A 57,671-nucleotide genomic window follows, 5' to 3' on the forward strand; every position below is an offset into this window, starting at 1 on the left:
CACTTAGAGGGTTCACTCTAGTTATAGGAAATGAGCTTTTTTATTCAAGTTAAAATACATAGCGATTAATCCGATTATCGATTATCAATCTTCTCAGGATATAAATCATGGTTCATCATACGATGTTCAGCCATTTTTTCGTATTTTGTACCTGGGCGACCATAGTTGCAATATGGGTCAATTGAAATTCCACCACGTGGAGTGAATTTTCCCCAAACTTCAATATAACGAGGATCCATTAATTTAATTAGATCATCCATAATGATATTCATGCAATCTTCATGGAAATCACCATGATTACGGAAGCTAAAGAAGTATAGTTTTAATGATTTACTTTCAACCATTTTCTTCTCAGGAATATAGCTTATATAAATTGTCGCAAAATCAGGTTGACCAGTTTTTGGACAAAGTGAAGTAAATTCAGGGAAATTAAATTTTACGAAATAATCACGATCTGGGTGAGTATTATCAAATGTTTCTAATATTCCTGGATCGTACTCAAATAAATATTTAGTGTTGTTACTGCCAAGTAATGATACATCTTCTAGTGAACCTTTTGATCTTCCTACCATTCTGGTTAAACTCCTCTCTTATTTCCCCAAACAAATGCATGTAATTGAGGTAAAACTTTTACATTTTTAAAGACGTTTGATTTCATTGCTTCATCTATAAGCCATTCGTAACGATTTAACATGTATTGTAATAAAGTGCCATCATCCGCATTTAGCCAACTATTTCCGACTTGTAAAAAGAACGGAACATGTGGGAATTTTTGATGAACAGATTCTGCATAAGCTAAATCTTTTCCATCAAAAATAACAACTTTTAAGCAAAACTTTGGGTGGTTTTCTAAACTTTGAATAATGCTTCCTAGCATTTCAAAATCAGTATCCATGCCACTGCTAGGCGGTTTAGGCGATAAAGTAACTTCATCTATAGAAGGTAACCAAGATTGCCACTTACTACCTTGAGTTTCAAGAGCCAAAGTCATATTCTTTCCTTTTAAAAACTCAACAACAGGGCCTAAAGATGGAAGTAAGGCAGGGTTTCCACCAGAAATCGTAATATGAGAGAAAGTATCGCCACCTAAACTGACTAAATTCTCCCAAACTTCTTCTGCGGTCATCCATTTAATATTCTCTTTTTCACTACCATCCCAGGTGAATGAAGAATCGCACCAACTACATGAGTAATCACAGCCAGCTGTACGAATAAACATCGTTTTTTGACCGATTGCCATACCTTCACCTTGTACAGTAGGTCCGAATATTTCAAGTACAGGAATTTTATTCATTGATCATCCACTCCCTACGAGCTTCTGCATAGCTTGTAGGCGTTTCAAATAAACGAACAAACTCAACTCGAATATCTTGTACAGGATTTGTTTCATCTTTAAGCGCATTTTCCATTTGCTCAAAAATCCAAACAACCATGTTCTCCGCTGTTGTATTCATCGGAGGTAGCATCTCATTTAAATAACGGTGATCTAAATAGATTTCGATTTTTTCTTTCCAGATCTGCTTAATATCTCCAAAGTCTATTACTAAGCCGATCTCATCAACAAAGCCACTGATTCCAAAAATAACTTTATATGTGTGGCCGTGTAAATTCTTACATTTACCTTCATAGCAGTGTAAGTGATGTGCAGCATCAAACGTAAATTCTTTATTAACAAGAACTCGTTTATGGTGATATTTTAAGTCTTCTTTTTTTATATGCTCATCGATCTTATGAAGTCTTTCTACAATGCGAAAATCAAACATGCTTTGGGGCTCCCTTCGATTGTAGGTAACGATCTAAACCAGCCTGACGAAGCTCACATGCCGGACATTCTCCACAACCATCTGAAATGATGCCGTTATAGCAAGTTAATGTTTTATTTTTAACGTATTCAAATGCACCCAATTCATCAGCTAATTTCCATGTGTCAGCTTTATCAATCCACATAAGTGGAGTATGAATAACAAATGGATAATCCATTGATAGATTAAGAGTTACATTTAATGATTTAACAAAGATATCTCGGCAGTCAGGATATCCGCTAAAGTCAGTCTCACAAACACCAGTAATAATGTGCTTTGCTCCTTTTTGTTTAGCAAGTACTGCTGCAAAAGATAGGAATAATAAGTTACGTCCATCGACGAATGTAGAAGGAAGTTCGCCTTCTTCGTGAGTTATATCAATATCTGATCTTGTTAAAGCATTTGGTGCAAGCTGATTTAACAAGGACATATCAAGGATATGGTGAGGAATATTTAATTCCTTACAAATATCTGCAGCTACATCCAATTCAAGTTTATGGCGCTGATTGTAATTAAATGTAACAGCTTCAACCTCACCAAATTGTTGCATAGCCCAGAATAAACAAGTAGTACTGTCTTGGCCACCGCTAAATACAACGATTGCTTTTTCATTTTTCATATTTCTTCTCTCCTTTACACGATTAAAAAGAAGAGGGCATCCCGAATAACAAAAATAAAAACAATACGACAAATATTGTTTTTCGCCTTATTTTTTTGTAGAGGGGAGTTTGCGACCTCTACCATAAGTAATATAACTTATGGATTTTTTATTTAATTCTTTATCTATTAAATTGTACTAAAGGAGTACAATCATAATTCCCATTATAATCGTTTCATGTTAAAAGAACAAAAACTTTTGTAAGAAAGTAAAAAATTACATAAATAGAATGGGGGTTAAATTTTAGCTTTATTTCGATAACGGGAAAAAGGAAATAGAAATGTTTTGAAGAGATTGGTTAGCCAATAAAGGGCACTTTGATATCAAGGAGATTGAATAGAGTAAGTATTATTTCATTAAAGGAGATATGGGGAAACGTATAAGGCTCTAGTTTTTGGTTGTTATTTTAGAGACTTAATCTGCGCAGTAACGACAAAATCTGCGAATTCGAAATTGGATTTCTCCGTATTCAATTACATAGGGTAAATATTATTCTATTACTTGAAGTTAATAGAAAGAATATAACCGAGTGCTGGGTAAATTTATGACTGATCTGGTGTAGGAGTTACATTTATTGAAAAAAGCATTTGTCGTAGTAGGAGTAGGGGACATAAAAAGGGAATTTGTAACCAAGGGATATATTGAGAGAGGGACAAGTGGTAATCATGTGATCACGCAATTATTATTGGACTTTTATATATATGAACTTTGTTATATTCACATCAGTTGCATAGAGAAATTTGCCTATATATTTCGCTAGTAAGTTTCAATAATCGATAGAAAAAAATAGTATGGCCCCATTTTAATGACGAATTATGACAGAAATTTATTTAATTTTAATCCTTTACCGAGAAGGTTTTATTTAAAATTAACAACAAAATAGAGCTAGGATTACCAAATAAAATTCAGGATTTAAAAATTACTTCTTTCTAAATAATTAAGTTTTAGTCATAAAAAATAAGTAATCCACATGTGGACAATTTTAATGAAAGGATTTATCCACATACTGACAGGTAGAAACCATCTGCCTGGTTATTTATTTTTGGGGATAAACTGTTCTAAATGAATTGTACACATGTTTGCACACAAGAATACATTTTGTAAACAATTGTACACGATAAAGTATACATGTACACAAAAACGTAAACTTTTATTTTTAGGTAGGAAATAGTTGTTCTGAAAATAATTTTAGGATGAAAAAGTCAATGTATACACTTTTGTATACAAGCACACGTTTTTGTAAACATTTGTATACACTTTTGTACACATGTATACGTTATTGTATACGAGTTTATGTGTTTACAATATTGTATACAAGATGACATTTCAGTTACATTTTAATAATAGTTCAGTGGTGGACATTGACCAGATGGCTAAAGTTAGATAATCTAATATCAGAATTATCTATAAATATGTAAACCTATTAACGAAAGGGATGATTTAGGTGGTAAATGCTCGTATAGCTGCTATTGATGTAGGAAACGATTCACTCAAAGGAATTTTTGGGAAGATGGAATCTGAAATTAATATTCCTAATATTATTGCAAGGGATACAGAAGATCGTCCAATCATTGGGATAGAAGAATTAGACAACCAAGATCCAGTTGATGGAATACATATTCGCGTTCACTCTCCTACATTAAAAGAGAATAATACTGTTTATCGTGTAGGGAATTTGGCAACAAAAAGTGGTAATGCAACCGAATTAGATCCTGGGAGTAATAAGTCTGAAGAGGATCAAACACTTATTATGTTATTTGCAGCATTAGCGTTAGATGCTGCTAGAGAAGAGAATAAACAAATTGTAAAAAACTCTAATAATGTAATTGAGGCAACATATGTATTGGGAACGGGTCTTCCGCTTAGAGAAGTAAAGGAAGGAAAGGACGTAGGTTATCGTTCACGATTACTTGGCTCAGTTCACCAAGTAGAGTTTTTAGTAACACCAAGACATCAAGGTTTAAAAGTTAATATTAAGTTTGAAGATGTTAAAGTTTATCCTGAAGGATTTGCAGCTTTTATTAACTTAGTTATGGACAATCATTTAAACATAATTAATAAAGACCTTATAGATAAAAAAATCCTTATTCAAGACATCGGAGGGTTATCAACTGATATTGCGGTCATTAGGAATCGAAAGGTAGATGACGATAAAGCTCAAGGTTTTAATCTTGGTGTGGCAGAATCCCTTGAAGCTATTCGTGAAGAGATTCGTTCAAGACATGGAGTTGAACTTGATAGCCGAAGAGATGTTGTAGAGATCATTACGAAGAAAAATGATCGAAATCATATAATGGTTAAAGGTAGTCGGACAAGCGTTCATGATATTGTAGACCGTATTCTGTTAGAACTAGCAAAAAAACAATATCGCCATTTGAGAAATATTTGGCAGAAGAACTCTCAAACTGAAATATGCTATTTCATTGGTGGAGGGTCGTTGATCTTAAAAGAATATCTTAAAACACTTAATAATAACCTAGATGGTTATAATATCGATTTCTTTGAGGACGAGAAGGAAAGTATCTGGATGATGGCGAATGCTTATTATAAGCTAATCGCTGATTTTGAATTAAAAAGAGCTAGAGAAGTTAGAAGAGAAGCACAACATACTGGAAAAGAAGAACAAAAAATGTCTAAAGCAAAATAAGGTGATTCCATGAAGGAAAAAGAATTGACGAGGGGACAACCTATTACATTTCGTATCCCTTCTGATACGCCTGATCAGATTATTAAACATTTGCAGCAGCTTAAACAAAGCGAAAGGCGAAACTTTTCAAGTAAGATTGCTGAGTACGTAATAAGCGGAGTGAATGACTCATTATCAAAGCAAAGGCAAACAATAACGATTCCACTTCCGAAAAGCCTAGATAAAGCTCAAAGAGATTGGTTAAAACATGAACATTCTGAGGCTTTATTAGGTAGTATTGTGTATCAATTATTATCCAACCCGATTCGAACTGCTTCTCTTATTACATCGCTAAATAGTAATAGTTTAGCAATTGAAGAGGCGTTATATCTTCAAGAAGAAATGAATGAATTAGAGCCAGAATTGGAACCTGTTCAATCAAAACGTTCAAGCGAACCGAATTTAGATAAGACCGGAAGAAAGTCCGATCTTGATGATGATTTAGATAACTTTAATTGGGATGCTGCAAGCAAAAGAGAAATCTCTGCAGCTAAAGAAGAAATTGAAGAGGAAGATATGGATAGTCTACTCGGAGATTTTCTTGCACAAATGAATAAGTAAAAACTAAAAATGGGACCGAATACTAAATACATCGGTCCCGTTTTTCTAATTATTGGATATCATTCTGTGAGATTTGTGATAGTGCTTCGCCAGCACTTTCATCTGACTGCTCTTGTACTGCTAAGTCACCGAGTGAAAGGATACCAACAAGGTTACCATTTTCTACGACTGGTAATCTTCTGATTTGATGTTGTGCCATTAAATGTGATGCTTCTTGAAGACTTGCGTTACAATCGATCGTCACAATATTATTAGACATTACTTGGGAAGCATTCGCGTTTCCACCTTGATTAATACCACGTAAAGCTAAATCTCGGTCTGTAATCATACCAACTACTTGTCCATTTTCAACAACTGGAATTGCTCCGACATTTAAAGATTCCATTTTACTTGCTACTGATTGTAAAGAATCCTGATTTGAACAACATTCTACATTACTCGACATGACGTCTTTTACTCTCATAAAAACACCTCCAAAAAAATAACAAAGATATTAAATCAATACCTTTGTTTTTAGACAAAGTCTAAAAAACTTCATCTTCTGACTGGTTACTAACACATTGCTTGCAGTCTAAGATATTATTTGGAATATCTATTTTATTATTCGAAGCATTAATAGATTTATGTTGCATAATGTATCTTTTATGAGTTTTATTGTAATAGATAGTTTTATGCTGATTGAAGTGACTTCCTATTCAGAAATTCAGGTAAAACGATACCGATTAAAATTAAAATGATACCAAAATATTGTAGAACACCAACCGTTTCCTTCAATACGATTGCTGACATGAATGTAGCTGTCGGTAACTCTGCTGCACCTAAAATAGAAGCAAGACCAGAACCCGTTAAAGGAACGCCTTTTGAAAACATTAATGTAGAGAAAAATGGACCTAGAAAGCCTAAGATTAACCCGTACTTTAATGAAAGCTCTACAAATAAGTGCCAATTTGTGAAAAATGTAGGTGGTAGGAAGATCGCACAAATGATGAAACCACCTGTTATCATTAAGGCGGTTTTTGTGATAGGATTAGCTTTTAAGGCGATTCTACCGCTTAGTAAGATAAAAATACTATACGAAACCGCGGACAACGCCCCAAATAATACCCCAAACCAATTCAGTGAACCAATTCCATCGGTTAAAACACTTGTCGCAAAGATTGTACCGATTACAAGAGGAATCAGTGAGAACAATTTACTTTTTTCAGGAAGTTCTCGATTGACTATTGATTCTAATAAAACGCCAATCCAAGTGAACTGGAATAACAGTACGATTGCTAATGAGGCTGTAATGTATTGCAAAGCCAAATAATAAAACATCCCTGTTAAGCCAGTCGTAGACCCTAATACAACAAGCAATAAACCTTCTCTCTTTGTAGGCTTTGAATATTGTTGATTATTTGATTTAGCAGATCTACTTTTATTTAAAAGTACGATGGACCATAACAATAGAGCCCCTACAAACATTTGAATTCCGACTACATCATTTACAATAAAACCATCACCATAAGCCAATTTTACAAAAGTAGACAAAACGCCATAACAAACAGAACCAATAATAATAAATAGTATACCTTTCAAATTTACACCCCGTTTTCATAAAAAAAGTAAAGAGGAAAAACCTCTTTACTTTTATCTAATTTCTGCCTAGTTGAGCAGATATTTCTCCGGTAATACTGTCTTGAGAACTACTCAAACGCTTTTTTGTATTGTCTAGCTCCAGGCGTTAGCCCCTCGAGGTCATAAGCCGAAGCTTAATAAAGGTAAAAACCATCCTTTATCGTTCTTTGTCTTATGCTTGTCGGGGCTGATCAAACGCCTTCCGCATTTCGAATTACATTTCTTCTAAAATGCCCTTAACTAAGTTAACAAATTTCGTTCTAACCATGCTTGCTACTTCAATTACTTCTTCGTGGTTTAATGGTTGGTCTAAGATGCCACAAGCCATGTTAGTTAGGCAAGAGATACCTATTACTTTCATATTTCCGTGAACAGCCACGATTGCTTCAGGAACCGTTGACATTCCTACAGAATCAGCACCAAGGGTACGAATCATACGAATTTCAGCAGGTGTTTCGTATGAAGGGCCACTCCACCAAGCGTATACACCTTGTTGTAATTTAAGATCTTGTTTCGCAGCAACATCTAATGCAAGGCTACGTAACTCTTTGTTATATACTTCAGAAACATCTGGGAAGCGTGTTCCTAGTTCTGGGTTATTTGGTCCAATTAAAGGATTTGTTCCTACTAAATTGATATGGTCAGTAATTAACATTAAATCGCCTGGTTTAAAGCTCGTGTTAACAGCACCACAAGCATTGGTTACGATTAACTTTTCTACTCCAAGTGCTTTCATTACACGCACAGGGAATGTTACTTCATCTAAAGTAAAGCCTTCATAATAATGGAAACGACCTTTCATTGCTACCACAGCTTGACCTTTTAACTCACCAATTACTAATTCATTTGCATGTCCAACTGCTTCAGACTTTGCAAAGTGAGGAATTTCACTGTAAGGAATTACAACAGAGTTTTCGATTTCATCTGCAAGAGTACCTAGGCCAGAACCCAATATTAATCCGACAGTAGGACGGTAGCTTGTTTTATTTAGTATAAAATCTCTTGTTTCTAAAATATGTTTAGTTTTATGCATTTATTTAACCTCCAAAAATGATCGATAGGATTTGTAATAAGAATTCTAATAAATAATCATGCTTTTAACATAAGTCTAATGGATAATTCCTAACTTGTAAACAGACTAAAAACCATTTTGGTAAAAAGTTAACTTCTTTTTACCAAAAACGCTGTAAATATAGTGTATAAATAGCTATACTTAATTCATAAAATATAAAAAGTTAAGTGAAAGTAAAATAAGATTAGAGTGTTGGAGGAGTCAATGATCAGGCAATTTATAGGTTATCAGTCGCCCAAAATAAAAAGTTTAAAGCATTTATATAGCCTAATACGAAAATTAGGGCCAACTAAAGTTAGTACATTAACAGAGACGACAGGGTATAAGCATACTACTTGTGTTCGGTTATTAGATGAACTAGTACAGGAAGGACTTATATACGACACTGGTTTAGGGGTTTCTAGCGGCGGAAGGAGACCAGCCTTGTATGTGATTAACCAAACTGCGTTCTACTTAATCGGTGTCGAAATCACGAATTTATATACAACAGTACTACTGCTTGACCTAAATCTATCTATTATCGATTCTAAAAAGTTGAAAATGAGCAATGTGAGTACTGGGGAATATACTTTAGATTTTGTAACCAAAAGCGTAAGAGAATTATTAGATCAAAATAGTATTAATAGAGAACGATTATTAGGTATTGGAATTGGGGTGTTGGATCCAATCGATCAAGAAAAGGGTGTAATGATTAAATCAGGATCATCTTTAGAAGATGGATGGGACGATCTAAATATTGTTAGGCACCTAGAAGAAGCTAATCAATGCCCAGTATTACTTAATAACGGTACAAATTTAGCCGCCCTAGCGGAGTACAGGCTAAATTTCAGTAAAGAGAACAAAAATATAGTTTTTGTTTCTAGTGATATGGGAATACGATGTGGAATTATTCAACAAGGTAAATTAATAAATAATAAGAACGAAATGGACGATGCTTTTGGCCATATAATCGTTGATATTCATGGAAAACTTTGTTCATGTGGTTCATATGGTTGTCTACAAGCGTACAGTAGTTTACCTGCAATTCGAACAGAGGTGATCAAACGTGTTAAGCGCGGTGAAATGACTTCTTTGAAGGATGAATTAAACGATATCGAAAATATTAGCTATCATAGAATTCTTGATGCCTTAGAAAAAGAAGACGCACTTTGTTTAGAAGTCATAAAAGAGGCTGCTAATTACTTTGGTATTGGACTGACTAATCTTATTTATATTGTTCGACCTGATATTGTAATTTGTGGTGGTACTTTAGTTCCAAAGCCATTATTTTTTGATGTAGCATGCGAAACAGCACAAGCAAGATTAAGGAAATATCCATACAGTCCTGTTCAAATCATTAAATCATCAACAGCGTATAATATCGTTGCACAAGGAGCGGGCTGTATCGTATTTGATCACTTTACAGAGGAATCTATGTAATAAAAACGAAAAACCGTTAATGCTCTACCTGGAAACAGATAGAGGTTAACGGTTTTTTATTCTATTAAAATACGGATTCATGAAGATCACTAAATAAAGTATAGTCTGCTAGTACTTGGTAATCGTAATTTACAATTAGAAGTTGAGTGTAAGCATTAATGTCATGACGCCTTATTTAAAATTAAAGCGATTTCCATGGAAATGAATAAGGAGTGAGAACGTTTACAAAAAACGCTTGCAATCCTGTACGTACAAGAATATACTAATCTTGTACGTACAGGATAAATAAAAATGATTAAATAAATTATAGATTGCTCGAGGAGGGGATAACATGAGCCGATTTAGTGATGAAGCAAAACAATTACTTCAATCCATTGGTGGTAAAGAAAACATCGCTACAGTAACTCATTGTGCAACACGAATGCGTTTTGTTCTGAAAGATGTAAAAAAAGCTGATGAAAAAATGATTCGAGAAATTAAAATCGTTAAAGGTACTTTTACGCAAGCTGGGCAATTTCAAGTCATTATCGGTAATGAAGTATCTATTTTTTATAATGAATTTGTAAAGTTAGCTGGGGTAGAGGAAACTTCCAAAGAAGAAGCTAAAATAGCAGCAAGGCAAAATATGACATGGATTCAAAGATTACTTGCTCACTTAGCGGAAATCTTTTCACCATTAATTCCTGCCATTATTGTAGGGGGGTTGATCTTAGGATTCCGTAACATTATAGGAGATATTAAACTACTAGATCATGGTACAAAAACGCTTGTCGAAACCTCTCAATTTTGGGCAGGTACACATTCTTTTTTATGGCTGATCGGTGAAGCCATCTTTCATTTCTTGCCAGTCGGTATTACATGGTCAATTACAAAGAAAATGGGTACGACTCAAATTCTAGGGATTGTTTTAGGTATCACACTTGTTTCACCACAACTACTTAATGCATATGCAGTAGCAAGTGGGACTGTACCTCCAGTTTGGGACTTTGGTTTTGCTAAAATTAATATGATTGGTTATCAAGCGCAAGTTATTCCAGCTATATTAGCCGGTTTCACTTTATCAATTTTAGAGATAAATATTCGAAAAATCGTACCAAGTGCAATTTCAATGATTGTTGTCCCGTTCTTTGCATTAGTACCAACAGTTTTAATTGCACATGTAGTATTAGGCCCGATCGGTTGGAAAATCGGTTCAGTTATTTCACATTTAGTTTATTCAGGATTAACATCTTCATTTGGATGGCTATTTGCCTTAGTTTTTGGATTCTTTTATGCACCACTAGTTATAACTGGATTGCATCATATGACTAATGCAATTGATCTGCAACTAATGAGTCAGCTAAACGGAACGAATCTGTGGCCGATGATCGCTTTATCAAATATCGCTCAAGGCTCAGCTGTTTTAGCAATCATTTATCTAAATAGAAAGAATGAGGAAGAAAAACAAGTATCAATACCTGCTGCTATCTCATGTTTCTTAGGGGTAACAGAGCCGGCGATGTTTGGTATTAATTTAAAGTATGCTTATCCATTTGTAGCTGCAATGATTGGATCTGGTATAGCGGCTATTGTATCAGTTGGTACAGGTGTAATGGCGAATTCAATAGGTGTTGGAGGTCTTCCAGCCATTTTATCTATTCAACCTAAACATATTGGAATGTTTTCAATCGCTATGCTAGTTGCAGTCGTTGTCCCATTCATTTTAACGATTATCTTTAACAAGAAAAAATTACTAGTGAAAAACTCATAATTATTTAAGGGGAAGGAAAGCTATTTTCCTTCCTTTCGAATTTATTTATAAATCAAGGAGATTATCAACATGAAGGATTTTAAGAACAGTGTCATATACCAAATTTACCCTAAGTCTTTTTATGATTCGAATGGAGATGGTTTTGGAGACTTAAGAGGAGTTACAAAAAAGCTTGATTATTTAAAAGAATTAGGTGTTGACTACATTTGGCTTACTCCATTTTATGTATCTCCTCAAAATGATAATGGTTATGATGTAGCAGATTATCGAAATATTGACCCAGCATACGGAACAATGGAAGATTTTGATGAATTGATCAAAACTGCGAAACGTTATGATATAGAAATAATGCTAGATATGGTATTTAATCATACTTCATCAGAACATGAGTGGTTTAAGAAGGCTCTTAATGGAGATGAAAAATATAAAAACTACTATATTTTTAGGGAAGAAAAAAACGGCAAAGAACCAACGAATTGGATCTCCAAATTCGGTGGTTCAACTTGGGAAAAAGTTGAGAATTCAAATGAATATTATCTACATTTATTCGATAAAACCCAACCAGATTTAAACTGGGAAAATAGTGAGGTACAAAACGAAATATTCGATATCGTTAACTTTTGGATTGATAAAGGAGTAAAAGGGTTTCGCTTAGATGTAATTAATCTGATTTCAAAGCCAGAAGTTATGGTTGATGATGAAACGGGTGACGGCAGAAGATTCTATACAGACGGACCTCGAATTCATGAGTTTTTAAAGAAGCTAAATGATGAGACGTTTGGTAAGAGGGAAGAAATCATTACTGTTGGTGAAATGTCTTCAACTTCAATTGACCATTGTATTCGATACTCAAATCCGACTGAGAATGAGTTATCGATGGTTTTTAGCTTCCACCATTTAAAAATTGACTATAAAGATGGGCAAAAATGGTCATTAATGGATTTTGATTTTATCTCACTTAAGACAATTCTAGATCAGTGGCAAAAAGGTATGCAATCGGGAAATGGATGGAACGCCTTATTTTGGTGTAATCATGACCAACCGCGTATTGTTTCACGAATTGGAAACGATCAAAAATTTCATAAAGAATCAGCGAAAATGCTTGCTACTTCAATGCATTTATTAAGGGGAACTCCATATATTTACCAAGGAGAAGAAATAGGTATGCCTAATCCTAAATTTGATGCAATTGAAGATTATCGAGATGTAGAAAGCTTAAATTATTATAAAATATTAAAAGATAACGGGGTTCCAGAAAGTGAAATATTAGCCATTTTAAAGAGTAAATCAAGGGATAATGCTCGTACTCCTATGCAATGGAATGATTCAATACATGCAGGCTTCACTACTGGGACACCTTGGATTTCAACAGGAAAAGATTACGAACAAATAAATGTCGAAAAGTCTCTAGCTGATGAAGATTCGGTGTTTCATCATTATAAAAAACTAATTAATTTAAGAAAAGAATTCGAGATTATTTCGTCAGGTACGTATCATTCTTTATTACTAAATCATGAACAAATCTTTGCATACACTCGTAAACTGGGGAATCAAATGTTGTTAGTTATTAATAACTTTTATGGCAAGGATACTATTTTTAAACTACCAGAAGATCTTGCTATTGGGGATTATAACAAGCAGATACTCATTTCAAATTATACTGATTCTAGTCAGGATTTAACCGAATTCACGTTGCGTCCTTATGAGTCTATTTGTTACCTTCTTGAGAAAAATGTGAGAATATAATAAAATTTTTCTAGGTGATGAAAATGAACGCAAAGTATATTTCAATCTATCATAAGTTAATTGAACAGATTGAAAAAGGTGCTTTTTCTGTTGGTAGTAAAATACCTTCTGAGAAAACATTAATGGAGCAATTCGATGTCTCTAGAGATACAATTAGAAAATCATTACAAATGCTTGAGCAAAACGGTTATATAAATAAAGTCAAAGGTAAAGGTTCGTTTATTTTAGATACTGCAAAGTTAAATTTCCCAGTAACAGGTTTAATTAGCTTTAAAGAATTATCAAATCAAATCGGTAGAGAAGCAGAAACGATTGTAGAAATTCTTGAAAAGAAATGGCCAAGTAAATTTATAAGAGAGCAACTAGAAATAGATGACCAAATAGCGGTTTGGAAAGTAGTAAGAGCTAGGAAAATCGACGGGAAAAAAATAATTTTAGATAAAGAGTACTACAATAGTGTATTTGTCGAAAAACTTTCTAAGTCAATCTGCGAAGGATCAATTTTTGATTATATAGAAAATACGCTGCATTTAAATATTGGCTTTGCAAAAAAAGAAATTGTAGTACAAGCTTGTACAGAAGATGACCAAAAATATTTGGATTTAGATGGCTATGATATGGTAGTAGTTGTCAATACGTTCGTCTATTTAGACGATGGTTCTCTATTACAATACGGTCAATCTAGGCACCGTCCTGACAAGTTCAAATTTGTTGATTTTGCTAGAAGAATCCAACAGGTTAATGAATGATATAAAAACTCTAATTAGTTTGATTGCGCCCCTTAAAGTAAATGTTAAAAAGCCCTAGTCGGATAACATTGAAATTAAGGGGTGTTTTTATGATCAAAATAATGTTGTAAAAAGAAGTTATTTCCAAAGAAATTAATTCTTTTACATTTCTAATTTTGGAGATAAAGCAATATTAAATTACTTCTTTAACATTAAATATTATATAAATTTTCTTTTAATTCTATCTATAAAACTCTGCTTAACAATAGGATTTCCAATGAAAAATCGGTTTTTGTTTCGGTTCATTTGCAAATTTTCTTTAATAAAATCAAGTTTTTCTGAAACCAACTTTAATTCAGTTAATGATTTTTCAATTGAAGAAAATGGGAGCATCTCGGTCTGATTGTATGAATAAATATAGTTTTCACTCTCAAAAAGATCATGACTTTGAGTTTCTAATTCTGTATAGGCATGTACACTGTCATTAGTAAAAAAAATCGATTCACCAATTTTTCTTGCTGGATTGCCCGCATATGAAGAATTAGATTCAATTTTTTTCCCACTAACTAACGACATACCTCCGATAATACTACCTGATCCGATTTGTGTTCCTTTTAAAATAAAAGCATGTTGACCAATCCAAACATGATCGCCAATATAAATGCTTTTGCTTGGATTAACTCTTTTTTTCGTATAAGAATCGTAAATTAGATGAGGGTCCGCAGTTCTAAACCAACAGTCGAATGAAAATAAACAACCTTCCCCCACAATGATATTTTTTTGCTCTGAAATAATGATATTTAGTTTGCTGTTAAAATAATTATCACGTCCAAAAAATAACACAGAATTATTGTAAACAGTTGCATTGAGTAAATAATCAAAACTACTTTTACAAAGAAAAATAATCGAATCATATCCATTAAACTGAATAGCGCTATTTACTAAATGAACATCGTCATGATCACAATAAAGAACATTTCCTGTTCCCTTAAATACTATTTTTGAATTTGTTAGTTTAGGGTTGCCTATTATGTAATTCTCTTTTAAATCCTCTATTTGTTTTGTTTCATTTATGACTTCCATATTTTTTCCTTTCACTTAGATCATGAATGTGTTCTGACTTAATATTTTGGCTTTTACTTTAGTATTGCCACTTTTGCAATTACATTAAAGTTATTTTGAAGATTATGTGAATTGTATAGCATGTTATAATGAAAGACTTAACAGCTCGTTAAGCTTTAAAAGGCTTTTAGCGGTTATTAGTAAGAAATATTTTAAATTAAAAAATTTACACTTTTGTCTAGAAATATGGAAATAATGAGTAAAAAGTGAATGAATGGATGGGCTTATGAAAGAAATGAATCTAAAGATTAAACAAAAATTTGTACGAGATTATAAAAATGGGTATCCACTAATTTCAAAAGAATCGATCTTGAATAGTAAAGATTTAATTAGTGAAGGTACGAAACTGAATTTAGTTGATGAGCGTAATGGCTTTATTGGAAAGGGCTATTATGGAAAGCAAAATAAGGGTTTAGGTTGGATTCTTAGCTTGAAGGAGAATGAAGAGATTAGTCCTAAGTTCTTTGAAGACAAAATTAAACAAGCAATCGAAGACCGCCAACAGTTTTATAATAGCTCTGATACGACAGCATTTAGAGTCTTTAATGGGGAAGGCGATGGAATTGGTGGATTAACGATTGATTTTTTTGACGGATTTTATTTAATTAGTTGGTATAGCGAAGGAATCTATCAATTCAAAGATTGGGTTATTCAAGCGATAAAGAATATTGTCGAATTCAAAGGGATTTATCAGAAAAAGCGCTTCGATACAAAGGGTCAATATATTGAAGAAGATGATTTTGTGATGGGGGAAAGGGGTCAATTTCCTATTATCGTAAAGGAAAATGGAGTTAATTTTGCTATTTATTTAAATGATGGCGCAATGGTAGGCGTATTTTTGGATCAACGTGAAGTTAGAAAATTAATACGAGATAAATATGCTTACGGGAAAACAGTCTTAAATACTTTCTCATATACAGGTGCATTCTCTGTCTTTGCAGCAATTGGAGGGGCAAGTAGGACTACTAGCGTTGACTTAGCTAATCGGAGCTTAGATAAAACAAAAGAACAATTTAAAATTAATGGAATCGATCCTGCTTCTCAGAGCATAGTCGTAGAGGATGTATTTCATTACTTTAAATATGCAGTTAAAAAGAACCTTTCTTTCGATATGGTTATTTTGGATCCACCAAGCTTTGCAAGATCAAAGAAACATACCTTTCGTGCTGAAAAGGACTATAAGAATCTGTTGAAAGAAGCGATTACGATTACAGAAAAAGATGGCGTAATTGTTGCTTCAACAAATTGTAGTACTTTTGGAATGAATAAATTTAAAGGGTTTATTGACACAGCGTTTAAAGAATTAGGAGGACAATATAAATTAATGGAAGAATTCAGTCTACCTAATGATTTTAAAACAACTAAACAGTTTAAAGAAGGTAACTATTTAAAGGTCGTATTTATTCGTAAAATTAAGTAAAAAAATAGGACTGACATTACTGTCAGTCCTATTTTTTACTTAGAAGTTGCCTTTTGTTCATATAATTTGATCACTTCAATCATAACATTTGTTGCTTTAATCATATTGTCGATAGAGATGTATTCAAATTTACCATGGTAGTTTTCTCCACCTGTAAAAATATTTGGAGTAGGCAGTCCCATATATGAAAGCTGTGAACCATCTGTACCACCACGAATTGGTTCTACAATTGGTGTGATTTCTAGGTTTGTCATTGCCTCGTGAGCAATGTCAACAACCTCTTTAACAGGTAAGATTTTCTCACCCATATTATAATACTGATCTTTTAACTCTAACGTTATACTGTTTTCACCATGTGTTTCTTTTAATTGATTTACAATATTCGACAAGGTCTCTTTTCGATTTGCAAATTTAGTTTTATCATGATCTCTTATAATGTAGTGCATTTTTGTTAGCTCTACATCACCTTCAATTGATACTAAATGATAAAAGCCTTCGTAGCCTTCAGTTGATTCTGGAGCCTCTTCAACAGGTAATAAATTATTTATTTCCATGGCAATTTTCATAGAATTTATCATTTTACCTTTAGCTGTACCAGGGTGCACATTTTTACCTTTTACTGTAATCATTGCACCTGCAGCATTAAAGCTCTCGTATTGAAGCTCTCCTAGTGGACCACCGTCCATTGTGTAAGCATATTTAGCATCAAAGGCTTTTACATCAAATTTATGTGGGCCTCTACCAATCTCTTCATCTGGTGTGAATGCGATTCTTATTTTACCGTGTTTGATTTCTGGATGTTGAACTAAATACTCCATGGCAGTCATAATTTCAGCGATTCCAGCCTTATTATCTGCACCAAGTAATGTTGTCCCATCAGTAGTCATTAATGTGTGACCAATATATTTACTTAACTCTGGTGAATGACTTGGAGATAATACAACATTTAAACGCTCATTTAACACGATGTCACCTCCATCATAGTTTTCAACCAGTTGAGGGTTAACATTTTTTCCTGTAAAGTCTGTCGCCGTGTCTAAATGTGCTAAAAATCCAATTGTCGGAATTTCTTTGTCGGAATTTGCCGGAAGTGTAGCCATTACATAACCATTGTCATCCATTGTTACGTCAACTAATCCGATTTTGTTTAGTTCTTCCACTAACATGCGACCTAAAGTTAATTGGCCAGGTGTAGAAGGGCATGTTTCACTACTTGCGTTTGATTGTGTATCAACTTTTGCATAACTAATTAAACGATTAATTAACTCATTTTTCATATGAAAATCTCCTTTTTTTACATTTCATAATTTTTATGTAATGCGCTTTCATTCTTTGTTATAAGTGAAAAGAGGCTACATATATATTGTAGTTCTTTCTTTATTTGAAAGTAAAATATTACGCAACTCTCTTTCTATTTAAAATGCTTTTTGCGATGAAAAACTGAGCAGAGTAGTAAGTGATCATGATCAATTCATGACTATGTTTAACAGTTTCTACAAATAGATCCCATGATAAGATAGAATCTGAAATAATAAATAATAAGCTTCCTAAAATAGCCCATTTGTTTCCAGTCATTATGGCTGTAAATACCATCAAAGAAATGGCTACTGAATAGGCGATTACCGGTATAACTAGATTTTCCTGTCCACTTTCGTTTAAAGATTTTACTAAATTAGAGCATAGAAAAATCGCATAAACTGCAATTGGAATGATCGCTAGTAGGCGATAAATTGAAAAGTTCCATCTTGATATAAAACCGGCAGCATAAAACAAATGACCAATTAGAAAAGCACTTAAACCGACTACAAACCATATCAATGTTCCGTCACCAACCATACAAAACATAAGACCAAAAAGGATAAGAACACGATATTTAGTTGACTGATAAGGTGTTTGTAAAAAGGCAAAACTGATCAACAACACCATTGGAATAATCTTAAATAGTATTTTTATGCTTACAGGCTCTGAGGGAATAAAAAAGATATAGAGAATACCAAAAAACAAAATAAGGATAGGTAAATATCTCTTCAAAATAAAATTACCCCTTTCTAACGATTTCCTTTTTACTAAATATTATCAGTGAAATATGAAAAGAATGCTATTACAAATAAAGATAGTAGTCTATTAAACTAAAAAAAAGCAAACCATAAAAGGTTTGCTATTGGGCGATGGACATACCATATGAGTGGGCAATTTGCCCATTTGAATTAGAAGACTTTGCAATAATAACTGTCGCTCCAACATTTATTTGATCGAATAACCATTGGATTTCACTGTTATGCATTCGGATACAACCTGAACTAACCGATTTTCCGATTGAGCTTTCGTTCGCATTTCCGTGTATTCCATATGAGCTTCCAGGCGAGCTACCGGCACTTAAACCCATCCATCTTTTACCGAGTGGATTATTTGGAGCACCACCAGGAATATTTCCTTTATACCAAGGTCTATTTTTAATCTTATTTAAGACTTTATACTTACCAGTAGGTGTAGGAGTAGAAGCTTTTCCTGTTGCTACATTAAATGTTTTTACTAGTTTTCCTTTATTGTAATAAGAAAGTTTATTTGTTTTTGTATTAACAATAATTAATTGCCCATTTGAAAGGGGCTTGGAGCTCTTTGCCTCGGTAAATGAAAACTTACTTTGATTTCCGGCGGCGTCAATTGATTGTACTTTTATAGGCGTAAATGCTTTTAACTTTGTAACCTTAAAAGAATAGCTACCATTCTTTAATGCAGACGTTTTAGCAGTATATTTCCCGTTTAGATACAGTTTGACGGAAGCGTTTGGTTCTGTTTTTCCACTAATAATCGTAGCATTTTCTTTAACTGTTTGGATTGTAGGAGCAGAAGGTGCAGTACGATCTAATACACGAATGGAAACAGGTTTACTTTGATTCTTACTTTTATCAACTGCAACAACTTGAAGAACTGTGTTTGCCTTTTGCTTCGCCATTTTAATCGTAAACTTTCCTGCCGTGTTAACTTTCCCTTTTGCTAATACTTTCTTGTTTAAGTAAATAAGAACATCAGCGTTTGGCTCTGATTTACCTGATATACTTTGAGATTGATCTGAAATTGAAGGTATTGAAGTGATAGTAGGTGCGATTACATCTGAAACATATGATGTAGCGATTTTACTTTTTAATCCAATTGAAACACCAACTGCATTTATTTTAGTAAATTCTTTTAGAGGTTTAGTATTGAATTGAAAATTTCCTTTTGTATCCGTTTGTACAGTACTTACCAGCTTATTGTTGATAAGAATTTGGACACTGCTTTTTTCCAAAAATGATCCTGTCACGGAAGTCGATTTATTCGTAATTTGATTGATTTTCGGAGTAGGTAAATCTTTTATTATAAAATTAATATTTTGGTCTGAAACAGCTATCGTTTGATCATCCAGTGAAATTGAACTTAATTGATAAGTCCCTTTTGTAAAAGAAGCTGCAACCCCAATTTTTCCAGAATAGTAAAGTTCAGAAGACGAAGAATTTTTCAGTAAAACTTCCGTCAAATTAGTCCCGTTTTTAAATGTGAGAGTTACATTGTTGAAATGTTCTTTAGTCGTTAATCCAACTTCAATCGATTGTCCAAAAGTGGCTTCAGTAGTGTTTAAATTTAGATTATCTATATAGTTCGATAACTCTCCATCACTAAAACCTTGAGAAAAAGAAGTTGCGTTAGCAGTGGGTAAAAGGAACAAAAATACCCCCAAAAGCACAGATACAATCTTATTAATCATTGTCTCTCTCCTTATATATGGAATTAATTACTAAATTTGCCATATAGAGAGTAAATCCCTTTGTTTTCTTAGTAAAATAAAACGTCAATTTTCAGCAAAAAAAGAAAAATTAGAGAGAAATTTGTTATCCCAGATACTTTTTAGTAATGCTCTTTTCTAAGAGAAACGATCGAAACTACTATTATTGCAATTATTGAGGATAAAAATAGAGAAAAGCCAATTGTACTTAATCCAAGCCCATGCCATCTTCCTACGACTACCCCAAAAATTATTACAGCAATACCTAATATGGAAATAACTAGTGGAAAGACATACTGTAATGGTGACTTTTTTCTATTCAAAAATAAAGAAATAGAAATTAGAACACTAGTTGTTACAAAGAGAAAAGCCATTTATTGAGCGTCTTTCATTTCCTCTAACTTTAGTATATAGAATAATGATTACAGCGGAGGCGTTAAAAATGAACAATTTTAGTGAAAATGAACTTAAATATTGTCTTGATTTAAGAAGAAAGTTATTTGAAGTTAGTAAATCACTGGTAAACTGCGATTTAGAGGAAAGAAAGTTATATGAGAAACTTTATATTTTACTAAATTGAAAGCACTAGTGTGTTACCATACCTGGATAAAAGTAATACAATTAGATTTTGAATTTAGATTAGTAGAAGTGTTAAAGTTAGTTAATAAGAATATTGAATTTAAACTAAGGAGTAGTCTATGAGTAAAACAGTAGTATTAGCAGAAAAGCCTTCTGTTGCTAGAGATATAGCTAAAGTGCTAGGGTGCAGTCAAAAAGGTAACGGATTTTTAGAAGGTAAAAAGTATATTGTGACCTGGGCATTAGGGCATCTTGTGACTTTAGCTGATCCAGAGGGATATGATCATAAATATAAGTCATGGAATTTAGAAGATTTACCAATGATTCCAGATAAATTAAAGCTTGTTGTTATTAAAAAGACAGGCAAGCAGTTTCAAGCCGTGAAATCTCAATTATTAAGAAAAGATGTTTCCGATATTGTTATTGCAACGGATGCAGGGCGTGAAGGTGAGCTTGTTGCAAGATGGATTCTTCAAATGGCAAAGGTTAATAAACCGATTAAAAGGCTATGGATTTCTTCTGCAACAGATCAGGCAGTAAAAAAAGGCTTTGAAAATTTACGTAGTGGTAAGGAATATGAAAATTTATATCTTTCTGCTGTAGCAAGAGCTGAAGCAGATTGGATCGTAGGGATTAATGCAACAAGAGCACTTACTTGTAAGCATAATGCTCAACTATCTTGTGGTAGGGTTCAAACTCCGACACTTTCGATGATTTTAGAGCGTGAAAAAGAAATAAAAGAATTTAAGCAACAAACTTATTACGGGTTACAAGTATTAGCAAATAATGTAATCTTTACGTGGCAAAATCGTAAGTCAAATGACCAGAAAATTAAAACATCCGATGAATTACAAAAGATTATTGGAGCGATAAAGGGAAAACAGCTAAAGATAAAGGAAGTATCAACTGCTGAAAAAAAATCCTTTGCTCCGCAGCTTTATGATTTAACTGAGCTTCAAAGAGAGGCGAATAAAAGATTTAACTTTTCACCTAAAGAAACCTTATCGATTATGCAAAAGCTATATGAGCATCATAAAGTCGTTACGTATCCACGAACTGATTCTAGATACCTATCATCGGACTTAGTAGATACATTAAAAGAACGATTATCAGCATGTAACATAAAACCGTATGGAAAAATCATTATGAAGTTAACGAATCAACCGATTAAAGTAAATAAGTCATTCGTTGATGACAAAAAGGTTTCTGATCATCATGCGATTATACCGACAGAGCAGGCACCTATCATCAGTGAGCTTTCTTCAAAAGAATTTAAAATATATGATTTAATCGTAAGAAGATTTTTAGCAGTCTTACTACCTCCTTACGTATATGAACAAGAAAAAGTTATCGCAGAAATTGAGAATGAGTTATTTGTTGCGAAAGGTAAAAGGGTTATATCATTGGGGTGGAAAGAAGTCTTTAAAGATGAAGATGATCTTGAGAGTACAGAAGATCAACGTTTACCAATGATTAAAGAGAATGAGCGTATTGAAGTAGTTAAAGTTATTGAAACTAAAGGGTATACGAAACCACCAGCGTACTTTAATGAAGCCACACTTTTAAGTGCAATGGAAAACCCAGTTCATTTTATGTCTGGTAATAGTAATGATCTAAAGAAGACGATAGGCGAAACAGGTGGATTGGGAACAGTTGCAACAAGAGCGGATATTATTGAAAAACTTTTTAGTAGCTTTTTAATTGAAAAAAAGGGAAAAGATATTTTCATCACAAATAAAGGAAAGCAATTGTTAAATCTTGTTCCAGAAGCTTTGAAGTCGCCAGCCCTAACGGCCGAGTGGGAGCAGAAGCTTCAGGCAATCTCCAAAGGTAAATTAGCTAAATCTAAATTTATGAGTGAAATGATTAAATTTTCTTCAGATGCTGTGAAAGAAATAAAACAAACTGAGCAAAAATTTAAGCACGATAATATGACTAGCACTAAATGTCCCGACTGCGGAAAGCTTATGTTAGAAGTGAACGGTAAACGCGGAAAAATGTTAGTTTGCCAGGATAGGGAATGTGGTCATCGTAAAACAATTTCACAGTCTACGAACGCGAGATGCCCTAATTGTTTCAAACGTTTAGAGCTAAGAGGTGAAGGGGAAGGTCAAATTTTTGTATGTGCATGTGGACATAGAGAAAAACTTTCTACTTTTAAAGATCGACGTTCAAAAGAAAAAAATAGTAAAGTTTCAAAACGAGATGTTCAAAAATATTTAAAGCAACAGAACAAACAAGATGATGAACCATTTAATAATCCATTTGCAGAAGCTTTAGCAAAGCTGAAAAAACAATAATGTAAAGGTCCCTGCAATTAGAACCAGTCATATGAAATTACTCTATGACTGGTTTTTTTCGTTCAACAGCATATTCATCCACGACTTCACTATAATGATCGTCAAAATAATTATCTAGTTCCTTTTTTATTTTTTTTGATAAGACTGGACTTTTACCTGAAGTTGAGACTGATACAATCAGATCTCCTCTACGAACCACAGCAGGTGTATGGAAATCACTATTATTTTGATCACTTACATCATTAAACCATTGGAAGTCTGATGTACTGTCTTTAACGAATTTATTTATATTTTTATCGTCAGTAGCTGCTATCACAATATGAGCTCCAGTTAGATCAGTTTTTTCAAAATACTTATTAATCCATTTGATTGTAGGAAACTGTTTGAATTCATCACAAAGTTGAGGGCTAATAATTGTAATTGTAGCACCACTTTTTATAAATGCTTTTGCTTTTCGAAAAGCGATTTTTCCTCCACCGACGATTGTGATCTTTTTGTTTTGAAGTGAGAAAACTAATGGAACCATTTCAGTCAACTTAAATCGCTCCTATCTTTTAATGATGAACATCTTGTTATACATCATTATTTTAACATATGTATTTCCAACTTTTAGAACTACTACTAAATGATTCATGAGCGGTTTTTATGTCTTTTATTGTAAAAATAAGACAGTTTGGTTAATAATTCAATAAAAGTTCAACTTTTCTTTAGCATAAAAGTGATTTTTCTGTTAGGATAATTAGTATTATTTTTTCTGAAAAGATAATGATAAGACTGGAATCTAAATTAAAGAAAAGGTGAGTATTATGTTTAACAAATTAAAAAAAATGTTCGGTTTAGAGGAAGAACAACAACAAGGTTCTGCAGCTGTAACTAAAGCAGCAAAGGATGTTGTTATTAAAGCGCCATTAACTGGAGAAATACATCCACTATCTGAAGTACCAGATCCTGTATTTGCAGAAAAAATGATGGGTGATGGATTTGCAATTACACCATCAGAAGGTGTTGTTGTATCTCCTTTTGATGGAGAAATCGTACAAGTTTTCCATACAAAACACGCTATTGGAATTCGTTCAAATGAGGGTGTTGAAATCTTAATTCACGTTGGACTAGAAACAGTTAAACTAAATGGTGAAGGTTTCGATGCTCATATAACAGAAGGACAAAAAGTTAATGCAGGAGATCATTTATTAACATTCAATATCGACTATATTAAAGAAAATGCAAAAAGCACAATTACTCCAGTTATTTTTACAAATGGAGATGCGCTTGAAAATATTAAAGTTACAGCAACTGGCTCAATTCAAAAAGGTTCAGATGCAGCTGTTGCTACATTAAAATAAAAAAAATAGCCCTTGGGCTATTTTTTTTATGCAGTTCTTGCGTTTAAATGTTGTTTTCGTTTTACATTTAAACCAATGAACAATGGTTTTATAGTAGGTTGTGTTTCAATAATAAATTTCTTCGCAATCATAGGCACAGCTAAACCAATCATTGTGTACAATAACGGCCCATAATCGAAAAACTGTGAAAAGACAGCATTTGCAAAAATATGAATATACATTATTGTTAATGATTCTTTCCCAAATATAGTGTAAGGCTGGATAAATTGTAATCTTGCTAGCTTTTGACATAAATAAAGCACGGCAATCGTCATCGTTATTGGAATTAAAGCATCCAAAAATAAATGGTTATATCTTAAATATTTAAGACTTAAATGGTAGTCTAATTTATTCAATTCATATAAGGTCATATAAACAATACTAAGCGTAATACATGATATTCCAAGGAAATTATGAATTGACGCGATCAATTTTTTCGTAAAGAATCCTAACCCTAAAAAGAAAATTGCTAGTAAAGCAACATCCACATTCCAAGGAATGGAAATTTGATTAAAGGTATTTTTACCGATTTGTGGAATTAATTTAATTGTTTCAAAATGTGCACCTAAATAGCAAGTAATGACGATTAATAAGCGGGTACTAGTCTTTTTAAAGTATAAACAGATTAACGCAAATAATATTTGTGTAATAAATAAACATGTCACATACCAAAATACACCATGGACCCCTGTAATAAACCTTCCACCAATTAACAATGAGAGGACTTCTTTTGATAAATTTGACTGGTTAATCGTACCGTCTATTACCTCAATTGTTATGTTATATAAACTAAATAAAATCAGATACGTACAGTAGGGTACAAGCAATCTATATGTTAGTTTTTTTATATAAAATTTGAGTTCATTAATTGAATTCACGGGTTTAAATAAATAGCCACTAATAATAAAAAATAGAGGCATGTGAAACCAGTAAATAAATGTAATAGAATTCGGACCTTCTGTAGAATGACCATAAACAACCAAAAAGATGCCGATCATTTTGGCAACATCCAACCATTTTTCACGTTCTATTTTCATTTTATCACCTTGTTTTTATGGCTCGCTTAAAGTAAACAACTTCAAATCAGAGCCAATTTTTTTAAATAATGTCCAACATATTGTAACTTATGAGTATTACAAAGTGACAACATGGGCGTTACAATCAAGTTATAAAATGTGAATGATTATTTCATAAAAAATGCAAATAGTTTTGGCTATTTTGCATATCATGGGATGACACAAATTGGTAAAAAATGTAAATTTAATTAAAAATTATTAATAATCAGCCTTTTCGACAAATATATTGTGTTTTGCATTATATACTTAGCAGGCTGAATTATAAAAGATGTACGCTTTTTAACTAATCATTCAAGTAGTCGAGGTGAAGGAAAAACAATGAGTTCAATTATTAATGTTGAAAATCTTAAAAAGAGATATGGAGATTTTTACGCTGTAAATGGCATTAGTTTTGAAGTTGAAAAAGGTGAAGTATTTGGATTACTCGGTCCAAATGGAGCTGGTAAATCAACGACGATGGAAATGCTTGTAGGATTAAGAAAACCAGATGAAGGTACTGCTACTATTGCAGGGCATGTAATTGGTAAAGACTCAAATAAAATCAAACAAGAAATCGGCATCCAACTCCAATCAACATCATTATTTGAGCTGTTAAAAGTAAAGGAAATCATTGAGATGTATGCAAGCTTCTATCCAAGTCATATCCCAATACAACCATTAATCGATGAAATGCTTTTATCGGAAAAACAAAATAGTCTAGTAAAAAGTTTATCAGGAGGACAAAAGCAGCGATTAGCGATTGCATTGGCACTAATTCATGATCCTCAAATCATATTTTTAGATGAGCCAACTACAGGACTTGATCCACAAGCTCGTAGAACGTTGTGGGATATCATTTTAAAGCTAAAAGAACGAGGTAAAACAGTCGTATTATCCACTCACTACATGGATGAAGCTCATGTACTTGCTGATCGGATTGGTATTATGGATAAAGGTAAGTTAATTGCACTAGATACACCGAACAATTTAGTGAGTTCAATTTCTGCAGAGAGTGCGATTGAATTTAAAACAAAACTACCCGAGCAAGAAGAAAAGTTCGCACAATTAGACAGTGTAATGAATGTCGTGATTAATCATGATTTCGTAACATTGTATACTCATAACTTACAAGCTTCATTAATAGCCCTACTTGAGTATACAAAAGAACAGAATATGGAAATTTCAGATTTATCGACACGAACCGCGACTCTAGAGGACGTATTTTTACATATGACTGGAAGGGGGTTACGTGAGGAATGAAGGCTTATTATCAATTAACTTTAGCGCAACTCCGAATTTATGTACGTAATCGCCAGGCTTTAATTTGGACATTATTATTTCCATTTTTCTTTATGATTATTTTTGGATTAATGTTCAACGATGGGAATACAACTAGTTACTCAGTAAACCTAATTGATTATGATAACACTCAAGTAAGTAAACAAATTACAACTGTTTTAGAAAAACAAAAGTCACTTAAAATACATAAAAAGACAAATGAATTAAAGTCTAGGAAATTATTGTCTGATGGCAAAACAGATTTTGTAATCATCATAAAAAAAGGGTTTCAAAATCAAGTGACATCTAAACAACAATCAGCTCCAGCGCAAATAAAGGTACTATATAATGAAAGTAATACGGGCCAGCTTCAAGGTGGAATAGCAACGATTACAGCATATGTTGATGCCGCTAGTAAACAAATGGCAGGGTATACACCTAAAGTCGTCACTGACTTTAAAGGAGTAGCTGGTATTACTCTTTCATATTTAGATTTTTTGGTACCTGGGATTATTGCAATGCAAATCATGAGTAATAATATGAATGGTGTTGCTGGCCAAATTGCGTCTTGGAGGGAACGAGGAGTTTTAAGACGAATGCAAGGCACCACATTAAAAGCTTCGACATTTATTGCCGCGCAAATTACAGCAAGGCTTATATTGAATAGCTTACAAGCAATCTTAACAATTCTAATTGGTTATTTTGGATTCGACGTAAGTATTCGAGGATCATTCCTATTAGTGGTGTTGTTTGTAGTATTAGGTACATTAACATTTATGAGCATTGGATTTATTATAGCAAGTTTAGCAAAAAGTCCAGAAAGTGCTGGACCAATTGCAGGCTTTATTTCGTTCCCACTTATGTTTTTAGGTGGAGTATTTTTCCCTGTAAATAATATGCCTGACTATTTACAACCGATTATAAAGACTATCCCAATTACACACTTATCAACTGCAATGCGTGACATCATGAATGTCGGAGCATCATTTGGGGATTTGCTTCCAGATTTCGGTTGGTTATGTGTCTGGATGGTCGTAAGCTTCTTAATCGCTGCACGTACTTTTAGATGGGAATAAGGGCATAAACTAGATTATGTAAGTAGATAAAACATAAAGTATTTAGTCAGAAAAGACTTTCGCTAATTTTGGCGGGAGTCTTTTTTCATTTTACTTTTTCTTTACCTCAAATCATCTACTCTTGCCGTTAAGAATAGTTATGCATTATTTATTGCATACTATTTAAAAATTAAGATTAGGTGAGTTATAGGTGAGTTCAATAATTGAAATCTATTTTCGTGATATAAAGCGCGTTGTAACAAATTGGGCTGCATTGATGATTATCGTTGGTTTAATTATTATGCCCTCAATGTATGCATGGTTTAATATAAAATCTTCTTGGGATCCGTACGGTAATACAAAGGGTTTAAAGATTGCAATAGTAAACGAGGATCGCGGTGCCACTGTCTTAAGCAATAAAATTAATATCGGAAACGAAGTCATCAATTCTTTAAAAGAAAATCCTTCATTAGGCTGGAGATTTACAAGTAAAAAAGTCGCATATGAAGGGGTTAAACAAGGAAAATATTACGCTAGTATATTAATTCCGAATGATTTTTCAAATAAAATTAGCACAGTATTAACAGATCATCCTCAAAAACCCGAACTAGTTTATCAAGTTAATGAAAAGTTAAATATTGTTGCACCAAAATATACTGAAAAAGGTGCCACCGGTATTGCCAGTGAGATTACAAAGAAATTTGAAAAGACCGTTAGTAAGGAAGTATTGCAGGAGTTTAATAAAATAGGAATTGATTTACAAGCAAATTTACCTGAAATAAAAAAATTTGAGCAAATGGTTTTTAAGCTTGAAAAAGATTTACCGGAAATAAAGACAACTGTGAATACAGCCTTAAATGATTATAGAAAAGTACAAAACGTTATTCAAACTACAAAAAAAGACTTGGAACTGATTAATAAGATCATAGCGAATGGTGAAAAATTAACGGCTAGCTTAAGTGGTTTTTTTAATCAAATAAACAAAGTAATTCAAGATTCAACTCCATTTATTAAAGAGACACTTAACCTACTCCAGAACCAGTCTGTAGTTATACAAAGTACATTATCACAAATACAGAATCAAACGGTTAGTCAAGACGAATCAATGAGGCTATCAAATGAAATCGGAAAAATATTAGCAAATTCAAAAAATATGGTTACTTCTTTAAATCAAGTTCTTCAATCTTTTAATAGCTTAGGTACTACAGCAGATTTTAGTAGTAATATTAGTGTATTAAAAGATCTAGAAGCAGATTTCATGATGATTCAAAATGAGAATGCGCAATTAAAAGATGCAATACAAAGCGGAAACGGTTTACCGAATGATTTACTTCAAAAAATGAATGATAGCGTAGCAAGTATAAATAACAAAATAAATAGCTTAAACGGAAATTTTGATCAAGATCTAGCACCAAAAATAAGAGAAGCTTCAAGATTAGTGAATGAATCAGTAAAAAATACCGAGATTGTTTTAACTGATGCAAAAACGAGTATACCTACAATAAAAGGTGTACTTCAGGACACGTCAAATTTATTAGCAACGAAAAAGGGTGACATTCAGCAATTAGTAAATGAATTACCGATAATAGAAGCGAAAATAAAAAAAATAGCAAATGAGATTAGAAAGGCAAAAGAAAAAGGAAGTATCGAGGATTTAATTAACTTTCTACGAACTGATATAGAAAAGGTAAGTGATTTTTATTCTAACCCAATCGCTATCAAAAAGGAGCGAATGTTTCCAATACCGAATTATGGTACAGGATTGACCCCTTTTTATACAACATTGGCGTTATGGGTAGGAGCTTTATTAATGGTATCATTACTAACTACTGAAGTTCATGAAGAAAAACCATATAAAAGTAGAGAAGTTTATTTTGGAAGACTATTGACCTTTATTACAATTGGGTTACTACAGACTTTAGTAGTGACTACTGGTAACTTCCTGATACTAGGTACTTATGCAGCAAGTAAAGGTTATTTTATCTTATTTGCACTATTGATTAGCATTGTATTTACGTTTATTGTTTATACGCTTGTTTCCGTTTTCGGAAATATAGGCAAAGGGATCGGTATTATCTTTTTAGTACTCCAAATATCTGGAGCGGGAGGAGTTTATCCGATACAAGTAACTCCACCATTTTTCCAAAAAATTAACCCATTTCTACCTTTTACCTATGCATTGGGCATGTTGAGGGAGGCGACCGGAGGAATCGTTTGGGAAACCATTTATAAAGATGTTCCGATATTAGTTCTTTTTGTCATCTTTGCAATCATAGTGGGAGTTGTACTTAAAGCACCTATTAATAAAAGAGCAAGTAAAATCGTAGATCTTTCTAAGAAGAGTAGACTCATTCACTAATCGTCTGAAAAAAAATTCATATAAAAATCATTGAACTGTTTTGCCGAGTGCTATAACATAGATAAAAGTTATATCCTCATAGCTTTTAGGAGAAGTAGGTGTTTTGTATGAAATTATCTGTTGTTGTATATTGTTATAATAATGGAGAAAATTTTGAGAGATTTCACGTTAGTTTATCTAATACAATTAAGTTACTTAAAGAAGATTATGAAATTATCTATATAAACGACGGAAGTGATGATGATACACTACTTGCACTTCAAGTTGTTTCAAATCATAGCAGTCATTTGAAATATATCTCATTTACTCGCCGCTTTGGAAGAGAGGGAGCAATTTGTGCTGGACTTGAACATGCAAAGGGCGATGTAGTCATCTTAATGGATGGAAACTTTATACATCCACCGAATGTTATTTTAGAGATGATGGATGAATACAAAAAAGGGCATAACCATGTAGTTGCATCGAAAAAAGTGGAGAATTCAGTTCTAAAAAAAGCGAAAAAAGGCATTTTAGAGAAGATCATTAAAAAATTTGTGGACCCTGATCTTTTGCAAAACGAATCAGACTTTCGTTTGTTAAGCAGAAAAGTAGTAAATGCTATTTTAAGCATGCCAGAATCAAACCGCTATTCTAAAGGTATTTTTAACTGGATTGGTTACAAAATAAAAACGATTGAGTATGAAATAACATCAAGAATCATAAACAAAGAATCAGAAGTAAAAAGACTGGATTCGATAAAAAGATCCATTGAATATATACTGTGTTTTAATACAAGACCTTTGAGGTTGTTAACGAAAGTCGGATTATTATTAATTGGTATAAGTCTTATAATTTTTATTATGATGAGCTTTAAAGTTCTTTTAGTAGGGGTTAGAATTCCTGGTTTATATACGATATCTAATTTCATTATGTTATTTGGCGGAGTTCAAATCTTAATGATTGGTGTATTAGGTGAATATATAGGTAAAATTTATTACGAAACAAAAAGAAGACCTCAGTACATTGTTGAGGCTTCAAGCTTTGATGAAAATTAAATTTATGTATGATAAATTTGGAAATTCGACAAGAATCTTGTCGAATTTCTTTTTTCGTTACATAATGTTGAAGGATAGAATAATATTTTATGAAAGCTTGGAGAATATATGGGGAATATTTATAAAGTTATTCCAGGGTTGGTTCTTTGCCTTATGATTGCACTTATTAGTGAACTACTTTCTTATATATTACCGGTTGGAGCAGCTACATTTTCGATATTAATCGGATTGATCATCGGTAATACAGTGCACTTAAAGTCTTATTTTGAAAGTGGTAGAAAGTTTGCCGAAAGTAAACTTTTAGAGATTTCAATCTGTTTATTAGGGGCAACGATTAGTATTCAAATGATTAGCCATCTAGGGTTAAAAGGAATCCTATTAATCGTGACACAAATGTGTTTAGTCATCATTTTTACGATTTGGTTAGGCGAAAAATTAGGTTTTGGTTTGAATTTTAGTTATTTAATGGCAAGTGGAAATGCAGTCTGTGGTTCTTCAGCAATTGGCGCAACAGCCCCGGCTATACAAGCCACTCAAGAAGAAAAGGGACTGGCTGTGACACTTGTAAATATGATGGGAACAGTCTTAATGTTTGTTCTGCCTTTAATAGCATCTGTATTATATCGTTTTGAAACACTGCCGACCTCTGCATTAATCGGCAGTACATTACAATCGGTGGGACAAGTAGTTGCTAGTGGTAGTTTAGTGAATGATGAAGTAAAGAATTATGCAACTTTATTTAAATTGATTCGAGTAGTTTTTTTAGTTTTTGTAGTTTTTAGCTTATCTACTATAAAGAAAAGACACTTAGCAGAGGAATCGATTGAGAAATTAAGAACCAAATTTCCATGGTATGTAATTGGATTTGTCATCCTTTGTGTTTTTTATAGTTTAGGAGTGTTACCAAGTTGGACTGAAAATATTTCAAATAAAACTAGTCACTTATTAGAAATTATTGCACTAGCTGCAATTGGTTTGAATGTAAATGTGAAAATGATTATTAAACAAGGGAAGTCGCTTTCACTTTATGCATTAAGCATTGTAGGTTTTCAAATCATCATTGCGGTTTTACTAATCCAAGTAATCTATTAAGAATCACAAACGACGACAATAAACAACAAATCATGTCTATTTCTCGGGAAATTTCGTCAGGAAAGGTGGTATTTCATTGCTTCAACTATCATCAAATTGGAGAGAAATATTAAAACCAGAGTTTGAAAAACCGTATTTTAAAGATTTATTGCAATTTCTTGAAAAAGAATACAAGGAACAAACGATATACCCTGCCAAAGAGCATTTATTTCAGGCTTTAAACGAGTGTTCATATGAAGATTGCAAAGTAGTAATAATTGGACAAGATCCGTATCATCAGCCAGGCCAAGCGCATGGGTTAAGTTTTTCTGTATTACCGGGAGTAAAAATACCGCCTTCTTTAAGAAATATTTATAAGGAATTAAATAGCGATTTAGGGTTAGAAATACCAACGACCGGCTATTTAATTAACTGGGCTAAGCAGGGGATATTATTATTAAATACTGTGTTAACTGTTCGTGAAGGTGAACCAAATTCCCATAAAAATAAAGGATGGGAACTATTTACGAATACAATCTTATCTGAGTTAAATAAGCAGGAACGTCCGATTATTTTTGTTCTATGGGGTAAACATGCCCAAGCTAAAGAGGTATTGATTACGGGTAACCATCATGTAATATTAAAAGCACATCATCCAAGTCCATTATCAGCTAGTAGAGGATTCTTTGGAAGCAAACCATTTTCACAAATTAACCAAAAACTAGTGGAACTTCAATTAGATCCGATTGACTGGACAGTAGAGTAGTCATATATATAGTTAGAAAAGGGTTGTCTTTTTTGGACAACCCTTTAAACTGCTCTTCAAACGCTCGCTTTCTTCGTTGCTTCACCTTCCTATGCGGTGATCATTACCGTCTAGGTAACTCCGCTCCTCACCAAGTGCTCCAAAAGCAGCCTGCAATCAGGTATTTATTATTTAGAACTCAATATAAACTCTTCAACAACTTTAGCGACACCATCTTCATTATTTGTAGCAGTGACGTAATCAGCTTGTTGCTTAATTTCTTCAGGAGCATTTCCCATCGCAACGCCTAATCCCGCAAATTTGATCATCGGTAGGTCATTATATCCATCCCCTACAGCGATTACTTCGTCCTGTCGAATTCCTAAAATTTGAATTAAGTGATTTAGACTTTTACCTTTATCTACTTCGCTGTTCGTTAGCTCTAAAAAGAAAGGCTTCGAGCGCATGACACTAATTTTACCTTCAAGCTCCTTTTGGAGTATTTTTTCAACTTGTGCTAGTTTTTCTGGATCCTCTAACATTAACAACTTCACAACGTCATTTTGCACATGCTTGGTAAAGCTGCTTACTTCTTTAATTGGCATACCTGTAAGCTGGCCTTCGATATCTGTATATTGATTTCCTTTTTCTGTAATAATATCATTTTCAACATATGTATGAACGAAAACATTATGTTTCTTACTAATCTCATAAAGTTCATGTGCTTGTTCTTTTGTTAGTGTACATTCATAAACATTATTTTTTGTTCGATAGTCAGTAATGATTCCTCCGTTAAATGATAGGACATAGCTACCATAGTCATGCAGTAACAGTTCCTCAGCTAACTTATGCATTGCAAAAGTTGGTCTACCGGAAGCTAACACTACTTTTACACCCATATCTTGAGATTTAAGTAAAGCTTCCTTTGTTCTTTGCGATATAACATGTTGATCCGTTAATAATGTGTCATCGATATCCAAAACAATCATTTTATAGTTCAAATTACATTACCTCCTAAAAATTAACTTTTTTAGTATACCACCGTTCCATTAAAATAGTTGCTAATTTGGTTCGTATTCGCTTTCAGAAAAAAGCCATAGTATAATAGGATTTATTGGATTGTGTTAATAATGTTTGGTGGTGATTTATCTGAATATCAGTGTAGAAAAAGTAATCCAGCAAATTGAAAATGAGTTACATAAGGCAAAAGTAAGTACGCAAAAACCAGGACAATTTCGAGAAAGAATTGCCAGCATTCGTTCTTTATGTGAGTTACTTCTTGAAGACGAGAGCAGCGGTGTAGAGGTTCAAAAAAATATAGTAACTAGTAGTATCGTTCAATCAATACCAAGTCAACCTATTATGTCTGGACCTTCAGTTATGCCTAAATTAGATGACTCAGAACAAAGTGGATCATTATTAGATTTTTAAGATAAAGGGGGAGAGAAAATTGAAACTATTTTTCTTATTAGGTAGTATTTTTGCATTTTTAGCGGTCGCATTAGGTGCATTTGGAGCACATGGACTTGAGGGGAAAATTTCCGAAAGATCACTTCAAATTTGGCAAAAGGCCGTTCAATATCAAATGTTCCAAACTGGTGGACTATTTATTATTGCATTTTTAATTGATAAATATGGTTCAACTACTCAATTAACGTGGGCGGGATGGTTATCTGTAATAGGAATCATCTTATTCTCAGGAAGCCTGTACATATTAAGTGTATCAGGAATTAAAATACTAGGTGCAATTACTCCATTAGGTGGTTTAGCATTTTTAGTAGCTTGGATATTAGTAGGGATTTCAGTAATGAAATAAAAAAAGTGTTCAATAAAAGTGCAATTATTGCACTATATTGAACACTTTTTTTTAAACTTGATAAGGTAAGGCTATTTCTTCGTCAAATGTGATGTAATCTAAGTAAATTGTTAACAATACGAAAGTTTTAGTTGTATTCACATCTCTGAGAACAATATGATCCCGTCCAGCTCCCAAAATATACCCGACAAATACTTGTTGTTGGTGACCAGTGAACGTCATATAAACCGTAGCGATTTTCCCACGATTTGCTCTAAGTATATTTTCTACATAGGATTGTTCAAAAAGACTGGACGAGCCGGTAACTTGACCTTGTTGGGTGATCATACCGCCTGATGGGGCTGCAAATCCTTGCCCCTGTCCAGTTTGTTGTCCTTGCCCTTGGGCAGGTTGCGCCGGACGATATAGATTTTGATAATATTCGTAAGGATTACTCAAAGAAAAAACCTCCCTTAGTTAAATCATTTTAAACACTGTAAACTTTAGGACAATCTTGATCAGTTGGTTGATAAAAGCAATGCGACTTAAATCTTCCTGCTAGCTTTTGGTTAAACCAAGTTGCTGGGCATGAACCTGCAGGTTTGAAGAACCATAGACCATAAGTTGCTGGCCAAAAACGCTGCCCTGCGATTACTTTTCTAGATAACTCAATGTCTTGTTCTCTAGCACGCTGATAAAAGTAAGATTTTTGAACAGCTTCGAATCCACCTGGACTCTGATAAACCATATCTTTTATACTTCGAAGATCTCTAAAATCTAAGCAATCACACAAAACCCTATTAACACATACATTTCCAACCATTAACATTCCTTGTTTACCTTCGCCTTCAGCTTCAGCACGCATTAATCTAGCAAGCAAAGAAACCTCAGCGTCAGTGTACCGAATTACAGCCATAAAAAAGCCTCCTCATCCGAATTAAATATTCTGCAAAAATCCCATTGGTGATCGGAAAGCGAGGACTAATTAGTTCGTTCACTACTGTAACTATATTAAAATTAGAAGTAACATATGACTTCTTTTCCAACAGGAAAATAAAAAAACTTCTCAAAAAAGAGAAGTCTTTTAATTTATATACTATGATTGATTGAATTCATTGGGTACTCTTAAAATATTTAATTAAACGTATAGATATTTTGAGAATGCGTCCTCTTTTAGGATTGTTCCAACAAAGAATGAACCAAATACTCCATAACGAGCACTTACTTCATCAAAACGCATTTCATAGATTAATTTTTTGAATTGAAGTACGTCTTCAGAGAATAAAGTAACTCCCCATTCATAATCATCAAAACCTACAGAACCAGTAATAATTTGTTTAACTTTACCTGCGTATGTACGACCAATTTTTCCGTGGCTGTACATCATTTCTTTACGAGCTCCAGAAGGAAGCATGTACCAATTATCTTCGCCTTCACGCTTTTTATCCATAGGATAGAAGCATACATATTGAGATTTTGGTAAAGAAGGATAAAGTCTAGCGCGTACATGAGGATTTTGATATGGATCCCCATCTTCTTCGCTTAAGTAATTACTTAATTCAACTACAGAAACGTATGAATAACTTGGAATCATATACTGAGAAAGTGTAGTTTTATTAATTTCTGTTTCAATATGTAATAACTCATCCATTGTAGGTCGTAAAACCATAAACATAATGTCTGCTTTTTGACCTAAAATATTGTAAATAGCATGGCTACCTTCACCAGAATCAGCAACTTGATTCCATTTTGAGAAAACTTGTTGGAACTCTGTGATTGCTTGTTGACGCTCATCACTACCTAGTTGTTTAAATGCATGCCAATCCATACTTCTAAAATCATGTAAACAATACCAGCCATCTAAAGTTTTTGCAGCTTCACTCATTTTAAATCCCCCAAACGTTATTGAATTGATTTTCATTTATATAGCATACTACAAATAAAAGTATTTTGTAAAAACATACAAAATTATACAACATTCAGATTTAGTTAGAATATTAGGAATTAATTTACTTTAAATGATAGCGCTTTATTTAATGTATTATATTTTTCATTATTCTAAAAAGGTTTTATTCTAATTATATACAAATAAAATAATTTTAACGATTTTGGAGGCTATTATGAGCAATTTATTTGAAAGCATTAAACAAAAAGTATCAGGTAAAGGTATTTCGATTGTTTTACCAGAAGGTACAGATGAGAGAATTTTAGCAGCAGCTGATCGATTAGCGAAAGAAGATGTATTAAAACCGATTTTAATAGGTAATGTTGAAAGCGTAAAAGAAAAAGCAAATAGCTTAAGTTTAGAACTTCAAGGAGTAGAAATTTTAGACCCATCTACATATGAAGAAATGGAGCAATTAGTTGCATCATTTGTTGAACGACGTAAAGGAAAAGCAACAGAAGAACAAGCCCGCAAAGCATTATTGGATCCAAATTACTTTGGAACGATGTTAGTATATGCTAATAAAGCTCATGGTTTAGTTAGTGGTGCTACTCATTCAACAGCAGATACAGTGCGACCAGCTCTTCAAATCATTAAAACAAAACCAGGCGTTACAAAAACATCTGGTGTATTTATCATGGTTCGTGAGGATGAGAAATACGTATTCGCTGATTGTGCAATTAATATTGCACCAAATAGCCAAGACTTAGCTGAAATTGCAATTGAAAGTGCAAAAACAGCTAAACTATTCGACATTGATCCAAAAATTGCGATGTTAAGCTTTTCAACTAAAGGATCTGCAAAATCGCCTGAAACTGAAAAGGTTGCTGAAGCAGTTAAAATTGCAAAAGAACTTGCTCCAGAGTTAACTTTAGATGGTGAGTTCCAATTTGATGCAGCATTTGTACCATCTGTTGCAAAAAGCAAAGCCCCAGATTCAGTCATTCAAGGTGATGCTAATACATTCGTATTCCCAAGCCTAGAAGCAGGTAACATTGGTTACAAAATTGCTCAACGTTTAGGTAACTTTGAAGCAATCGGACCAATCCTACAAGGCTTAAATATGCCTGTTAATGACCTATCTCGTGGTTGTAACAGTGAAGACGTTTATAAATTATCAATTATTACAGCTGCTCAGTCACTATAATTAGGACAGAGTTACGGAAAAAGAGTGCTCTTTTAGTCAATGGACTTTCTGAGCACTCTTTTTTATTAGATAAACACAAATATCAGAAAAATTTATGATTCTTGCATCATACTTATTTCCGAATTACGATCAATCATTCGTTGCAAATGGTAATTATATAATTCTATTTCATCATTAAGTAATGAGTTAGGTGTTAATTTTGGAGTTAATTTAATTAATGATTGAAGTAGTCTCGTCATTACGTCCGTTACTGTAAGATTTAATGAAAGTAGTTCGGAAAGAGATGCCATTGTATCAGGAATAATTGTAGGATATTTAAATGAAGTATCTTTGTTATCAATCGCAATTTCATAAAAATCTTTAATAATTGAAGCGCGCTTTGAACCACTCTCGTTAATACATAAATAAATTTGAACAGCAACTCCTTTACGGATCCGGCGCTGAGAGATACCCGCAAACTTCTTGTCATCAATGCTTAAATCAAAATCTCCTGGACAATACGATCCAACTATTTCTTTAGCAACTATTTTATCTGTTAAATCCTTAAACATATCTTGAATTAGTGCATACATCGTTTCATAACCATCATTAATTTGCAGCTTATGTTCAGCCTCTGGAAAGAGGAGAGAGATATTCAATACGCCTTCATCTAAAACAACAGCTAACCCACCTGAATTTCGTACGATTGCTTTGTATCCATGGTCATTAAGAAATTTAACCCCGCTTGCTAGATTCGGAAGTCTAGTATCTTGTATTCCGAGAACGATTGTATTGTGGTGTACCCAAGTTCGAATTGTTGTTGGAGACTCCATTTTCCCAATTTTTGTACATAATGTGTCATCTAATGCAAAAGATTGGATCGCCTCAAATGATGGCCCTAAAGTTGAGCCGTCTATAAAACGTATTTCATCTGTTTGTAATCGATTTAAATGTTGATTCATTAAATAAGCCCCTTGCGTTTTGCGTTTGTTTTCCTATTTTAGCATGATTGTGAATTAAATAAAAAACTTCAAATTCAAATACGCAGATGGTGATCAATCATTACATACAAAAAAGCTTGGCAAAAGGCAGTTCAATCAGCGGGCCTAGTTAAATTTTGTAAAATAGCTAGTATTCTTTAATAAATATTTAGGAAATTAATAGATTTTAGAGGGAATTTTAAATTTAGAATGCATAAAAATAGAGGAACCATATCAAATTTATGATTTGGTTCCTCTATTTTATAGCTAACAATGTTATTCTGCAATTTTCTCCAAATTACCGTTTTTATCCATTCTAAAGGATGTTGCTGCTGGTTTCTCTTCCTCTTCAAATAATACTAATTTTCTAGCGCGGTTCATTATTTTCATCATTGTTTCATAGTCTTCTTGAACAGTAGTAGCGTCTTTTTCAAGCTTTTCAACTTGTCTCTGTAACTGGGTGTTTCGTTCCTGTAATTGCATAAGCTCTCTTTTAAGTTGCTCATTTTCACGGATTAAACGATCGTTACCAATCTGACTACTGGAAAGACCTTGCAAGAACTGGATGACATCAAACATAGTAATTGAACTTTTTCTTGTATTCACTGGTGAAGCTTGTGAGTTTTGTGATTGGTATTGATTTTGAACTGACGGAGCACTTGAAAATACCTCTGTCGTTTGTTCCTCGTTGTGCTTTACTTCAACACTAGTGTTATTTTCATTGTTAGTTTCCACAAAAGATCCAAATTCTTGATCAAGTTCAACACCATATTCTAAATCTTGTTCATCATTTAAATAACGATCAAAATTACTAGATACATCTGTTTGTATATAACTAGATTCAGAAGGTGTATATAATAATTTTTTCTTAGCATCTTCACCTTTAGCGTGTCTAAGCTTTTCTTTACGGAATTTCTTTGCTAATTGAAGTGCTTTTTCATAATTATAGCGAACTACAGCATTCCAACGAAAACCACATGCAGCCGAAGTACGTTCTAAAATATCACCTACTTCTTCAAAGGCATTTAATTGTGTACTACCTTCTCGTACATGACGTAAAACGGTTTCTGCTAAAAGTAAATCATTTTCTTCAGTCCATGCATCCTGTCTTAATTTCATCATAGAAACTTCCCCTCAACTTTCTTTTTTAATTATTCAATTTTCAATTTAATTTCCTAGCTGATTAATAGAAGTTTGGACAAAAAAATAGAAAACTATACAAAAAATAGAAAATAGTAGAATACTATTTGGATTGATTTAATTGGAAAACTTGCATGTCCTTTTTGGAACGAGTAAAATTACTGCTGAGTATGTTCAATTTAGAACAGAAAGGATTGTAAAAAAATGTCAAACGAATTTAGAATATGTGATGACTGCCAGGCGACAAATATAAAAACATTAGTCCCTCGCTTAAAAAGAATAGATGATGAAGCAGAGATTAAAATTGGTTGTCAATCTTACTGTGGACCAGGGCGAAAAAAATCATTTTGCTTCGTAAACAATCGTCCCTTATCCGCACCAAACGAAGATGATCTAATTGTAAAGATAAAATCAAAACTAGGTAAGAATTAAACGCTCCTTCATCTTCAGGAGCGTTTTTTTGATATAATAGTAAAGAAATGCGGAAGGCGTTTGCTCAGCCCCGAAAAGCATAAGACGAATTCCAAGGAAGGTTGGTTTTTACCTTCATTGGAATTTGGCTTATGACCTCGAGGGGCTAACGCCTGGAGCTAGACAATAAGAAATGTGGAGAAAGCTTGGTCAGCTCTGAAGGAAATATCTCCATCCAGCTGAAGAAGTGGTGGTTTTTCCACTTCAAAGTTGGATGGAATATTACCGAAGAGCTAGCTTTCGGAACTAGACACCATGAAAAACATATTTTACCTAAGATATATAAGGACCAGGGGTTAAAAGTAAATAAAGAAAGTGGAAGGTTGGTTTTTACCTTCAAATGTAGCGCCTTGTTATAGAAAGTAAATCAATTAGCATATAAAGAATTAGTATACATATTGAAAGGGGGCCAAGGTATGTCATATCGTTTCCAAAAGCTTTATGAGGAAAAAGTATTTAAAGATCCTGTACATCGTTATATTCACGTAAGAGATCAGGTTATTTGGGATTTAATAGGAACGAAGGAATTTCAGAGACTACGCAGAATTAAACAGCTTGGTACTACATATCTGACGTTTCATGGAGCCGAGCATAGTCGATTTACTCATTCGCTTGGAGTTTATGAAATTATTAGACGTATGGTAGATGATGTTTTTTCTGGTCGTCCCCAATGGAATGATGATGATCGCTTATTAGCTCTTTGTGCTGGATTATTACATGATGTTGGTCATGGTCCTTTTTCGCATACATTTGAGAAGATATTTAAATTAGATCATGAAGAATTAACGAGAGAAATTATTGAGGGTTCAACAGAAATTAATAAAATTCTAAAAAAAGTAGGGGATGACTTTCCTAAAAAAGTTTCGGAAGTCATTGAGAAAACATCGGCAAATAAATTAGTAACGAGTATGATATCAAGCCAAATCGATGCAGATCGAATGGATTATCTCCTTAGAGATGCATATTACACTGGTGTAAGTTACGGGAATTTTGATATGGAACGTATTTTGAGAATTATGCGTCCTCGACCAGATGGTGTCGTAATAAAACAATCTGGGATGCATGCTGTTGAGCACTATTTAATTAGTCGATTCCAGATGTACTGGCAAGTTTATTTTCATCCTGTTTCTAGAAGTGCAGAAGCTATTTTACAAAAGATTTTACAAAGGGCTAAATATTTGCATGAAATAGGTTATCATTTTAATTATGTACCGGTTCATTTTGGTCTTTTGTTTGAGGGAAAAGTTGATTTAGATGAATATATCAAATTAGATGAATCAGTCCTTTTGTATTATTTCCAAGTATGGCAAGAGGAGTCCGATCAAATCTTAAGTGATCTATGTCAACGTTTTTTAAGTAGAAAATTATTTCAATATGTAGACTTTGATACACAAAAACATACTGAAAAGTTTGCTGAATTAAAAGAATTATTTTTAGAAATTGAGATCGACCCGGAATACTATTTAGTCATCGATACGATTTCAGACGAGGCTTATGATTACTTTAGGTACGGTGAAGAAGATGGAAAGAAGCCGATTTTACTACTGCAAACAAACGGTGATTTGAAAGAAATATCGCGCAAATCAGAGCTTGTGGATGGTATAACAGGTAAAAAGTTATTCGATTCTAAGTTATATTTTCCTCATGATTTAATTTATAGCAATCCTGATGAAAAGAAAAAGAAAGTAATCGAAATGATTGAAGAATTAGCTGGGGCTAAAAGAAGATAAAAACAGTAAACGGATGTAATTCCGTTTACTGTTGATGCTGTATGTATGGAATTCTATTCGTCACTAAGACGTTTTCCAGCAACTGCATAATGGTTTTTTGTCATTTCTTCAATGAAAACAACAATCTTATCAGTTGGAGCACCTGTTGTTTCACTTACAGCTTCAGTAACTTTTTCAACTAGTGCTTTCTTTTGTTCTTCAGTACGACCTTCTAGCATCTTTACTGTAACGTATGGCATATTAGGACCTCCTTCGTTTTGTCATTTTTATTATAACTCAGGAAGTCTGAATAATAACGATTAATTCGATTAACATTGAAGAAATCATAAAGAATAATTAAACTATTAATAAATTAACTGTTTTAGTGAGATAAAATAGCAATTTCTTGAGAGGAGCAAAGAATGGGATCATTTTTTCAATATCCATTAAAAGATATACCATTAATATTACTAGTTGTTGCAATTTCGTTATCAGTTCACGAATTTGCGCACGCTTTTATAGCTTATAAATTTGGAGATGACACGGCAAAAAGACAAGGCAGATTAACACTTTCTCCGTTCAAACATTTAGATATTTTCGGAACAATTGCGATTATTATATTAGGCTTTGGTTGGGCAAGACCAGTACCTGTAAATCGTCATAACTTTAAACACCCGAGATTAGCGGGAATCTTAACGACTGCAGCTGGACCGATTAGTAATCTTATACTAGCGATGCTTGGTTTAATCGCTTATTCACTATTATATAAGTACGGATTTTTTCATTCTTTCTCACAAGCATTATCACTTACTTTAGATTCTTTCTTTAATATTTTCATTCAATTGAATATTGTATTATTTGTATTTAATTTAATTCCTCTTCCACCATTAGATGGATATCGAATTTTAGAAGATTTAGCTCCTAACGATCTTCGTGCAAAAATGTCACAATATGAACAGTATGGAGCATTTATATTTTTAGTTTTAGTATTAACTCCATTAGATAACTACACAATACAACCTATTTTCCAGGTTGCTATACCGTCAGTTTTCCATTGGATTAATTCAATTGTTACACCATTAATTTTTTAGGAGGGGCACAATGTCTGATCAACCAAAGAAGAAATCACTAGGATTTAATATATTAAAAAATGATTCAACGAGTGGGCATGGCGGATTTGGTGTTGGAGCAATTAGTTTAGAAAATATTTCGCCAGTTTTTATTGATATACAAGAAAATGATGTATTTGTTGATATCGGTGCAATGCACGCAAGAAGTTCAGTTGAAAAAGGAATCAAATTCTTAACAAATGAAGAGGAAGTTCCTAATGGAAAACCATATTGGTTAGTGTGGGTTGCAACTGAGCGAATTGAAAAAGGTCCATATTATGCTGGAGTGACAGGTTGCTACATGACTGTTGATCGTGAAGCTAGAAGAGGATATAAACTTCTTCCTGATCACGTAAATAAAATGGATAAAGCGATGAAACGAAAAATTATGGTTGAACATATGGATGAAAAATCTCGCAAATTATTAGCGGAGTTTCTAAAATCACATAGTGAAGAGATGTGGAATAACTCATCAGACGAACTAAAAACAGAACTTTTAGGTTAATGTACTTTTTTGGTAAATTATATAAAAAATTTGAAGAAATCGTCGAATAATCTTTTTACATTTAAGACTAAATAAAGTAAACTAATAATAGCTTGGACAAAGCTAGGACTAGGACAAACAAAAGACCTTACCAATTTGGTGAGGTCTTTTGTTTTTATAGTAAATATTGCGAATACCAAGGCTTATTGTCCTTATTTTTCTTTTTTTGTTTTTCGTTCATTTTTTTATTTATACAAGGTTTTGTAGGTTGTGTCCCTCTACGAAAATAAAGTGAAACCTTATTTCCACAGCCTTCCTTATATAAGAGACCCGTCTTTTCATCTACTGCAACTTTAACTAGATTATTTGGTAGTTTAGTAACTATATTTTTATCCGATAAATTTGTTATAACTGATGCCCACACTTTCTTGGACAATGAACTTTCCTCTACAGATAAATTTTTTGAATGATCATACCCAACCCATACTCCAACAATAAGATTCGAATGGAATCCAATCATCCAACTATCCTTTTTTGTAGTACCAGTTTTACCATAATAATCTTTTGGTAGTTCAGGAATAATACTAGTACCTGTCACTGGCAAGTAGCCTGAAAAATTTGTGTTGAACATTCCGTTCATTAGTTGCTTAAGAATAATGGTTTGATCTTTATCTAATCTTTGTTTTTCATCAAACTTTTCTTTATAGATCGTCTTTCCAGATTGAGTTTTAATCTCTTTTACAAAATGAGGAATAACATCTTTACCGTTATTCGCAATTAAAGCATAAGCTCTTGTCATATCGAGCAATGATGCATCTTGAGTGCCCAGTGCCATTGAAGGTAGTTTATTATTTGGTGCGGTTAAATGGAATAACTTCTGTGCTTTAATAAATTCGTCTGTCCCAACTGCCTGTTGTGTTTTTACTGCATATATATTGTCTGAAACAGCAATTGCTTTAGCTAGAGTGATTGAATCATGTGCGTATAGATTGCCACTATTTTTAGGACTATATGAATCTCCATCTTCAAAGTGAAATAAAGTAGGCTTACTTAGAAGTCTTGTAGATGGGGTATATCCATTTTCAAGTGCACTGTAATATAGAATTGGTTTTATTGTACTTCCTACCTGTCTTTTCGACGTTATTGCTCGGTTAAATAAAAACTGTCCTTTCTCACGGCCTCCAGTCATACCTAATACTTCACCAGTTTCACTATTTAATACAATTACACTCGCCTGTAAATCAGTTCTTGGTCTAATAAACTTATCAAATGCTTGATCAATGTGCTTTTGAATAGAGGGGTTAAATGTAGTATAAATTTGGCTACCATTGTTATTGATCGATTGTCCAATTGAAGTCATAATCTCTTTTTGAACACTTTGTTGAAAATAAGATGTAAATGAAGAATTTGATGTGTGTTTAATTGGTTTTAACTTGATCGTTTCATCAATTGCATTTTTAACACTTTTTGAGTTGATTAATTTATTTTGTTCAAGTGCCGATAAAATTCGTTGTTGCCTTTTCTTTACAGATGAAAAATGAACATAAGGATCATAGACTGAAGGATTAGCTGGAATACTTAATAAAAATGTAGATTCACCAATTGTGAGCTCATTTGTCTCTTTTCCTAAGAAAGTATTCGCCGCAGTTTCTAGACCATAAACACCATGTCCAAAATAAATGGTGTTTAAATACGCTTCTAATAGTTTGTTTTTACTGTAAGCTGACTCTAGTCTCATCGTCAAAAAAGCCTCTTTAAATTTACGTTTAAGCGTTTTTTCTTGTGAAAGATATAGATTCTTTGCAAGTTGCTGGGTAATTGTACTTCCGCCTTGAGCGTATTGTCCCTTCGTTATATTAATTAAAATAGCAGAACCAACCCTTTTTAAGTCAAAGCCATGATGATGAAAGAAATTACGATCTTCAGAAACTAAAATACTATTAACCGCAATCGGAGGTACATCTGCAATTTTAAGTGTTTTACGATTTTGAAGTAGCTTAGTTTTACTAATTAGTTTTTGATTGTTATCATAGTAACTTGAATTTGACTCAATAAATAATGAAGGCTTTGTAGATGTAATTGCAAGGAGATAGACACAAGATAAAAACAGTGTCCCTGAAATTGAAATAATAGTGAGCAATATGCCGACCTTTTGGAGTGTACGCCAATGAAAAGAGTAGTTGAAATTATACAAAAATGTATCCTCCTTTCGATTTGTTTCTCTAATTTACTACTAGTATGGTAGATTAAGAGAAATTTTATTCAAATTACCGAAGTAAAAAATATCAAATAATTTAACTTTAAAAATCTTGCATTTCACAAAAATTACTCTATACTTTTCTTTTGTACGGCAAAAAATTGTCGTAACAACACAAATCCGATAGGAATTAGGAAGAGTGGGGATAATACGAAACATAATCGAAAAGTTGTAGCGCCTAGACGTTGGAACTAGATATTACGATACTTTATGTTTCAAACTAAATCTTGATAAAGAAGGGTAGATGCATTAAATGGAATTATGGTTTACTGAAAAACAAACAAAAAACTTTGGAATTACTGCTAAAATTAATAAAACTTTACATACAGAGCAAACTGAGTTTCAAAAGCTTGACATGGTAGAGACAGAAGAGTTCGGAAACATGCTTATTTTAGATGGTATGGTTATGACAACTCAAAAAGATGAGTTCGTTTACCACGAAATGGTAGCGCATGTACCTTTATTCACACACCCAAATCCTGAAAACGTATTAGTTGTAGGTGGCGGTGACGGTGGTGTTATTCGCGAAGTATTAAAACACCCAAGCGTGAAGAAAGCAACTCTAGTTGAAATTGATGGAAAAGTAATTGAGTACTCTAAAAAATACTTACCTGAAATCGCAGGAAAATTAGAAGATCCACGTGTAGAAGTAAAAGTAGACGACGGATTTATGCATATTGCAAATAGTGAAAATGTTTATGATGTAATAATGGTAGACTCAACTGAACCAGTTGGTCCTGCAGTTAACTTATTTACAAAAGGTTTCTATGCTGGAATCGCTAAAGCATTAAAAGAAGATGGAATTTTTGTGGCACAAACGGACAACCCATGGTTTACTCCAGAGTTAATCACACAAGTTCAACGTGATGTAAGAGAAATCTTCCCAATCACTCGTTTATACATTGCAAATATCCCAACATATCCAAGTGGTATGTGGACATTTACAATTGGTTCGAAAAAACATGATCCACTTGAAGTAGAAGAGAATCGTTTCTTCGATATTGAGACAAAATATTACACAAAAGAGCTACACAAAGCAGCGTTCGTATTACCAAAATTTGTAGCTGATCTTACTAAATAAGGGGGCTTTATTATGCGTTTTGATGAAGCTTATTCTGGAAATGTATTCATAAAGAGTCATCCAAACTTTGAAGAAAGTAAAGCGGTTATTTATGGTATGCCTATGGACTGGACTGTAAGTTTCAGACCAGGCTCTCGTTTTGGCCCTGCGCGTATTCGTGAAGTTTCAATTGGATTAGAGGAATATAGTCCTTATCAAGATAAAGAACTTGAGGAAGTTAAATATTTCGACGCAGGGGATATCCCATTACCATTTGGTAATGCTCAAAGAAGCCTTGATATGATTGAAGATTATATTGATGGCTTATTAGCTGAAGGTAAATTTCCACTAGGAATGGGTGGAGAGCATCTTGTTTCATGGCCGGTAATGAAGGCTATGTACAAGAAATATCCTGATTTAGCTATTATTCATTTTGATGCTCATACTGATTTACGTGATTCATATGAAGGTGAGCCATTATCTCACTCAACACCAATTAAAAAAGTTTGTGATTTAATTGGACCAAAAAATGTTTATTCATTTGGAATCCGTTCAGGTATGAAGGAAGAATTTGAATGGGCTAAAGAAGTTGGAATGAATTTATTCAAATTCGAAGTGCTTGAGCCGTTAAAGAAAGTACTTCCAACACTTGCTGGGCGTCCAGTATATGTAACGATCGATATCGATGTACTAGACCCTGCACATGCTCCTGGAACAGGAACACTTGAAGCTGGTGGTATTACATCAAAAGAAATGCTTGATAGCATCTTAGCAATCGCAAATAGTGATATTAACGTTGTTGGGGCAGACCTAGTAGAAGTAGCTCCTGTATACGATCATGCAGAGCAAACTCAAGTTGCAGCAAGTAAATTTATTCGTGAAATCTTATTAGGTTGGGTAAAATAAAAGATTTATAAAAGGCGATTTTTCGTTCATTAGGACGAGAATTCGCCTTTTTATATTGAATTTATAAAACCGTTAACTACTTAAATAATTATTTAATCAAATATCTAAAATTCCTATTGATAATGATAATCATTACCTTTATAATTGAGAACGATTATTGTTATCAAAATAAGGGGGAAGAGAAGATGAAAAAAGGGGTAAGGAAATCTATTTTAATGCTACATTTGTTGTGCAGCTTAGTTTTTGGACTTTTTATTATTGCTGTTTGTGCAACAGGTAGTGTATTGGTGTTTGGCAATCAGATTGAGCATGTTTTAAATCCACAGTATTTTAAGCCGGCAAGTAATGAAATAAATGTTGGCATTAAAGAAGCAGAAAAGATTTTCCTTGAACAGTACAAAGGTTTTCAAATTTCAAGGATGGATGTGCCTTCAAAGTTATCGGATGTATACCATGCAAGTATGTCAAAAGGGCATAATGAAATTGATGTATATGTAGATCCAAGTAATGGCAAATTATTGGGGAATTTTGATAGAGAAAAATCAGTCGTTTCTTTTGTTAAAGAGTTACATACACATTTATTATTAGATGAAATTGGTGAAACAATTATTGGTATCGTTGCAATTGCATTTATTATTATTCTTATTACAGGTGTTTATTTATGGTATCCAGGTATTAAACGAATGTTTAAAAGCCTAAAAATTAAATGGAATAAAAGTCAAATGGCAAAAAATCTATCATTACATAATTTCATAGGGGTTATTACTTTACCATTTTTACTTGTTGTAGCAATTACGGGGATGCTATTTCCATTCCAAGAAAAGATTGAAGAATCTTTGAAATTGAAATTTACATCGAATTATCCTGAAGATCTTAAATCGGTTGATAATGGTAAACAACGAATTGGACTGGATTCGATAGTTGCCCAAATTAATAAATTACACCCGGAAGGTGAGTTATACAAGTTCAGACTTCCATCGGATAAAGAAGGTGTTATAGAAGCACAATTAAGTGATGGCAGTTACGATCCTGAAGGTAAAGGAAATACAAGGGAATTCTTTGATCAATTTTCTGGAAAGCATTTAGGAACATTTTCCAAAAATACTGAAACAGCCTATGATAAATTTTTTGTTTGGCGTGAAAGTTTGCATAGAGGAACTTTCGGTGGCGTGTTCGTAAAAACAATTTATGCCTTAGTTGGCATAGCTCCGCTTGGCTTAGGTATAACTGGGATTACAATGTGGGCGTTAAAGAGAAAAAACAAAGCTAAAAAATTGAAAAAATTACAACAAGCAGCATAAACCAAAATTTTATATTGAAGTATGTTTTTAACCAAATCGGTTGAATCATTGATAGGACCCGTAAGAAAATGCGCAAACAGCCGTATTTATCTTTCGGGTTTTTTTATTGGGAACAAATATGAGTATTTGTATTGTTTTTATAGTAAAACAACCGTTTTGTAGAAAGATAAAAATAGAAAAATGTAAAAAGTTAACGTTGACGTTAACGATATACTAGGAGTAAGATAGATAAGTGATATAAAAAGGGGAAATTCATTTCGAAAGGAGAAAATGATTTGCTTTACAAAATAGATGAAGTAGCGAAGGAATGTGGATTAACAAAGCGATCGATTCGTTATTATGAAGAAATTGGTTTAATCTCACCACCTGAAAGAAGCGAAGGAGGATTTCGACTTTATTCAGACTTTCATATCGAACGACTGAAGAAAATAATGAATGTTCGTGATGTTCTTGGATTTTCTTTACAAGAGGTACAGGAATATATGGCAATCAGTGAGGCGTTTGAAGAATTCCGATTACAATATAGAGAAAACAAGGAAAAGATGACTGAAGAAGAAAGAAAAGAAAAGCTTCTAGGGGCGGAAGAAATACTTGGTCAACAATTAAAAATGATTGATGACAAGCTTGAAAAAATGAACGAGATTCGAGATGAAATGAATGAGATGTATCAAAAGGTGAAAAAAGCATTAGAACAATAAATACTATGGGAGATGGATAAAAGATGTCAAACTTGGCAAATAGTAAAAAACAAAAGACAAAGATAAATCAAAAACCTAGTCTTTTGAATCAACCAAAGGCAATATGGGCAGTTGGTTTTGCCTGCGTTATCGCATTCATGGGAATTGGTTTAGTTGATCCAATCTTACCAGCAATTGCTGAAAAGATGCATGCTTCTAAAAGTGATGTAACGCTTCTTTTTACAAGTTACAATTTAGTAATGGCAATCGCGATGTTAATAACAGGTTTTATCTCTTCACGTATTGGAATCAAATGGACACTACTTTTAGGCATACTAATTATTGCGATTTTCTCAGGTCTTGGAGGAAACTCAAGTAGTATTTGGGAATTGGTATGGTTACGTGGAGGTTGGGGTCTAGGTAACGCATTATTCGTTGCGACTGCATTATCTGCAATTGTTTCATTATCTAGATCTGGTGTTGCACAATCTATTATTTTATACGAAACAGCGATTGGCCTTGGGATATCAGTTGGTCCACTTTTAGGTGGAGAATTAGGTTCAATTTCTTGGAGAGGTCCATTTTTTGGCGTAGCTTGTTTAATGGTCATTGCATTTTTATCTCTATCTATTATGATGCCAAAAACACCTATAACAAAAAATACGAAAAAAGCATCATTCCTTGATCCATTCCGTGCTCTTAAACATAGATCGTTATTAACATTAGGTATTACAGCATTTTTATATAACTTTGGATTCTTTACTTTATTAGCATTCTCACCATTTTTTATGGGTTTAAAGGAACATGGTTTAGGATTAGTTTTCTTAGGATGGGGACTTTTATTAGCAATTACATCTGTATTTATGGCACCAAAATTACAAAAGAAATTCGGTACACTTAAATCGATGTATGCTATGCTAACACTTTTCGCTTTCACACTGATCGTAATGGGAATTGGAACAGAAACAAATAGTGTAATTATTGTCTGTGTAATAATTGCTGGTGCATTTTTAGGAAATAACAACACATTAATTACAACAGCAGTAATGCAAGCAGCTCCAGTTGAACGCTCAACAGCATCAGCTGCATATAGCTTTTTACGTTTCCTTGGTGGGGCAATTGCACCATATTTAGCAGGTAAACTTGCTGAATGGTATAATTCACATGTTCCATTCTATGTAGGTGGATGTTTTGTATTACTATCGGTACTTTTCTTGTTTATTAATAAAAAGCATTTAATTCATATTGATAAAGCAGAATCTGCACATTAATATAATCGGGTAGTTCTTAAACCCGCTAGGAATTGCGTATTCCTGGCGGGTTTTTGTATTTTAAAATGAAAAAATAAAAAACAGCCCACTACGAACTGTTTTTCATGGTCCGAAATGACCAAACACCGCTAGATAAACGATGAAGCCAATCAATGCGAGTAATCCAATTAGTGCTGCTGTAAAACTTCCGAACATGATTGCTTTTCGTTTGAAAATGAACCACAAGATGAGTCCTACAACGAATGGCACAAAAAATACGTACAAATAAATGAGAAAAATACTCGACAATGAAATGATCCCAATGCCTAGTCCAATGAAAAATAGTTTGATGGATGATAGTTGTGCAAAAGTTTTCATAAAATCCCCTTTAATTCATCATATGTTCTTTATTGTCTCACAAATGGTTTTCAATTGAAAACAAAAATCCCTCTTAGTTCAAGGCAAGATTATTTATGCAATTCAAGTTGATTACGTTCAATGAGTCATTAAACAATTTACATTTATTTTTCAAAGTCTGATGATTTTGTTCACTTTAATGAATAATTTTCACAATTTTTTTCTTACCTATTTTATTTTTTTAATTAGATTATGCTAAAATGGGAAAAGATGATTTTTGGATGTGATTCGTTACGTTCATGGGGAGAAAAGGACGTGTAAAAGTGAAAGGACAACAAGGTATACCTGTCTCAATTGACTTTGAGACTTTGATAAAAGATCCACACGGGCGTGATAAAATCAGTTTTCAAGCAAATGGCCTATACTATAAAAAAGATGATGTTTCATATTTATTATTTGATGAAAATCACGAGGATCGAAAAGTAAAGGCTACTATGAAAATAGGTAAAGGGGAAGTAACGATTATTCGAAATGGCGGAGTTATGATGCGTCATCAATATCGAGTAAATGAAACGACTGAAGGTACTTTCTCAAATGAGTTAGGCGTATTTCAAACGAAGGCATATACAAAAAAACTACAATTTCTAGTATCTGAAGAACCTTTGAAAGGGTTACTTCAATTAGGATATAAGTTATTCGTAGGAGATGAAAATGCTGGTTCGTATAACATTACAGTATCAATTAAGGAGGCAACGAAATGAATACATTAGAACAAGTAAAAAATCGATTGAAAAATGAGATCGAAGCTGCGGTATTAAAAGCAGGACTAGCAACAGAGGAACAATTACCTCAAGTCGTATTAGAAACACCAAAAGATAAAGCGCACGGAGATTTTTCAACAAATATGGCGATGCAATTAGCACGAGTTGCTAAAAAGGCTCCTAGAATGATTGCAGAGGAGTTAATTAATTCTTTTGATCAAAGTAAGGCAAGCATTCAAAAAGTGGAAATTGCTGGACCAGGATTCATCAATTTCTATATGGATAATAGTTACTTAACTGATTTAATCCCTACAATTATTAAATCTGGAAACGAATATGGCCAAACAAACTTTGGTAACGGTGAAAAGATTTTAGTTGAATTTGTTTCAGCGAATCCGACTGGAGATTTACATTTAGGACATGCTCGTGGAGCAGCGTTTGGAGATTCACTATGTAATATTTTAGACAAAGCAGGCTATGAAGTAACTCGAGAATATTATATTAACGATGCAGGTAACCAAATTAATAATTTAGCTTTATCAGTAGAAGCTCGTTATATGCAAGCTCTTGGAATGGATAAAGAAATGCCTGCAGATGGCTACCATGGGGCAGATATTATTGAGATTGGTAAAACATTAGCTGCTGAATTTGGTGACCGTTATATGAATGAACCAGAAGATACTCGCTACAAATTCTTCCGTGAGTATGGTTTAAAATTAGAAATGGAGAAACTGCAACGAGATCTACGTAATTTCAGAGTAGACTTTGATGTATGGTATTCAGAAACGTCATTATATGAAAACGGTAAAGTGCTAGAGGCTCTTGATGATTTAAAACAACGTGGTGAAACATATGAAGAAGAAGGAGCGACGTGGTTCCGTTCTACAACATATGGAGATGATAAAGACCGTGTACTGATTAAAAGTGACGGCTCGTATACTTATTTAACTCCGGATATCGCTTATCACCGTGACAAGCTTAGTCGAGGAGCAGATAAATTAATTGATATTCTTGGAGCTGACCATCACGGATATATTCCTCGAATGAAAGCAGCAATTCAAGCGCTAGGTTATAATGCTGATACGCTAGAAGTAGAAATTATCCAAATGGTTCAGTTATATCAAGACGGTCAAAAAGTAAAAATGAGTAAACGCACAGGTAAAGCAGTAACTCTACGTGATCTAATGGAAGAAGTAGGTATTGATGCGACACGTTATTTCTTTGCAATGCGTGGATGTGACTCACATTTAGATTTTGATATGGACTTAGCTGTGTCTAAATCAAACGAAAACCCAGTGTATTATTCTCAATACGCACACGCTCGTGTGTGTAGTATTCTTCGTCAAGGAGAAGAAATGGGTATTGTTTACAATGGAGAAGCTGATTATAGCCTTGTTTCATCTGAAAAGGAATATGAGTTATTAAAGAAATTAGGAGAATTCCCAGCGGTGGTTTCATTAGCTGCTTCAAAACGTACTCCTCATCATATTACAAACTATGTGTTTGAATTAGCGGGTACATTCCACAGTTTCTATAATGCAGAAAAGGTGTTAGATCCTGAAAATGTTGAAAAATCAAAGGCTAGATTGGCATTAATGAAAGCTGTTCAAGTTACATTACAAAATGCATTAGCTTTAGTTGGAGTTTCTGCACCAGAAAAAATGTAAGTAATTTAGTGAAAGTATCATATCCCTATTTGGGGTATGGTACTTTTTTTGTTTGATAAATTACAATCAATCGATTTACTAAATATAAATTTGTAATATTTTAGTTTGATAATAGATAAAAAAATGTCGGTAAATAGGGAAAGAAAACAAATTTCACCATTTTTTTATAAATTTCTTAAAACGACCCCCTAAAAAAAGAAATTCTCTGCGAATAGATATAGTGAGAATAAATAAGAAATTATTACTAAGGGGAAAAAACTCATGAAAAAGTTATTAGTACATACAACTGCAACAGCATTATTACTATCTCAGTTAGGTTTCTCAAGTTCAGTACTTGCTGCAGAAAATGAAACTGTTTCACCAACTGACACAAAAGAAGAAGCACCTGCATTAGTTAAAGGCGATTTCTTCTACTTTGTAAAAACAACTGTAGAAAAAATTCAACTATTACTAACAACAAATAAAGTTAAAGAAGCAGAACTTTTATCTAAATTTGCACAAGAGCGTATCCATGAAGCAAGAGAATTAATAAAAGAAGGCAAAGAAGATTTAGCAAAAGAAACAATAAAAGAAGCTTTAGGCAAGATTGAAGTTGCTCAAGGCCAACTTGACAGTAAACAACCAACTGCTACAGAACCAGCTGATGATTCAACTAAAGTAGAAAATGAAGAACAAGATAAAGCTAAAACAGAAAAAGAACATGTTGAAAAACATGACAAACAAAAATTAACAAAAGAGCAAAAAGAAATTGCCAAAGTTCAACACCATCTAAATAATAATTTACTTGTATTGGCAAATGTTTTAGATCAAGTTAAAAATCCAAAAGCAAAAGCTGCAATTGCTAAAAATATTGAAAAGAGCTTTAATAAAATTTCTGAAAGACTAGAGAAAGTCTTAAAGCATACAGAACAGGATTCACCAGTTTTAAAACCAGTTATTACAGTTCAATATCCTGATGCAACGGCAGAACAGTCAGCTACTCCAGAAGTTATTACAACAGTTACTAAAATTGAAGACGTAAATGATACAGAAGTTAAAAATGTTAATGAAGATGACCAAGGTGAAAATGATGACAAAGAAGCAGCTACTCATGTTGCTACAAAACCTGTAACAGTAGAGCATAAGGTAGGATATCAACATAAGTCAAAAGAAGTAAAACCAGTTAAAGTAAAAGTTGAAAAAGAAGAAAAACAGATAAAGCATGTAGTAAAACACGTAGTAAAGCATGAAAATGATACAAACCATAGAAATCAAGGTGAACATGAAAAGCGTGGAAAACATAAGGGAAATGAAAAGCAAGAGTGGAAAAAAAATCATAACTCAAATAACCAAGGTGAAAACCATGGAAATGGACATGGACATGGTAAAAACTAATAAGTGATTATTTCCATTCACCTTTCAATAAAATCATATGGAACATTTCATAGGTTGAGATATGCTTAAGTTTAATGACTAAATTTAACTGGTGCCTCATACATTCATTTGATTATATAATGAGTGGAGGCGCCTTTAAGTTTAAACGGCTAAGCAATCCTCTTTTGAAAGGAGATCGGGTCTTGTTACTTACAATTTTTCAGACGCTTTATAAAAGAAGAGAAAAGATTGAAGAGATTGTATTAACAATACAACAATCTTCATCAAAAGAACTAGATGACTTTATAGTTCAATATACTCCTTTTATAAACAAAACTGTTTCTACTATTTGTGGAAGATATATATCTAATCAAGAAGATGAATTTAGTATTGGTTTAAATGCATTTCATGAAGCTATTAAACTATATTCATATAAAAAAGGTGCATCATTTCTATCTTTTGCTAAGTTGATCATAAAGCGAGAGTTAATTGATTTCTTTCGCAAGGAATCTAAATACCAATCATTGACTTTTGAACAAACTAACTCAGATGATATACATAAACAATATGATGACCATGTGTATAACTCTTATATAAAAAACTTTGATGAAATAAATCGTAAAGAGGAAATTATTCATTTCAGTGAGATGCTTAAACAATTTGGAATTTCATTAGAAACTTTAGTTGAGGTTTCACCTAAACACGAAGATACAAGAGAGCATATTTTTTCAGTTGTAGACCTTATTACATCTGATGAAGAAATGCTGACTTTTCTATATAAAAAGAAAAAATTACCGATGAATAAACTAGAAACGAAAGTTAATATTAGTCGAAAAACACTTGAAAAACATAGAAAATATATCATTGCCATGAGCATTATAAAGGTCAATGAGTATATGTATTTACAAAACTATTTGAAAAGGGGGAGCTGAAGATGAACAATGGTATTGTATTAAAAATTACCCGCTCATCCGTAGTTGTACTAACTGCGAACGGAGAGTATTTAAAATGTAAAAAGTTATTGTCATCCTATTCGATTGGTGAAGAAATTCAGTTCCCCAACAATGCAATTATTTTAAATAAAAAAGTGAAAATGAGTTTTCCTAAATTAATACCTGTCGTAATAGCTAGTGGATTAATTCTTTTTTCTTTTTTATTTGTAAATAAGAACAAGAATGAAGCGTTGGCCGCAGGAATGGTTACAATTGACACTAAGGCAAAAGTTTCATTAATATTGGACAAACAATTAAATGTTATTAAATTAAAAGGTCATAATGAACAAGGTAAAAAAGTAATCGACAAAATGGATAACTGGAAGAACGAGCCTATCCATTTGGTTATGGATGAATTAGTTGGTGAAATGGAGAAATCTAAGGTAATTGAACCAAATGAAAAAATCAATCTAAATGGTGAAATGAAAAAAGAATTTGAACATAAACAAAGTGAGTTAAATCATGAATTGAAGGATATTCAAGAAAGCCATAGTCATATAAAAAAACCAGAATCTAAGGAACTAAATCAGCCTAAGATTAAAACTCAAAATCAACATAAACAAGAAAAAAGTTCTATTTCTAATTCAACGAAAGTGACAAAAGGCGAAACTAATTACAATGACAAATCTAATTTAAAGTCACCTACAATCGCAAAAGAAAAAAATAATAATAAAGGTCATTCACAAGAAGTTCAGAACAATAGACATCAAGATGGGCAATGGGGACATAAGCAACCTTATTCGAATCATAGACATCAAGTGGAACACCATGAATCATCGAATCAAAATCAAAAGAAACAATACACCAACTATAAAAAGCATCAAGACGAAAAAAAAAATGACTATAATGATGACCGTAAATTAAGAAGAACTACTAATGAACAACGAAAATATATAAATAATAAAGAATGTTATAAGTGCAATACTCGTTATAAAACCAATGGAAATGAGAACAGACAAATTAATGGCTGGCAAAATAGCAGTAAAAAACGCTCAGATTAATAATCTGAGCATTTTTTGTCCAAATACCAATCTAAACTCATGAATGAATAAAAACCCAAGAAATGCAAAACAAAGTGATCTTGAAAGTCAGATTCATTAAACAGTTTTGTTAAAGCTAAAAGAAGCCC

The 57,671-nt window shown here is 33.1% G+C and carries 56 protein-coding genes; 33 read left to right on the forward strand and 23 right to left on the reverse strand.

Going from position 1 to position 57,671, the window contains the following annotated elements:
* Positions 1-74: 74 nt before the first annotated feature.
* The 4 genes from queF to queC are packed head-to-tail and all read right to left on the reverse strand — an operon-like array spanning position 75 to position 2,421.
* On the reverse strand, positions 75-572 hold the full coding sequence (gene queF / locus CN925_RS08275; RefSeq protein WP_088012612.1) for a preQ(1) synthase: 498 nt from the start codon (positions 570-572) through the stop codon (positions 75-77).
* A 5-nt stretch (positions 573-577) separates the two neighbouring features.
* On the reverse strand, positions 578-1,294 hold the full coding sequence (queE, locus tag CN925_RS08280; protein WP_098845786.1) for a 7-carboxy-7-deazaguanine synthase QueE: 717 nt from the start codon (positions 1,292-1,294) through the stop codon (positions 578-580).
* A complete protein-coding gene (queD, locus tag CN925_RS08285) occupies positions 1,287-1,763 on the reverse strand; it encodes a 6-carboxytetrahydropterin synthase QueD (RefSeq protein WP_098845787.1) in 477 nt (158 codons plus the stop codon). Before queD ends, queE begins: the two co-directional genes overlap by 8 nt.
* Complete coding sequence (gene queC, locus CN925_RS08290) at positions 1,756-2,421, reverse strand: 7-cyano-7-deazaguanine synthase QueC (RefSeq protein WP_098845788.1); 666 nt, start codon at positions 2,419-2,421, stop codon at positions 1,756-1,758. The genes queD and queC overlap by 8 nt, the downstream gene beginning before the upstream one ends.
* A gap of 1,483 nt (positions 2,422-3,904) precedes the next feature.
* Between queC and CN925_RS08300 the strand changes: the two genes are divergently transcribed.
* Both CN925_RS08300 and CN925_RS08305 read left to right on the forward strand, forming a co-directional pair.
* Positions 3,905-5,107: a ParM/StbA family protein gene (locus CN925_RS08300; protein WP_098845790.1), complete on the forward strand. Its 1,203-nt coding sequence runs from the start codon at positions 3,905-3,907 to the stop codon at positions 5,105-5,107.
* Between the two features lie 9 nt (positions 5,108-5,116).
* Entirely contained in the window at positions 5,117-5,707 is a 591-nt protein-coding gene (locus tag CN925_RS08305; RefSeq protein WP_098845791.1) for a hypothetical protein, read from the forward strand.
* 49 nt (positions 5,708-5,756) lie between these two features.
* On the opposite strand, the gene CN925_RS08310 is transcribed toward CN925_RS08305, so the two are convergent.
* From CN925_RS08310 to CN925_RS08320, 3 genes are all read right to left on the reverse strand, one after another.
* Positions 5,757-6,170 (reverse strand): CBS domain-containing protein, encoded by a 414-nt coding sequence (locus CN925_RS08310; protein WP_286138297.1) that lies wholly within the window; start codon positions 6,168-6,170, stop codon positions 5,757-5,759.
* 206 nt (positions 6,171-6,376) lie between these two features.
* On the reverse strand, positions 6,377-7,285 hold the full coding sequence (locus CN925_RS08315) for an EamA family transporter (protein WP_098845792.1): 909 nt from the start codon (positions 7,283-7,285) through the stop codon (positions 6,377-6,379).
* A 253-nt stretch (positions 7,286-7,538) separates the two neighbouring features.
* Entirely contained in the window at positions 7,539-8,357 is an 819-nt protein-coding gene (locus CN925_RS08320; protein WP_098845793.1) for a purine-nucleoside phosphorylase, read from the reverse strand.
* Positions 8,358-8,600: 243 nt separating this feature from the next.
* Between CN925_RS08320 and CN925_RS08325 the strand changes: the two genes are divergently transcribed.
* The 4 genes from CN925_RS08325 to treR all read left to right on the forward strand — a co-directional run bounded on the left by CN925_RS08325 (position 8,601) and on the right by treR (position 14,060).
* Positions 8,601-9,815, forward strand: coding sequence for an ROK family protein (locus CN925_RS08325; RefSeq protein WP_098845794.1), 1,215 nt, complete (start codon positions 8,601-8,603; stop codon positions 9,813-9,815).
* 331 nt (positions 9,816-10,146) lie between these two features.
* Positions 10,147-11,565 carry a PTS system trehalose-specific EIIBC component gene (treP, locus tag CN925_RS08330; protein ID WP_098845795.1) on the forward strand — a complete coding sequence of 473 codons (1,419 nt, stop codon included), beginning with the start codon at positions 10,147-10,149 and terminating at the stop codon, positions 11,563-11,565.
* Positions 11,566-11,634: 69 nt separating this feature from the next.
* A complete protein-coding gene (gene treC / locus CN925_RS08335) occupies positions 11,635-13,311 on the forward strand; it encodes an alpha,alpha-phosphotrehalase (protein ID WP_098845796.1) in 1,677 nt (558 codons plus the stop codon).
* A 23-nt stretch (positions 13,312-13,334) separates the two neighbouring features.
* Positions 13,335-14,060, forward strand: a complete 726-nt coding sequence (gene treR, locus CN925_RS08340) for a trehalose operon repressor (protein WP_098845797.1) — start codon at positions 13,335-13,337, stop codon at positions 14,058-14,060.
* Positions 14,061-14,258: 198 nt separating this feature from the next.
* Here treR and CN925_RS08345 read toward each other — a convergent pair whose 3' ends face one another.
* Positions 14,259-15,122, reverse strand: a complete 864-nt coding sequence (locus CN925_RS08345) for an acyltransferase (RefSeq protein WP_098845798.1) — start codon at positions 15,120-15,122, stop codon at positions 14,259-14,261.
* A gap of 265 nt (positions 15,123-15,387) precedes the next feature.
* Between CN925_RS08345 and CN925_RS08350 the strand changes: the two genes are divergently transcribed.
* Entirely contained in the window at positions 15,388-16,581 is a 1,194-nt protein-coding gene (locus tag CN925_RS08350; protein ID WP_483295179.1) for a class I SAM-dependent rRNA methyltransferase, read from the forward strand.
* A gap of 35 nt (positions 16,582-16,616) precedes the next feature.
* On the opposite strand, the gene pepT is transcribed toward CN925_RS08350, so the two are convergent.
* The 4 genes from pepT to CN925_RS21700 form a co-directional block, all read right to left on the reverse strand.
* Positions 16,617-17,858, reverse strand: a complete 1,242-nt coding sequence (gene pepT, locus CN925_RS08355) for a peptidase T (RefSeq protein WP_098845800.1) — start codon at positions 17,856-17,858, stop codon at positions 16,617-16,619.
* Between the two features lie 118 nt (positions 17,859-17,976).
* Complete coding sequence (locus CN925_RS08360; RefSeq protein ID WP_098845801.1) at positions 17,977-18,612, reverse strand: lysoplasmalogenase; 636 nt, start codon at positions 18,610-18,612, stop codon at positions 17,977-17,979.
* 127 nt (positions 18,613-18,739) lie between these two features.
* Positions 18,740-20,326, reverse strand: a complete 1,587-nt coding sequence (locus CN925_RS21250) for a L,D-transpeptidase (RefSeq protein ID WP_180232899.1) — start codon at positions 20,324-20,326, stop codon at positions 18,740-18,742.
* Positions 20,327-20,466: 140 nt separating this feature from the next.
* A complete protein-coding gene (locus CN925_RS21700) occupies positions 20,467-20,718 on the reverse strand; it encodes a YesK family protein (RefSeq protein WP_098845802.1) in 252 nt (83 codons plus the stop codon).
* 68 nt (positions 20,719-20,786) lie between these two features.
* Here CN925_RS21700 and CN925_RS21255 point away from each other — a divergent pair, with 68 nt between their 5' ends.
* Entirely contained in the window at positions 20,787-20,924 is a 138-nt protein-coding gene (locus CN925_RS21255) for a hypothetical protein (protein WP_180232900.1), read from the forward strand.
* A gap of 118 nt (positions 20,925-21,042) precedes the next feature.
* Positions 21,043-23,223, forward strand: a complete 2,181-nt coding sequence (locus tag CN925_RS08375) for a DNA topoisomerase III (protein WP_098845803.1) — start codon at positions 21,043-21,045, stop codon at positions 23,221-23,223.
* A 37-nt stretch (positions 23,224-23,260) separates the two neighbouring features.
* Here CN925_RS08375 and CN925_RS08380 read toward each other — a convergent pair whose 3' ends face one another.
* Positions 23,261-23,749: a precorrin-2 dehydrogenase/sirohydrochlorin ferrochelatase family protein gene (locus tag CN925_RS08380; protein ID WP_286138298.1), complete on the reverse strand. Its 489-nt coding sequence runs from the start codon at positions 23,747-23,749 to the stop codon at positions 23,261-23,263.
* A 280-nt stretch (positions 23,750-24,029) separates the two neighbouring features.
* On the opposite strand from CN925_RS08380, the gene CN925_RS08385 reads away from it, so the two are divergent.
* On the forward strand, positions 24,030-24,566 hold the full coding sequence (locus CN925_RS08385; RefSeq protein WP_483295180.1) for a PTS sugar transporter subunit IIA: 537 nt from the start codon (positions 24,030-24,032) through the stop codon (positions 24,564-24,566).
* Between the two features lie 26 nt (positions 24,567-24,592).
* Here CN925_RS08385 and CN925_RS08390 read toward each other — a convergent pair whose 3' ends face one another.
* A complete protein-coding gene (locus CN925_RS08390; RefSeq protein WP_098845805.1) occupies positions 24,593-25,642 on the reverse strand; it encodes an acyltransferase family protein in 1,050 nt (349 codons plus the stop codon).
* 357 nt (positions 25,643-25,999) lie between these two features.
* Between CN925_RS08390 and CN925_RS08395 the strand changes: the two genes are divergently transcribed.
* The 6 genes from CN925_RS08395 (at position 26,000) to CN925_RS08420 (ending at position 33,223) form a co-directional block, all read left to right on the forward strand.
* Positions 26,000-26,920, forward strand: a complete 921-nt coding sequence (locus CN925_RS08395; RefSeq protein WP_098845806.1) for an ABC transporter ATP-binding protein — start codon at positions 26,000-26,002, stop codon at positions 26,918-26,920.
* Positions 26,917-28,014: an ABC transporter permease gene (locus CN925_RS08400; protein ID WP_098845807.1), complete on the forward strand. Its 1,098-nt coding sequence runs from the start codon at positions 26,917-26,919 to the stop codon at positions 28,012-28,014. Before CN925_RS08395 ends, CN925_RS08400 begins: the two co-directional genes overlap by 4 nt.
* Positions 28,015-28,204: 190 nt before the next feature.
* Positions 28,205-30,352 (forward strand): YhgE/Pip domain-containing protein, encoded by a 2,148-nt coding sequence (locus tag CN925_RS08405; RefSeq protein WP_098845808.1) that lies wholly within the window; start codon positions 28,205-28,207, stop codon positions 30,350-30,352.
* A gap of 107 nt (positions 30,353-30,459) precedes the next feature.
* On the forward strand, positions 30,460-31,386 hold the full coding sequence (locus tag CN925_RS08410; protein ID WP_098845809.1) for a glycosyltransferase family 2 protein: 927 nt from the start codon (positions 30,460-30,462) through the stop codon (positions 31,384-31,386).
* Positions 31,387-31,494: 108 nt separating this feature from the next.
* Entirely contained in the window at positions 31,495-32,478 is a 984-nt protein-coding gene (locus CN925_RS08415) for a YeiH family protein (protein ID WP_098845810.1), read from the forward strand.
* A 76-nt stretch (positions 32,479-32,554) separates the two neighbouring features.
* Positions 32,555-33,223, forward strand: coding sequence for a uracil-DNA glycosylase (locus tag CN925_RS08420; protein ID WP_098845811.1), 669 nt, complete (start codon positions 32,555-32,557; stop codon positions 33,221-33,223).
* Positions 33,224-33,390: 167 nt separating this feature from the next.
* Here the strand turns inward: CN925_RS08420 and CN925_RS08425 are convergent, their stop codons facing one another.
* On the reverse strand, positions 33,391-34,203 hold the full coding sequence (locus CN925_RS08425) for a Cof-type HAD-IIB family hydrolase (protein ID WP_098845812.1): 813 nt from the start codon (positions 34,201-34,203) through the stop codon (positions 33,391-33,393).
* 139 nt (positions 34,204-34,342) lie between these two features.
* On the opposite strand from CN925_RS08425, the gene CN925_RS08430 reads away from it, so the two are divergent.
* Entirely contained in the window at positions 34,343-34,633 is a 291-nt protein-coding gene (locus CN925_RS08430) for a YwdI family protein (RefSeq protein ID WP_180232901.1), read from the forward strand.
* 19 nt (positions 34,634-34,652) lie between these two features.
* Entirely contained in the window at positions 34,653-35,018 is a 366-nt protein-coding gene (locus CN925_RS08435) for a DUF423 domain-containing protein (RefSeq protein ID WP_098845814.1), read from the forward strand.
* A 51-nt stretch (positions 35,019-35,069) separates the two neighbouring features.
* Here the strand turns inward: CN925_RS08435 and gerQ are convergent, their stop codons facing one another.
* The 3 genes from gerQ to hemQ form a co-directional block, all read right to left on the reverse strand.
* Positions 35,070-35,456: a spore coat protein GerQ gene (gene gerQ, locus CN925_RS21755; RefSeq protein WP_483295181.1), complete on the reverse strand. Its 387-nt coding sequence runs from the start codon at positions 35,454-35,456 to the stop codon at positions 35,070-35,072.
* Between the two features lie 28 nt (positions 35,457-35,484).
* Positions 35,485-35,913, reverse strand: a complete 429-nt coding sequence (locus tag CN925_RS08445; RefSeq protein ID WP_098845815.1) for a cell wall hydrolase — start codon at positions 35,911-35,913, stop codon at positions 35,485-35,487.
* A gap of 222 nt (positions 35,914-36,135) precedes the next feature.
* Positions 36,136-36,882: a hydrogen peroxide-dependent heme synthase gene (hemQ, locus tag CN925_RS08450; RefSeq protein WP_098845816.1), complete on the reverse strand. Its 747-nt coding sequence runs from the start codon at positions 36,880-36,882 to the stop codon at positions 36,136-36,138.
* Between the two features lie 235 nt (positions 36,883-37,117).
* Between hemQ and pta the strand changes: the two genes are divergently transcribed.
* Complete coding sequence (gene pta, locus CN925_RS08455) at positions 37,118-38,089, forward strand: phosphate acetyltransferase (RefSeq protein WP_098845817.1); 972 nt, start codon at positions 37,118-37,120, stop codon at positions 38,087-38,089.
* Positions 38,090-38,181: 92 nt separating this feature from the next.
* On the opposite strand, the gene lipL is transcribed toward pta, so the two are convergent.
* Both lipL and CN925_RS08465 read right to left on the reverse strand, forming a co-directional pair.
* Positions 38,182-39,030: an octanoyl-[GcvH]:protein N-octanoyltransferase gene (gene lipL, locus CN925_RS08460; RefSeq protein ID WP_098845818.1), complete on the reverse strand. Its 849-nt coding sequence runs from the start codon at positions 39,028-39,030 to the stop codon at positions 38,182-38,184.
* A gap of 294 nt (positions 39,031-39,324) precedes the next feature.
* Positions 39,325-40,167: an RsfA family transcriptional regulator gene (locus CN925_RS08465; RefSeq protein WP_098845884.1), complete on the reverse strand. Its 843-nt coding sequence runs from the start codon at positions 40,165-40,167 to the stop codon at positions 39,325-39,327.
* Between the two features lie 225 nt (positions 40,168-40,392).
* Here CN925_RS08465 and CN925_RS08470 point away from each other — a divergent pair, with 225 nt between their 5' ends.
* Together CN925_RS08470 and CN925_RS08480 are read left to right on the forward strand one after the other, a co-directional pair.
* Positions 40,393-40,620, forward strand: a complete 228-nt coding sequence (locus tag CN925_RS08470; RefSeq protein WP_098845819.1) for a YuzB family protein — start codon at positions 40,393-40,395, stop codon at positions 40,618-40,620.
* Positions 40,621-41,075: 455 nt separating this feature from the next.
* Positions 41,076-42,389 carry an HD domain-containing protein gene (locus CN925_RS08480; protein ID WP_098845821.1) on the forward strand — a complete coding sequence of 438 codons (1,314 nt, stop codon included), beginning with the start codon at positions 41,076-41,078 and terminating at the stop codon, positions 42,387-42,389.
* A gap of 53 nt (positions 42,390-42,442) precedes the next feature.
* Here the strand turns inward: CN925_RS08480 and CN925_RS08485 are convergent, their stop codons facing one another.
* Complete coding sequence (locus CN925_RS08485) at positions 42,443-42,628, reverse strand: 2-hydroxymuconate tautomerase (RefSeq protein WP_098845822.1); 186 nt, start codon at positions 42,626-42,628, stop codon at positions 42,443-42,445.
* A gap of 162 nt (positions 42,629-42,790) precedes the next feature.
* Here CN925_RS08485 and CN925_RS08490 point away from each other — a divergent pair, with 162 nt between their 5' ends.
* The gene (locus CN925_RS08490) at positions 42,791-43,459 is read left to right on the forward strand and encodes a site-2 protease family protein (protein ID WP_098845823.1); all 669 of its coding nucleotides are present in this window, start codon (positions 42,791-42,793) and stop codon (positions 43,457-43,459) included.
* 10 nt (positions 43,460-43,469) lie between these two features.
* A complete protein-coding gene (locus tag CN925_RS08495; RefSeq protein ID WP_098845824.1) occupies positions 43,470-43,982 on the forward strand; it encodes a YwhD family protein in 513 nt (170 codons plus the stop codon).
* A gap of 154 nt (positions 43,983-44,136) precedes the next feature.
* Here the strand turns inward: CN925_RS08495 and CN925_RS08500 are convergent, their stop codons facing one another.
* The gene (locus CN925_RS08500; protein WP_098845825.1) at positions 44,137-46,155 is read right to left on the reverse strand and encodes a transglycosylase domain-containing protein; all 2,019 of its coding nucleotides are present in this window, start codon (positions 46,153-46,155) and stop codon (positions 44,137-44,139) included.
* Positions 46,156-46,471: 316 nt separating this feature from the next.
* On the opposite strand from CN925_RS08500, the gene speE reads away from it, so the two are divergent.
* From speE to CN925_RS08525, 5 genes are all read left to right on the forward strand, one after another.
* Positions 46,472-47,299, forward strand: a complete 828-nt coding sequence (speE, locus tag CN925_RS08505) for a spermidine synthase (protein WP_098845826.1) — start codon at positions 46,472-46,474, stop codon at positions 47,297-47,299.
* Between the two features lie 12 nt (positions 47,300-47,311).
* A complete protein-coding gene (gene speB / locus CN925_RS08510; protein ID WP_098845827.1) occupies positions 47,312-48,184 on the forward strand; it encodes an agmatinase in 873 nt (290 codons plus the stop codon).
* Between the two features lie 185 nt (positions 48,185-48,369).
* Entirely contained in the window at positions 48,370-49,485 is a 1,116-nt protein-coding gene (locus CN925_RS08515; protein ID WP_180232902.1) for a PepSY-associated TM helix domain-containing protein, read from the forward strand.
* A gap of 275 nt (positions 49,486-49,760) precedes the next feature.
* Positions 49,761-50,183, forward strand: a complete 423-nt coding sequence (locus tag CN925_RS08520; protein ID WP_098845829.1) for a MerR family transcriptional regulator — start codon at positions 49,761-49,763, stop codon at positions 50,181-50,183.
* A 23-nt stretch (positions 50,184-50,206) separates the two neighbouring features.
* Positions 50,207-51,433: an MFS transporter gene (locus CN925_RS08525; RefSeq protein WP_098845830.1), complete on the forward strand. Its 1,227-nt coding sequence runs from the start codon at positions 50,207-50,209 to the stop codon at positions 51,431-51,433.
* A gap of 102 nt (positions 51,434-51,535) precedes the next feature.
* Here the strand turns inward: CN925_RS08525 and CN925_RS08530 are convergent, their stop codons facing one another.
* A complete protein-coding gene (locus CN925_RS08530) occupies positions 51,536-51,790 on the reverse strand; it encodes a hypothetical protein (RefSeq protein ID WP_098845831.1) in 255 nt (84 codons plus the stop codon).
* Between the two features lie 302 nt (positions 51,791-52,092).
* On the opposite strand from CN925_RS08530, the gene CN925_RS08535 reads away from it, so the two are divergent.
* The 5 genes from CN925_RS08535 to CN925_RS08555 all read left to right on the forward strand — a co-directional run bounded on the left by CN925_RS08535 (position 52,093) and on the right by CN925_RS08555 (position 57,543).
* Entirely contained in the window at positions 52,093-52,530 is a 438-nt protein-coding gene (locus CN925_RS08535) for a YwiB family protein (protein ID WP_180232903.1), read from the forward strand.
* Entirely contained in the window at positions 52,527-54,197 is a 1,671-nt protein-coding gene (argS, locus tag CN925_RS08540; RefSeq protein ID WP_098845833.1) for an arginine--tRNA ligase, read from the forward strand. The genes CN925_RS08535 and argS overlap by 4 nt, the downstream gene beginning before the upstream one ends.
* A gap of 261 nt (positions 54,198-54,458) precedes the next feature.
* On the forward strand, positions 54,459-55,571 hold the full coding sequence (locus CN925_RS08545; RefSeq protein ID WP_098845834.1) for a DUF5667 domain-containing protein: 1,113 nt from the start codon (positions 54,459-54,461) through the stop codon (positions 55,569-55,571).
* Between the two features lie 182 nt (positions 55,572-55,753).
* Entirely contained in the window at positions 55,754-56,482 is a 729-nt protein-coding gene (gene sigI, locus CN925_RS08550; RefSeq protein ID WP_180232904.1) for an RNA polymerase sigma-I factor, read from the forward strand.
* Positions 56,483-56,484: 2 nt separating this feature from the next.
* Positions 56,485-57,543 (forward strand): anti-sigma factor domain-containing protein, encoded by a 1,059-nt coding sequence (locus CN925_RS08555; protein WP_098845836.1) that lies wholly within the window; start codon positions 56,485-56,487, stop codon positions 57,541-57,543.
* Positions 57,544-57,671 lie beyond the last annotated feature (128 nt).

Origin of the sequence: Bacillus sp. AFS055030, from assembly GCF_002574545.1 — a bacterium.
Lineage (GTDB): Bacteria > Bacillota > Bacilli > Bacillales > Bacillaceae_G > Gottfriedia.

What these genes read in the sequence shown, in the direction of transcription:
- queF (WP_088012612.1), bottom strand. Translation starts at nt 572, where the DNA reads ATGGTAGGAAGATCAAAAGGTTCACTAGAAGATGTATCATTACTTGGC.
- queE (WP_098845786.1), bottom strand. Translation starts at nt 1,294, where the DNA reads ATGAATAAAATTCCTGTACTTGAAATATTCGGACCTACTGTACAAGGT.
- queD (WP_098845787.1), bottom strand. Translation starts at nt 1,763, where the DNA reads ATGTTTGATTTTCGCATTGTAGAAAGACTTCATAAGATCGATGAGCAT.
- queC (WP_098845788.1), bottom strand. Translation starts at nt 2,421, where the DNA reads ATGAAAAATGAAAAAGCAATCGTTGTATTTAGCGGTGGCCAAGACAGT.
- CN925_RS08305 (WP_098845791.1), top strand. Translation starts at nt 5,117, where the DNA reads ATGAAGGAAAAAGAATTGACGAGGGGACAACCTATTACATTTCGTATC.
- CN925_RS08310 (WP_286138297.1), bottom strand. Translation starts at nt 6,170, where the DNA reads ATGAGAGTAAAAGACGTCATGTCGAGTAATGTAGAATGTTGTTCAAAT.
- CN925_RS08320 (WP_098845793.1), bottom strand. Translation starts at nt 8,357, where the DNA reads ATGCATAAAACTAAACATATTTTAGAAACAAGAGATTTTATACTAAAT.
- CN925_RS08325 (WP_098845794.1), top strand. Translation starts at nt 8,601, where the DNA reads ATGATCAGGCAATTTATAGGTTATCAGTCGCCCAAAATAAAAAGTTTA.
- treP (WP_098845795.1), top strand. Translation starts at nt 10,147, where the DNA reads ATGAGCCGATTTAGTGATGAAGCAAAACAATTACTTCAATCCATTGGT.
- treC (WP_098845796.1), top strand. Translation starts at nt 11,635, where the DNA reads ATGAAGGATTTTAAGAACAGTGTCATATACCAAATTTACCCTAAGTCT.
- treR (WP_098845797.1), top strand. Translation starts at nt 13,335, where the DNA reads ATGAACGCAAAGTATATTTCAATCTATCATAAGTTAATTGAACAGATT.
- CN925_RS08345 (WP_098845798.1), bottom strand. Translation starts at nt 15,122, where the DNA reads ATGGAAGTCATAAATGAAACAAAACAAATAGAGGATTTAAAAGAGAAT.
- CN925_RS08350 (WP_483295179.1), top strand. Translation starts at nt 15,388, where the DNA reads ATGAAAGAAATGAATCTAAAGATTAAACAAAAATTTGTACGAGATTAT.
- pepT (WP_098845800.1), bottom strand. Translation starts at nt 17,858, where the DNA reads ATGAAAAATGAGTTAATTAATCGTTTAATTAGTTATGCAAAAGTTGAT.
- CN925_RS21250 (WP_180232899.1), bottom strand. Translation starts at nt 20,326, where the DNA reads ATGATTAATAAGATTGTATCTGTGCTTTTGGGGGTATTTTTGTTCCTT.
- CN925_RS21700 (WP_098845802.1), bottom strand. Translation starts at nt 20,718, where the DNA reads ATGGCTTTTCTCTTTGTAACAACTAGTGTTCTAATTTCTATTTCTTTA.
- CN925_RS21255 (WP_180232900.1), top strand. Translation starts at nt 20,787, where the DNA reads ATGAACAATTTTAGTGAAAATGAACTTAAATATTGTCTTGATTTAAGA.
- CN925_RS08375 (WP_098845803.1), top strand. Translation starts at nt 21,043, where the DNA reads ATGAGTAAAACAGTAGTATTAGCAGAAAAGCCTTCTGTTGCTAGAGAT.
- CN925_RS08380 (WP_286138298.1), bottom strand. Translation starts at nt 23,749, where the DNA reads ATGGTTCCATTAGTTTTCTCACTTCAAAACAAAAAGATCACAATCGTC.
- CN925_RS08385 (WP_483295180.1), top strand. Translation starts at nt 24,030, where the DNA reads ATGTTTAACAAATTAAAAAAAATGTTCGGTTTAGAGGAAGAACAACAA.
- CN925_RS08390 (WP_098845805.1), bottom strand. Translation starts at nt 25,642, where the DNA reads ATGAAAATAGAACGTGAAAAATGGTTGGATGTTGCCAAAATGATCGGC.
- CN925_RS08395 (WP_098845806.1), top strand. Translation starts at nt 26,000, where the DNA reads ATGAGTTCAATTATTAATGTTGAAAATCTTAAAAAGAGATATGGAGAT.
- CN925_RS08400 (WP_098845807.1), top strand. Translation starts at nt 26,917, where the DNA reads ATGAAGGCTTATTATCAATTAACTTTAGCGCAACTCCGAATTTATGTA.
- CN925_RS08410 (WP_098845809.1), top strand. Translation starts at nt 30,460, where the DNA reads ATGAAATTATCTGTTGTTGTATATTGTTATAATAATGGAGAAAATTTT.
- CN925_RS08415 (WP_098845810.1), top strand. Translation starts at nt 31,495, where the DNA reads ATGGGGAATATTTATAAAGTTATTCCAGGGTTGGTTCTTTGCCTTATG.
- CN925_RS08445 (WP_098845815.1), bottom strand. Translation starts at nt 35,913, where the DNA reads ATGGCTGTAATTCGGTACACTGACGCTGAGGTTTCTTTGCTTGCTAGA.
- hemQ (WP_098845816.1), bottom strand. Translation starts at nt 36,882, where the DNA reads ATGAGTGAAGCTGCAAAAACTTTAGATGGCTGGTATTGTTTACATGAT.
- pta (WP_098845817.1), top strand. Translation starts at nt 37,118, where the DNA reads ATGAGCAATTTATTTGAAAGCATTAAACAAAAAGTATCAGGTAAAGGT.
- lipL (WP_098845818.1), bottom strand. Translation starts at nt 39,030, where the DNA reads ATGAATCAACATTTAAATCGATTACAAACAGATGAAATACGTTTTATA.
- CN925_RS08465 (WP_098845884.1), bottom strand. Translation starts at nt 40,167, where the DNA reads ATGAAATTAAGACAGGATGCATGGACTGAAGAAAATGATTTACTTTTA.
- CN925_RS08470 (WP_098845819.1), top strand. Translation starts at nt 40,393, where the DNA reads ATGTCAAACGAATTTAGAATATGTGATGACTGCCAGGCGACAAATATA.
- CN925_RS08480 (WP_098845821.1), top strand. Translation starts at nt 41,076, where the DNA reads ATGTCATATCGTTTCCAAAAGCTTTATGAGGAAAAAGTATTTAAAGAT.
- CN925_RS08485 (WP_098845822.1), bottom strand. Translation starts at nt 42,628, where the DNA reads ATGCCATACGTTACAGTAAAGATGCTAGAAGGTCGTACTGAAGAACAA.
- CN925_RS08490 (WP_098845823.1), top strand. Translation starts at nt 42,791, where the DNA reads ATGGGATCATTTTTTCAATATCCATTAAAAGATATACCATTAATATTA.
- CN925_RS08495 (WP_098845824.1), top strand. Translation starts at nt 43,470, where the DNA reads ATGTCTGATCAACCAAAGAAGAAATCACTAGGATTTAATATATTAAAA.
- speE (WP_098845826.1), top strand. Translation starts at nt 46,472, where the DNA reads ATGGAATTATGGTTTACTGAAAAACAAACAAAAAACTTTGGAATTACT.
- speB (WP_098845827.1), top strand. Translation starts at nt 47,312, where the DNA reads ATGCGTTTTGATGAAGCTTATTCTGGAAATGTATTCATAAAGAGTCAT.
- CN925_RS08515 (WP_180232902.1), top strand. Translation starts at nt 48,370, where the DNA reads ATGAAAAAAGGGGTAAGGAAATCTATTTTAATGCTACATTTGTTGTGC.
- CN925_RS08525 (WP_098845830.1), top strand. Translation starts at nt 50,207, where the DNA reads ATGTCAAACTTGGCAAATAGTAAAAAACAAAAGACAAAGATAAATCAA.
- CN925_RS08530 (WP_098845831.1), bottom strand. Translation starts at nt 51,790, where the DNA reads ATGAAAACTTTTGCACAACTATCATCCATCAAACTATTTTTCATTGGA.
- argS (WP_098845833.1), top strand. Translation starts at nt 52,527, where the DNA reads ATGAATACATTAGAACAAGTAAAAAATCGATTGAAAAATGAGATCGAA.
- CN925_RS08545 (WP_098845834.1), top strand. Translation starts at nt 54,459, where the DNA reads ATGAAAAAGTTATTAGTACATACAACTGCAACAGCATTATTACTATCT.
- CN925_RS08555 (WP_098845836.1), top strand. Translation starts at nt 56,485, where the DNA reads ATGAACAATGGTATTGTATTAAAAATTACCCGCTCATCCGTAGTTGTA.